The sequence below is a fragment of the Jeongeupia chitinilytica genome (genome assembly GCF_014652315.1).
Taxonomy (GTDB): Bacteria; Pseudomonadota; Gammaproteobacteria; order Burkholderiales; family Chitinibacteraceae; genus Jeongeupia; species Jeongeupia chitinilytica.
Genome location: NZ_BMYO01000008.1, coordinates 115344 through 171260, shown reverse-complemented (window position 1 = coordinate 171260; position 55917 = coordinate 115344). Strand labels below are relative to the sequence as shown.

General features: G+C 66.3%; 51 protein-coding genes and 1 pseudogene (1 of these 52 cut by a window edge). 16 read left to right on the top strand and 36 right to left on the bottom strand.

The features are described 5' to 3' along the window. Positions 1-23 precede the first annotated feature (23 nt). The 3 genes from groL to IE097_RS19545 all read right to left on the bottom strand — a co-directional run bounded on the left by groL (position 24) and on the right by IE097_RS19545 (position 3148). Positions 24-1661, bottom strand: coding sequence for a chaperonin GroEL (groL, locus tag IE097_RS15240; RefSeq protein ID WP_189461710.1), 1638 nt, complete (start codon positions 1659-1661; stop codon positions 24-26). Between the two features lie 54 nt (positions 1662-1715). Next, positions 1716-2006, bottom strand: coding sequence for a co-chaperone GroES (groES, locus tag IE097_RS15235; protein WP_189461709.1), 291 nt, complete (start codon positions 2004-2006; stop codon positions 1716-1718). Positions 2007-2176: 170 nt separating this feature from the next. Continuing rightward, entirely contained in the window at positions 2177-3148 is a 972-nt protein-coding gene (locus IE097_RS19545; protein WP_308429725.1) for an AraC family transcriptional regulator, read from the bottom strand. A gap of 345 nt (positions 3149-3493) precedes the next feature. Here IE097_RS19545 and IE097_RS15225 point away from each other — a divergent pair, with 345 nt between their 5' ends. Together IE097_RS15225 and IE097_RS15220 are read left to right on the top strand one after the other, a co-directional pair. Then, a complete protein-coding gene (locus IE097_RS15225) occupies positions 3494-4984 on the top strand; it encodes a DUF1254 domain-containing protein (RefSeq protein WP_189461708.1) in 1491 nt (496 codons plus the stop codon). A 106-nt stretch (positions 4985-5090) separates the two neighbouring features. Beyond that, the gene (locus tag IE097_RS15220; RefSeq protein WP_229797612.1) at positions 5091-6563 is read left to right on the top strand and encodes a DUF1254 domain-containing protein; all 1473 of its coding nucleotides are present in this window, start codon (positions 5091-5093) and stop codon (positions 6561-6563) included. 69 nt (positions 6564-6632) lie between these two features. Here the strand turns inward: IE097_RS15220 and IE097_RS15215 are convergent, their stop codons facing one another. Next, entirely contained in the window at positions 6633-7514 is an 882-nt protein-coding gene (locus tag IE097_RS15215) for a LysR family transcriptional regulator (protein ID WP_189461707.1), read from the bottom strand. Positions 7515-7639: 125 nt separating this feature from the next. On the opposite strand from IE097_RS15215, the gene IE097_RS15210 reads away from it, so the two are divergent. The 3 genes from IE097_RS15210 (at position 7640) to IE097_RS15200 (ending at position 10809) form a co-directional block, all read left to right on the top strand. Further along, positions 7640-8269, top strand: a complete 630-nt coding sequence (locus IE097_RS15210) for a glutathione S-transferase family protein (RefSeq protein ID WP_189461706.1) — start codon at positions 7640-7642, stop codon at positions 8267-8269. A gap of 97 nt (positions 8270-8366) precedes the next feature. Next, a complete protein-coding gene (locus IE097_RS15205; RefSeq protein WP_189461705.1) occupies positions 8367-10403 on the top strand; it encodes a pyridoxamine 5'-phosphate oxidase family protein in 2037 nt (678 codons plus the stop codon). 142 nt (positions 10404-10545) lie between these two features. Then, positions 10546-10809: a hypothetical protein gene (locus tag IE097_RS15200; RefSeq protein WP_189461704.1), complete on the top strand. Its 264-nt coding sequence runs from the start codon at positions 10546-10548 to the stop codon at positions 10807-10809. Positions 10810-10821: 12 nt separating this feature from the next. On the opposite strand, the gene IE097_RS15195 is transcribed toward IE097_RS15200, so the two are convergent. The 8 genes from IE097_RS15195 to IE097_RS15160 all read right to left on the bottom strand — a co-directional run bounded on the left by IE097_RS15195 (position 10822) and on the right by IE097_RS15160 (position 14891). Then, complete coding sequence (locus IE097_RS15195) at positions 10822-11238, bottom strand: VOC family protein (RefSeq protein ID WP_189461703.1); 417 nt, start codon at positions 11236-11238, stop codon at positions 10822-10824. 166 nt (positions 11239-11404) lie between these two features. Further along, entirely contained in the window at positions 11405-11608 is a 204-nt protein-coding gene (locus tag IE097_RS15190; RefSeq protein WP_189461702.1) for a zf-HC2 domain-containing protein, read from the bottom strand. Beyond that, entirely contained in the window at positions 11595-12200 is a 606-nt protein-coding gene (locus IE097_RS15185) for a sigma-70 family RNA polymerase sigma factor (RefSeq protein WP_229797611.1), read from the bottom strand. Before IE097_RS15185 ends, IE097_RS15190 begins: the two co-directional genes overlap by 14 nt. A 55-nt stretch (positions 12201-12255) precedes the next feature. After that, positions 12256-12561, bottom strand: a complete 306-nt coding sequence (locus IE097_RS15180; RefSeq protein ID WP_189461700.1) for a panthothenate synthetase — start codon at positions 12559-12561, stop codon at positions 12256-12258. 5 nt (positions 12562-12566) lie between these two features. Continuing rightward, a complete protein-coding gene (locus IE097_RS15175; protein WP_189461699.1) occupies positions 12567-13034 on the bottom strand; it encodes a DoxX family protein in 468 nt (155 codons plus the stop codon). Then, positions 13031-13756 carry an HvfC/BufC N-terminal domain-containing protein gene (locus tag IE097_RS15170; protein ID WP_189461698.1) on the bottom strand — a complete coding sequence of 242 codons (726 nt, stop codon included), beginning with the start codon at positions 13754-13756 and terminating at the stop codon, positions 13031-13033. Before IE097_RS15170 ends, IE097_RS15175 begins: the two co-directional genes overlap by 4 nt. Then, the gene (gene bufB / locus IE097_RS15165) at positions 13750-14598 is read right to left on the bottom strand and encodes an MNIO family bufferin maturase (protein WP_229797610.1); all 849 of its coding nucleotides are present in this window, start codon (positions 14596-14598) and stop codon (positions 13750-13752) included. The genes IE097_RS15170 and bufB overlap by 7 nt, the downstream gene beginning before the upstream one ends. A 47-nt stretch (positions 14599-14645) precedes the next feature. Further along, entirely contained in the window at positions 14646-14891 is a 246-nt protein-coding gene (locus IE097_RS15160; protein ID WP_189461697.1) for a BufA1 family periplasmic bufferin-type metallophore, read from the bottom strand. 171 nt (positions 14892-15062) lie between these two features. Here IE097_RS15160 and IE097_RS15155 point away from each other — a divergent pair, with 171 nt between their 5' ends. Then, on the top strand, positions 15063-16499 hold the full coding sequence (locus IE097_RS15155; RefSeq protein ID WP_229797609.1) for an adenosylmethionine--8-amino-7-oxononanoate transaminase: 1437 nt from the start codon (positions 15063-15065) through the stop codon (positions 16497-16499). 2 nt (positions 16500-16501) lie between these two features. After that, entirely contained in the window at positions 16502-18007 is a 1506-nt protein-coding gene (locus IE097_RS15150) for a cyclic-di-GMP receptor FimW-related protein (protein WP_189461696.1), read from the top strand. 54 nt (positions 18008-18061) lie between these two features. Here the strand turns inward: IE097_RS15150 and IE097_RS15145 are convergent, their stop codons facing one another. The 16 genes from IE097_RS15145 to lptF form a co-directional block, all read right to left on the bottom strand. After that, the gene (locus IE097_RS15145) at positions 18062-18997 is read right to left on the bottom strand and encodes a tyrosine recombinase XerC (protein ID WP_189461695.1); all 936 of its coding nucleotides are present in this window, start codon (positions 18995-18997) and stop codon (positions 18062-18064) included. Continuing rightward, the gene (locus IE097_RS15140; protein WP_189461694.1) at positions 18969-19664 is read right to left on the bottom strand and encodes a DUF484 family protein; all 696 of its coding nucleotides are present in this window, start codon (positions 19662-19664) and stop codon (positions 18969-18971) included. The genes IE097_RS15145 and IE097_RS15140 overlap by 29 nt, the downstream gene beginning before the upstream one ends. Positions 19665-19764: 100 nt before the next feature. Beyond that, positions 19765-20598, bottom strand: coding sequence for a diaminopimelate epimerase (gene dapF / locus IE097_RS15135; RefSeq protein ID WP_189461693.1), 834 nt, complete (start codon positions 20596-20598; stop codon positions 19765-19767). 34 nt (positions 20599-20632) lie between these two features. Next, complete coding sequence (locus IE097_RS15130; RefSeq protein ID WP_189461692.1) at positions 20633-21046, bottom strand: CoA-binding protein; 414 nt, start codon at positions 21044-21046, stop codon at positions 20633-20635. Further along, the gene (locus tag IE097_RS15125) at positions 21027-23441 is read right to left on the bottom strand and encodes a putative bifunctional diguanylate cyclase/phosphodiesterase (protein WP_189461691.1); all 2415 of its coding nucleotides are present in this window, start codon (positions 23439-23441) and stop codon (positions 21027-21029) included. Before IE097_RS15125 ends, IE097_RS15130 begins: the two co-directional genes overlap by 20 nt. A gap of 64 nt (positions 23442-23505) precedes the next feature. Further along, positions 23506-24822 (bottom strand): amino-acid N-acetyltransferase, encoded by a 1317-nt coding sequence (argA, locus tag IE097_RS15120; protein WP_189461690.1) that lies wholly within the window; start codon positions 24820-24822, stop codon positions 23506-23508. A 52-nt stretch (positions 24823-24874) separates the two neighbouring features. Beyond that, entirely contained in the window at positions 24875-26332 is a 1458-nt protein-coding gene (gene wbaP, locus IE097_RS15115; RefSeq protein ID WP_189461689.1) for an undecaprenyl-phosphate galactose phosphotransferase WbaP, read from the bottom strand. Further along, entirely contained in the window at positions 26325-27404 is a 1080-nt protein-coding gene (locus tag IE097_RS15110; RefSeq protein WP_189461688.1) for a glycosyltransferase, read from the bottom strand. Before IE097_RS15110 ends, wbaP begins: the two co-directional genes overlap by 8 nt. Next, positions 27401-28219 carry a glycosyltransferase gene (locus IE097_RS15105; RefSeq protein WP_189461687.1) on the bottom strand — a complete coding sequence of 273 codons (819 nt, stop codon included), beginning with the start codon at positions 28217-28219 and terminating at the stop codon, positions 27401-27403. Before IE097_RS15105 ends, IE097_RS15110 begins: the two co-directional genes overlap by 4 nt. Continuing rightward, the gene (locus tag IE097_RS15100; RefSeq protein WP_189461686.1) at positions 28216-29034 is read right to left on the bottom strand and encodes a glycosyltransferase; all 819 of its coding nucleotides are present in this window, start codon (positions 29032-29034) and stop codon (positions 28216-28218) included. Before IE097_RS15100 ends, IE097_RS15105 begins: the two co-directional genes overlap by 4 nt. After that, the gene (locus tag IE097_RS15095) at positions 29031-30125 is read right to left on the bottom strand and encodes a glycosyltransferase (RefSeq protein WP_189461685.1); all 1095 of its coding nucleotides are present in this window, start codon (positions 30123-30125) and stop codon (positions 29031-29033) included. Before IE097_RS15095 ends, IE097_RS15100 begins: the two co-directional genes overlap by 4 nt. Beyond that, complete coding sequence (locus IE097_RS15090; RefSeq protein WP_189461684.1) at positions 30122-31138, bottom strand: glycosyltransferase family 2 protein; 1017 nt, start codon at positions 31136-31138, stop codon at positions 30122-30124. Before IE097_RS15090 ends, IE097_RS15095 begins: the two co-directional genes overlap by 4 nt. Beyond that, complete coding sequence (locus tag IE097_RS15085; protein ID WP_189461683.1) at positions 31135-32382, bottom strand: flippase; 1248 nt, start codon at positions 32380-32382, stop codon at positions 31135-31137. The genes IE097_RS15090 and IE097_RS15085 overlap by 4 nt, the downstream gene beginning before the upstream one ends. Positions 32383-32627: 245 nt before the next feature. Then, positions 32628-33641 carry a UDP-glucose 4-epimerase GalE gene (gene galE / locus IE097_RS15080; RefSeq protein ID WP_189461682.1) on the bottom strand — a complete coding sequence of 338 codons (1014 nt, stop codon included), beginning with the start codon at positions 33639-33641 and terminating at the stop codon, positions 32628-32630. 21 nt (positions 33642-33662) lie between these two features. Then, positions 33663-34745: an LPS export ABC transporter permease LptG gene (gene lptG, locus IE097_RS15075; protein ID WP_189461681.1), complete on the bottom strand. Its 1083-nt coding sequence runs from the start codon at positions 34743-34745 to the stop codon at positions 33663-33665. Beyond that, positions 34742-35803 carry an LPS export ABC transporter permease LptF gene (lptF, locus tag IE097_RS15070; protein ID WP_268247090.1) on the bottom strand — a complete coding sequence of 354 codons (1062 nt, stop codon included), beginning with the start codon at positions 35801-35803 and terminating at the stop codon, positions 34742-34744. Before lptF ends, lptG begins: the two co-directional genes overlap by 4 nt. 196 nt (positions 35804-35999) lie before the next feature. Between lptF and IE097_RS15065 the strand changes: the two genes are divergently transcribed. Genes IE097_RS15065 through IE097_RS15055 form a run of 3 tightly spaced genes read left to right on the top strand, consistent with a single transcriptional unit; the run spans position 36000 to position 39187 of the window. Then, entirely contained in the window at positions 36000-37505 is a 1506-nt protein-coding gene (locus tag IE097_RS15065; protein ID WP_189461679.1) for a leucyl aminopeptidase, read from the top strand. A gap of 9 nt (positions 37506-37514) precedes the next feature. Beyond that, positions 37515-37955 (top strand): DNA polymerase III subunit chi, encoded by a 441-nt coding sequence (locus IE097_RS15060; RefSeq protein ID WP_189461678.1) that lies wholly within the window; start codon positions 37515-37517, stop codon positions 37953-37955. Further along, the gene (locus IE097_RS15055) at positions 37952-39187 is read left to right on the top strand and encodes a hypothetical protein (RefSeq protein WP_189461677.1); all 1236 of its coding nucleotides are present in this window, start codon (positions 37952-37954) and stop codon (positions 39185-39187) included. The genes IE097_RS15060 and IE097_RS15055 overlap by 4 nt, the downstream gene beginning before the upstream one ends. 6 nt (positions 39188-39193) lie before the next feature. Here the strand turns inward: IE097_RS15055 and IE097_RS15050 are convergent, their stop codons facing one another. The 5 genes from IE097_RS15050 to tkt all read right to left on the bottom strand — a co-directional run bounded on the left by IE097_RS15050 (position 39194) and on the right by tkt (position 46093). After that, positions 39194-39904 (bottom strand): energy transducer TonB, encoded by a 711-nt coding sequence (locus IE097_RS15050; protein WP_189461676.1) that lies wholly within the window; start codon positions 39902-39904, stop codon positions 39194-39196. 1 nt (position 39905) lies between these two features. Continuing rightward, complete coding sequence (locus tag IE097_RS15045; protein WP_189461675.1) at positions 39906-41354, bottom strand: PepSY domain-containing protein; 1449 nt, start codon at positions 41352-41354, stop codon at positions 39906-39908. Positions 41355-41398: 44 nt separating this feature from the next. Then, a complete protein-coding gene (locus IE097_RS15040; protein WP_189461674.1) occupies positions 41399-43495 on the bottom strand; it encodes a TonB-dependent receptor in 2097 nt (698 codons plus the stop codon). Between the two features lie 89 nt (positions 43496-43584). Continuing rightward, complete coding sequence (locus IE097_RS15035; protein WP_189461673.1) at positions 43585-43959, bottom strand: DUF2946 family protein; 375 nt, start codon at positions 43957-43959, stop codon at positions 43585-43587. A 133-nt stretch (positions 43960-44092) separates the two neighbouring features. Further along, positions 44093-46093, bottom strand: a complete 2001-nt coding sequence (tkt, locus tag IE097_RS15030) for a transketolase (RefSeq protein ID WP_189461672.1) — start codon at positions 46091-46093, stop codon at positions 44093-44095. 417 nt (positions 46094-46510) lie between these two features. Between tkt and gpmA the strand changes: the two genes are divergently transcribed. Then, the gene (gene gpmA, locus IE097_RS15025; RefSeq protein ID WP_189461671.1) at positions 46511-47197 is read left to right on the top strand and encodes a 2,3-diphosphoglycerate-dependent phosphoglycerate mutase; all 687 of its coding nucleotides are present in this window, start codon (positions 46511-46513) and stop codon (positions 47195-47197) included. Here gpmA and IE097_RS15020 read toward each other — a convergent pair whose 3' ends face one another. The 3 genes from IE097_RS15020 to IE097_RS15010 all read right to left on the bottom strand — a co-directional run bounded on the left by IE097_RS15020 (position 47198) and on the right by IE097_RS15010 (position 50688). Continuing rightward, positions 47198-48901, bottom strand: a complete 1704-nt coding sequence (locus IE097_RS15020) for a PHA/PHB synthase family protein (RefSeq protein WP_189461670.1) — start codon at positions 48899-48901, stop codon at positions 47198-47200. A 70-nt stretch (positions 48902-48971) separates the two neighbouring features. Further along, positions 48972-49679: an N-acetylmuramate alpha-1-phosphate uridylyltransferase MurU gene (gene murU / locus IE097_RS15015; protein ID WP_189461669.1), complete on the bottom strand. Its 708-nt coding sequence runs from the start codon at positions 49677-49679 to the stop codon at positions 48972-48974. 13 nt (positions 49680-49692) lie between these two features. Continuing rightward, entirely contained in the window at positions 49693-50688 is a 996-nt protein-coding gene (locus IE097_RS15010) for an aminoglycoside phosphotransferase family protein (protein ID WP_189461668.1), read from the bottom strand. Between the two features lie 59 nt (positions 50689-50747). Between IE097_RS15010 and IE097_RS15005 the strand changes: the two are divergent. The 5 genes and pseudogenes from IE097_RS15005 to rsmA all read left to right on the top strand — a co-directional run. Further along, positions 50748-52691, top strand: a pseudogene (locus tag IE097_RS15005) (LPS-assembly protein LptD); the annotation flags it as partial. After that, positions 52606-52950: a CRISPR-associated protein Cas5 gene (cas5, locus tag IE097_RS19640; RefSeq protein ID WP_373295752.1), complete on the top strand. Its 345-nt coding sequence runs from the start codon at positions 52606-52608 to the stop codon at positions 52948-52950. The pseudogene IE097_RS15005 and the gene cas5, both read left to right, overlap by 86 nt. 10 nt (positions 52951-52960) lie before the next feature. Next, the gene (locus IE097_RS15000) at positions 52961-54256 is read left to right on the top strand and encodes a peptidylprolyl isomerase (RefSeq protein WP_189461666.1); all 1296 of its coding nucleotides are present in this window, start codon (positions 52961-52963) and stop codon (positions 54254-54256) included. Beyond that, positions 54256-55233 carry a 4-hydroxythreonine-4-phosphate dehydrogenase PdxA gene (pdxA, locus tag IE097_RS14995; RefSeq protein WP_189461665.1) on the top strand — a complete coding sequence of 326 codons (978 nt, stop codon included), beginning with the start codon at positions 54256-54258 and terminating at the stop codon, positions 55231-55233. Before IE097_RS15000 ends, pdxA begins: the two co-directional genes overlap by 1 nt. Positions 55234-55255: 22 nt before the next feature. Next, positions 55256-55917 carry the 5' portion of a 16S rRNA (adenine(1518)-N(6)/adenine(1519)-N(6))-dimethyltransferase RsmA gene (gene rsmA, locus IE097_RS14990; protein ID WP_189461664.1) on the top strand. It continues 127 nt past the right edge of the window, so the window shows 662 of its 789 coding nt (coding positions 1-662); it begins with the start codon at positions 55256-55258; its stop codon lies beyond the right edge, outside the window.

Below are 55917 nucleotides of genomic sequence, written 5' to 3'. Positions count from 1 at the left end.
GTTTGCAGCAGCCGGAGCCGGACTCAGAAGTCCATGCCGCCCATGCCGCCCATGCCGCCGCCCGGCATCGCCGGTGCGTCTTCCTTCGGCAGCTCGGCGACCATTGCGTCGGTCGTCAGCAGCAGGCCGGCTACCGAAGCGGCGTGTTGCAGTGCCGAACGGGTCACCTTGGCCGGATCCAGCACGCCGATCTCGACCAGATCGCCGTACTCGCCGGTTGCCGCGTTGTAACCGAAGTTGCCCGAACCTTCGACGACGCGGTTCACGACCACCGACGGCTCGTCGCCGGCGTTGGCCACGATCTGGCGCAGCGGCGCTTCGATGGCCTTCAGCACGATCTTGATGCCGGCATCCTGATCGGCATTGCTGCCCTTCAGTTCGCCCAGGTTGGCGCGGGCACGCAGCAGTGCAACACCGCCGCCGGCCACGATGCCTTCCTCGACCGCAGCACGGGTGGCGTGCAGCGCATCTTCGACGCGGGCCTTCTTTTCCTTCATTTCGACTTCGGTCGCAGCGCCGACCTTGATCACGGCAACACCGCCGGCCAGCTTGGCCACGCGTTCCTGCAGCTTTTCACGGTCGTAGTCGCTCGACGATTCTTCGATCTGCGCGCGGATGGTGGCAACGCGGGCCTTGATCGCGTCTTCCTGACCGGCGCCGTCGATGATGGTGGTGTTTTCCTTGGCCACTTCGATGCGCTTGGCTTGGCCCAGCTCGGCCAGCGTGGCCTTTTCCAGGCTCAGGCCGACTTCTTCGGCGATCACGGTACCGCCGGTGAGGATGGCGATGTCTTCGAGCATGGCCTTGCGACGGTCGCCGAAGCCCGGCGCCTTGACGGCAACGGTCTTGAGGATGCCGCGGATGTTGTTGACGACCAGGGTCGCCAGCGCTTCGCCATCGACGTCTTCAGCGATGATCAGGAGCGGACGGCCGGCCTTGGCCACTTGCTCGAGCACCGGCAGCAGGTCGCGGATGTTGCTGATCTTCTTGTCGAACAGCAGCACGTACGGGTTGTCCAGCAGGGCGATCTGCTTGTCCGGATTGTTGATGAAGTACGGCGACAGGTAGCCGCGGTCGAACTGCATGCCTTCCACGACCGCCAGTTCGTCTTCCAGACCCGAACCGTCTTCGATGGTGATCACGCCTTCCTTGCCGACCTTGTCCATCGCTTCGGCGATCTTGGCACCGATGACTTCATCGCTGTTGGCCGAAATCGAGCCGACCTGGGCGATTTCCTTGCTGGTGGTGGTCGGCTTGGAAATCTTCTTCAGTTCTTCAACCAGGGCCACGACGGCCTTGTCGATGCCGCGCTTCAGGTCGGTCGGGTTGAAACCGGCGGCCACGTACTTCAGGCCTTCGTTGACGATGCCTTGTGCCAGCACGGTCGCAGTGGTGGTGCCGTCACCGGCGATGTCGCTGGTCTTGGAAGCGACTTCCTTGACGAGCTGGGCGCCCATGTTCTCGAACTTGTCCTTCAGTTCGATTTCCTTGGCGACCGATACGCCGTCCTTGGTGATGGTCGGCGCGCCGAACGAGCGCTCGAGCACGACGTTGCGGCCCTTCGGGCCCAGGGTCACCTTGACCGCGTCGGCGAGCACATTGACGCCGGCAACCATCTTCGAACGGGCGGAATCACCAAACTTGACTTCTTTTGCAGCCATTTTCCTGATACTCCTGAATTCTGTAGATAAAAGTTGAAACGTATGGGGCGGAGCTTACTGCTCGACGACGCCCATCACGTCTTCTTCGCGCATCACCAGCAGCTCTTCGCCGTCCACCTTGACGGTCTGGCCGCTGTACTTGCCGAAGATCACCTTGTCGCCGACGGCAAGGCCGAGCGGGCGAACCGAACCGTTTTCCAGGACCTTGCCGTTGCCGACGGCGACGACTTCGCCCATGTCCGGCTTTTCGGCGGCGTTGCCCGGCAGCACGATGCCCGAAGCGGTTTTTTCTTCGGCTTCGACACGCTTGATGACAACGCGGTCATGCAAAGGACGGATTTTCATCGTTGAATTTCTCCTGAGAATTGGGTTGATGCAGCACGAGTGGAACGCTTGGCGTTCGCGAATTGACCTTCGCTTAGCACTCGTCCCTAACGAGTGCCAATAATAGGGGCGAGGTTGGGGGTTTTCAAGAGGGGAGAACCAACGTGCCGGTCGGTGCTGGCCGGCAGGGTTCAGTGCGGCGTGCGCGCCAGCGTCCGGCTCGGCAGCTCGCCGAAGGCGCGGCGGTAGTGCTCGGCAAAGCGGGAGAGATGACGGAAGCCCCATTTCATGGCGATGTCGGCGACACCGTAGCCGGGCGGCGGCATCAGCAGGTCGCGCAGGGCGCCGTTCAGCCGGGCGTTCATGAACCAGCGACCGGGCGGCATGCCGACGCTGCGTCGGAAAATCATCTCCAGCGCACGCCGGCTGTAGCCGCAGCGCTGCGCGACATCCTCAAGGCCGAGTCCGTCCGGCCCCTGCCCGGCCATCAGCCGTTCGCAGGCGAGGACCAGTTGCAGATTGCGCCGTGCCGCGCGGCTGCCCGCACTTTCGTGCAGCAGGTCGGCTTCGCCCAGCGCGTCGACATGGGCGTCGAGCAGCGCTTGCGACACGACCCGCGCCAGCTCCGGATCGATGCCGGTCGACTGCAGCGACAGGCCGAGCCGGAGGGCATCCTCGGCCAGCCGGCCCAGCATTGCCCGGCGGCTTGCCGGCAGCGTCACCGATGCAGCATGGCCCGAAGGCAGGCGCAGCGGCCGGCCGAGCCGGGTTTCGGCGGTGGCCTGCAGCCTTGACTCCGGTACGGTCAGCGTGATCCAGCGCGATGCCGACGAGGCGTGATAAAGCAGTTCGGCTCCGGGCGAATAGACCTGGATTTCATCGCGCTCGAGCGGCTGCGCGTTGTAGCGGACGACCTCGTGGTTGCCGGGAATGAAGGCCATGCACACGAGGTCCTGCGGCATGGCACCCAGCGCCACCAGCGGAAAGTCGTAGCTGCCGCAGTCCAGACAGACGTCACCGATGTCCAGCCGCTGGTGCAGCATGCTGGCCGGCCCGCCGGACTGCAGCCGGTGCTCGAACTGCCCGTCCTGCACCACGGCCAGCATCCCGGCGGTTTCCAGCCCCGCGTAGTGCTGCTGCCGGAAACCAGGCTGAACGTGCATTGTCACACCCCGCTGAAAACTGCGCTTTTCGGATAGAGCCCGCCGGACCCTGCGGCTACGATGGATTGCATCCGCGGCCTGCATCGCCGTCCTCCGTTTCCGCGTCGGAGATCGCGGTACGACACAACCTTTCCGGTCTCGACATTTTCCGATGCAATGAAATGATGTTCGGATACGATGACGCCACCGATGCGGACGGCACGGCCAGCACGGCTGGTATTCACGCCCCGCCGGTCCGGCCGTCAAACCCACAATAACCCCCGCCCGCCCGGCCGTCTGCCGACAATTTACGACGCGCCAGGCCGGTCAATACCAGAACAGCCCCTGTTCGAAGGAGAACGCAGCATGCTCAAGCACTGGAAAATCGCCAGCCCGGTTCTGGCCGTGGCACTGTGTTTTGCGCCGGCCATCCGGGCCGCGGCGCCCGAATCCCCGCTGATCAAGCAGATCAACCACGGCAACTGGCTCGACCAGAAGGAAGCCGAAAGCCTGCGCGACGAGCTGTACTACCAGAACGCGGTACACAGCTACATGACGATGATCCCGCTGCTGAACACCATCGGCATGCGTGACGGCTCGGAAAAGCTGTTCGGCGCCGGCTACAACGTGCTGCCGATCTGGAAGCAGCGCATGGACAGCCGCACCATGGTGCCGACGCCCAACGCCGACGTGATCTACTCGATGAGCTACCTCGACCTGAAGGAAACCGGGCCGCTGGTGGTGAAGGCACCGCCCAACGTCATCGGCATGTTCACCGACTTCTTCCAGCGCACGCTGACCGACGTCGGCGCGATCGGCCCGGACCGTGCGCGCGGCGGCCTCTACCTGCTGCTGCCGCCGGACTGGACCGGCCCGGTGCCGGGTGGCTATTTCGCGGTCAAGTCCAAGACCTACAACGTCTTCCTGTTCTTCCGCACCATCATGGCCAAGGGCACCGGCGAGAACGCCGGCAAGCCGGATCCGGCACCGGCGGTGAAGAACGCCGAACTGACCCGCGTCTACCCGCTGTTCACGCCGGAGAAGGACGCCAAGCCGATGCAGTTCCCGGACGCCAGCGGCAAGAACATCAACATGATGTATCCGACCGACAGCCAGTTCTGGGCCAAGCTCAAGGCCTTCGTCGACTACGAACCGGTCGACGCGATCGATCTGGAAACCCGCGGTGCGCTGGCCTCGATCGGCATCGTCAAGGGCCAGCCGTTCAAGCCGAATGCCCAGCAGCAGAAGCTGCTGCAGAAGGCGGTCGAAACCGCGCCGAAGATGATCCTCGCCACCCGCCAGCTCGGTCGCGAGGACGGCCGCAACCGCTACTACAAGGATCGCCAGTACGAATCCGCCTGGGCCGGCGGCACTGCCGACTGGATGCAGGAAAGTTATCTGGACGTCGCCCAGCGCGCCGGCTTCTTCCAGTACGCGTACTCGTCGGCGCCTGCGATGGCGATGCACACCACCGGCGCGGGTTCGAAGTACCCGTTCACCACGCGTGATGCCAGCGGCAACTTCATGAACGGCTCGCACAGCTACAAGCTGCGCCTGCCGGCCGGCATCCCGGCCGAGCTGTTCTGGGCCGTGACCGCCTACAACGTCACCGACGGCACCATGCCGGAAACCTCGCAGCTGCTGCCGTCGACCAACGGCTACTACGACATTCCGAAGCAGGCCGACGGATCGATCGATATCTGGTTCGGTCCGGAGAAGCCGCAAGGCGTGGTCGACGCGGCCTACATCAAGACCATTCCGGGTCGCGACTTCCTCGTCGCGGTGCGGCTGTACGGCACCGGCGATGCGTTCTACGACCAGACGTGGAAGCCGGACGACATCGTCAAGGTGAAGTAGACGGATTTGCATCCGGCATGCGGGACCGGGGCCACCGGCCCGGTTGCAACCGGCCCCCGCCGCCATTTACCCTGTTTTTACCAGAACACATGACAAAGGAACCCCGATGAAATCCTTCACGCCGAAATCCGCACTGACCGCGCTGGTGTCGCTGGCGCTGATTGCGCCGGTCGCCGCCACTGCTGCCGCAACCACCGCCCCGGCGCCGCAAGCTGCCGCGCTGGCCCAGCCGGCCAAGGGCGTGCAGATGCCGGCCGAGTACGTCAAGACACTGGCACGCAGCGCCTACGTCTGGGGCTGGCCGCTGGTGAACATGCAGAACCGCTTCAACGCGATCACCAAGGCACCGTATCCGGGCAAGCTCAACGGCGTGCTGCCGGCCGCACCGCGCGGCCAGATCAGCATGCTGAACGACTACATCGACCCGTCGCAGAATTTCATCGCCTGCCCGAATCAGGACGTCGCCTACGGCCTGGGCTTCTTCTCGCTCGACGAAGAACCGGTGGTGATCCAGGTGCCGGACTTCGGCGACCGTTTCTGGGTCTACGCGCTGTACGACCAGCGCACCGACCAGTTCGGCGAACTGGGCAAGCCGTATCACAGCAAGCCGGGCTTCTACCTGCTGGTCGGCCCGAACTGGAAGGGTGAAAAGCCGGCCGGCATCCAGGCCGTGGTCCGCAGCAGCACGGCGCTGGCCAACGGCATTCCGCGCGTGTTCATGGACGACACCGCCGCCGACCGCAAGGCGATCCAGCCGCTGCTGAACCAGGTCGTCGCCTACCCGCTGTCGCAGTTCGACGGCAAGATGAAGACCGTGACCTGGGCCGACTCGAAGGCCATCCAGGGGCCGAAGTCGAGCGGTGGCGGCGAGACCAAGTGGGTCGTGCCGGAGAAGTTCTTCGACCAGCTCGGCGCCGTGCTCGATGCCGTGCCGCCGCTGCCGGGCGAGGAAGCGCTGTACGCGCAATACCGCTCGCTGCTCGACGCCGGTGCCAAGGATCCGGCGGTGAAGAAGCTGATGGTGGATACCGCCAAGCAGGCCGAGGAAGACACGATCAAGCAGTTCCACCAGTGGAAGCACAACGGCGTGCCGGCCGGCAACGGCTGGAACCGCTCGGTCAACAACGCGCAGTGGGGACTGGACTACTTCAACCGGACCGGCACGTCCAAGTCGAACATGTTCGACAACCGTCCGAACGAGACCCAGTACTTCTACACCGACAACGACGCCGCCAAGGTGCAGCTCGACGGCAAGAACAGCTACGAAGTCACCTTCGCCGCCGGCCAGGAGCCGCCGGTCCAGGGCTTCTGGTCGATGACGCTGTACAACAAGCACCACTTCTTCTACCCGAACGAGCTGAAGCGCTTCTCGCTCGGCACGAAGAACAAGGACCTGAAGCGCAACGCCGACGGTTCGCTGACCCTGTACGTCGGCGCGAAGTCGCCGGGCAAGGCCAAGGAAAGCAACTGGCTGCCGGCACCGAAGGACAGCTTCTCGCTGTACATCCGCGCGTACTGGGGCAAGGCCGGCATTACCGACGGCTCGTGGCAGCCGCCGGTGATCCGCAAGGTCAGGTGACCCCTTCCCGGCTGTACGCCGGTTGACCGCAAGGCCCCACGCTGTGGGGCCTTTTCCATGCCCGGCGGCTCAGCCCGCCAGCGCCTGTTTCATCCACTGGATGAACAGCCGGGTCCGGTGAGGCAGCAGGCCGGCGTGCGGGTAGACGATGTGCACCGGCAGCGGCGGCAACTGGAATGCCGGCAGCAACGGCACAAGCCGGCCGGCGGCGAGGTGTCCGGTGATCTGGTAGGAAAGGAACTGGCCGATGCCGAGCCCGGCGATGCAGGCCTCGACCGCAGGCAGGCCGTGGTTGCACTCCAGGCTGCCCGAAACCGGCACGCTCAGCGGCCGCCCCTGGTCCTGGAACAGCCAGGTGGTGCGGCCGTTGCCGGTAAAGCGGATGCAGTTGGCGTGGGCGAGATCGCCGGGATGCTGCGGCGCCGGGTAGCGCGAGAGGTAATCCGGACTGGCCGCGACGATGCGGTGGATTTCGCCGACACGCCGGGCGATCAGGCTGGAGTCGTCGAGCGGACCGATGCGGATGCCGACGTCGATCCCCTCCTCGATCAGGTTGGCGACACGGTCGAGCAGCACCAGCCGGCACTGGACCTTCGGGTGTGCCTGCAGGAAGCGTGTCACCGCCGGTGCGACGTACATCTGGCCGAACAGCACCGATGCGGTGACGACCAGCCGGCCGCTCGCCTCGTCCTGCCGGTCCGACAGCCGCTGCTCGGCCTCGTCGATCGCGCCGAGAATCTGCCGGCAGCTTTCGAGATAGTCGCGCCCCTCGTCGGTCAGCGAGATCCGCCGAGTGGTGCGATTGAGCAGCCGCACCCCCAGCGCCTCCTCCAGCGTTGCCAGCGTGCGCACCACCGCCGGCAGCGACGAGGTCAGTACGCGCGCCGCAGCGGTCAGGCTGCCGCACTCGACGATGGCGACGAAGGTCTGCATCGCCCGCAGTTTGTCCATAACGCTGCTCCGTGACCCGATTACTCCGATTATCGGATTAGTTAAATCACGAAACTCGCATTTATTCCAGCACACGCATTATCCACACTGCATGACACCACTCCCCGACACGCGAGGTCCGCATCATGAGCACCCGTCCCATCCGCCTGTACCGTCACCGTCTGTCCGGCCACAGCCACCGCGTCGAGCTGCTGCTGAGCCTGCTCGGCCTGCCCCATGAGCTGGTCGAAGTCGACCTCAAGGGCGGCGCACAGAAAAGCAGCGAATTCCTCGCACTGAACCGTTTCGGCCAGGTGCCGGTGATCGACGACAACGGTACGGTGCTGGCCGACTCGAACGCCATCCTCACCTATCTGGCGCTGCGCTACGGGGCCGGCCGCTGGCTGCCGACCGACCCGCTCGGTGCCGCGCAGGTGCAGCGCTGGCTGTCGGTGGCGGCCGGGCCGGTGGCCTTCGGTCCGGCGCAGGCGCGGCTGGTCAACGTGTTCGGCGCCAAGCTCGACGCGGCCGCGCTGATCGCCCGCAGCCACGCGCTGTTTGCGGTGGTCGACGCCGAGCTGGCGACCCGTCCCTGGCTGGCCGGCAGCGACCCGACCATTGCCGATGTCGCTTGCTACGGCTACATCGCCCATGCGCCAGAAGGCGACGTGTCGCTGGCCGATTACCCGCACATCCGCGCGTGGCTGGCGCGCATCGAAGCACTGCCCGGCTTCGTACCGCTGGTGACGACCGCGGTCGGGCTGGCCGCGGCGTAACCGCCCCTGCACGACACGTGCGGTACCGGAAAGTCTGCAAGGGCGGTCATCCGGCGCCGCCGGCAGGATCGCGCAAACAGGTTTTCAGGAGCTCACCATGGCGCTGGCAGGATGGTCACACGAGGTCTCGCCGTTTCATCCCGGCGAGCAGGCGGTCCAGACACGGGTCGGCGTGCGCGACAAGGTCGAAGCCATCGGCCGCCAGGTCGTCCGTGGCTACATGCCCGACCAGCACCGCGAGTTCTTCAGCCAGTTGCCTTTCGTCGTCCTCGGCGCCGTCGACGCCGAAGGCCAGCCATGGGCAACGCTGCTGGTCGGCGATCCGGGTTTTGCCCATTCACCCGAGCCGCGCACGCTGCGGCTCGACGCCCGACCGGTAAGCGACGACCCGCTCGCCGCCGCGCTGCAGTCCGGCGCATCGGTCGGCCTGCTCGGCATCGAGCTGGAAACCCGCCGGCGCAACCGGATGAACGGCCGAATCGGCGAGGCCGACGCGCACGGCATCTCGGTCGCGGTCACGCAGAGCTTCGGCAACTGCCCGCAATACATCCAGAAGCGCGATTACCGCCGCGTCGTCCCCGACGCCGTACCGGCACCGCCGGAACGGACGACGACGCTCGACGCTGCGGCGATGGCGCAGATCACCGCGGCCGACACCTTCTTCATCGCCACCCACTTCACCGAAACCGGCGCGGCCAGCGAGACCGGCCGTGACGGCAGCGACGTCTCGCACCGCGGCGGCAAGCCCGGCTTTGTCCGCATCGACGGCAACACGCTGACCTGGCCCGATTTCGTCGGCAACTTCCACTTCAACACCCTCGGCAACCTGCAGGCCAACCCGCGCGCCGGCCTGCTGTTCCCCGACTTCGACAGCGGCGACCTGCTGTATCTGGCCGGCCGTGGCGAGATCGTCTGGGAGGGCGACGAGTTGCTCGCCTTTGCCGGTGCCGAGCGGCTGGTCCGTTTCCGCGTCGACCGGGTCGTGCGGCTGCGCGGCCGGCTGCCGCTGCGCTGGGCCTTGCGCGAAACGTCGCCGATCCTCGCCGGCACCGGCGACTGGCAGGCCGTCGACAAGGCGGTGGCACTGGTACAGCTCGCCGACCGGTACCGGCCGTTGCGCGTGCTGCAACGCGTCCGCGAGAGCGAGACGATCACCTCGTTCCACCTTCAGCCGGCCGACGACCTCGGCGTCGTGCCCTACCAGCCCGGCCAGTTCCTGCCGATCCGGGTCGACGTGCCGGGACTGGGGCTGCTGACGCGGACGTATTCGCTGTCGCAGGCCGCCGACGGGCAGACGTACCGGATCTCGGTCAAACGCGAAGGCCGCGTGTCGGCGCAGCTGCACGATGCACTGCAGGCAGGCGACCTGCTCGACGCACAGGCGCCGCGCGGCCGGTTCGTGCTCGACGCGGCGAGTACCCGCCCGGTCATCCTGCTGAGCGGCGGCGTCGGCATCACGCCGATGCTGGCGATGCTCGATGCGCTGGCACCGCCCGGCGGCGAACCTCACCGTGCGCGCTCGGTCTGGTTCGTCCACGCCGCGCGCAACGGCCGCGAACACGCCTTCGGCGCACGGCTGCGCGAGCGGGCCGCACAACACGGAAAACTGCGGCTCCACGTCCGTTACTCGCAACCCGACGAAGCCGACCGGCTCGGGCTCGATTACGACAGCGCCGGCCGCATCGATGCCGACCTGCTGCGCAGCCTGCTGCCGCTCGACGACTACGACGTCTACCTGTGCGGTCCGGACGGATTCATGCGTCAGGCGTACTGGGCGCTGCGCGGGCTCGGCATCGCCCGACACCGCATCCACTACGAGTTCTTCGGTCAGGGCGAACCGCTCGAGGCCGATGCCGCAGCGACCATCCCGGCTCCGACGGTAGCGCAAGCCGTGCGGTTCGAACGCAGCGGCGGCAGCACCGAATGGCAGCCCGGTCAGACCCTGCTGGAAGCCGCCGAAGCCAGCGGGCTGTCGCCGGCCTACAGCTGCCGCGCCGGCCTGTGCGGCAGCTGCAGCACGCCGCTGCGCGAAGGCAGTGTCTGCTACCCCAATCCGCCGGCCTACACGCCACGCGACGGCGAGGCGCTGATCTGCTGCGCGATGCCGACGACCCCGGTGGTACTGGCGCTCTGAGGCCGCCGCGGACGGCGCCGAGCCCCGGCACGGCGACACTGCGAGGCAAATACTTACAACGTCTCGCCACACATCGTCGATTTCGGCTATTTTGTAAGAAACATCACATTCGGGTCATACAGACCGGCTACGATCGCCTCCCATGAATTTCAAACTGCCCAACGGCGTCAAGGACGGGGACCACCCCTCCGTCCTGTTTGCCACCGCGTCAGCTACGGTCACGCCGGAGGATCGTACGCAGCAGGCTGCGCAGGCCCGCCATCTGGCGCTGGTGCAGCTGAAAGGCGCGGTCAAGCGGCGCATCGTTGCCAAGGCGCGCGAGCTCGGCGATACCCCCGAGCAGTTGCTGAACGAGCTGTCCATGCTGTACCGGCAATCGCAGCACCGACCGGACAAACCGGTCTGACCGACCAAAACCTCACTGCTCGAAGTTGACCATCCAGTTGACCCCGAACCGGTCGGTCAGCATGCCGAAGCCCTTGGCCCAGAAGGTCTGCTGAAACGGCATCTGCACGCTGCCGCCGTCGGCGAGCGCATCGAAGATCTGGCGCCCTTTTTCCAGGCTGTCGGGGGCGATCGTCAGCGAACAGCCGCTCATCGTCGTCGCCGGCGAGCCGGGCATGCCGTCGGATGCCATCAGCTGTGTCTGGCCAACGGTGAAATTGCAGTGCATCACCTTGTTCTGCCAGACCTCGTCCAGCCCCTCGCACCCCGACCCCGGCGGTGCATCCTTGTTGCGCATCAGCAGGCCCACCTCGGCACCGACTGCCTGCTTGTAAAAGGCCAGCGCTTCGTCACAGCGGCCGTTGAGCATCAGATACGCTTGCACTTGCATGGTCGACTCCTTGTCGGCTGCGGGCCGCGGCGCGGCACACGTGCTGGCGTTCTAGTCCCCGCCGGGCAACCGGGCAAGGACTACGGGAGGATCGGACGGCCGGAAGGCGGCCACGGAAGGACCCGTCGGCCGGGCGCGCATCATGCCGCCGCGTTCCCGCCGGTCATCAATCGTGCCCCGACGGCCCGGTCGGCACGTCGCCGTCGCGCAGCCGTTCGCCGGCCTGCCGCAGGGTCTGCACCTGGCGGCGGAAATTGCGGCACCCCGAGCAGAGCGGGAGGTGCGCGTGGACGAGCAGCCACTCCTGCGCGTTCAGCGGCCGGTCGAGCGCATCGGACAGCAGTTTCGAGACGGTCTTACAGTTGGCCATGATCGTCCTCCGCCGAAAGCCCCTTTTCAGAAAGGCAGGTCCGCAACCGCAAGCGCGCCCGGTACAGCAACACGCTGCAGTGGTTGGCGCTGACTTCGAATTCGGCGCAAAGCTCGGCGACCTCCAGACCGAGGAATTCGCGCGCCATGAAGACCCGGGCGTACTGCTCCGGCAGGTGATCGAGGCAGGCTTCGAACAGCTGCCAGAACTGCCGTTGCGCCAGCAGTGTTTGCGGATCGGGCCAGGCCTGTGGTTTGGCCGGCTTGTCCCAGTGGCCACTGGCGTTGAACAGCAGTGCGTCGAGCGCCTCGTCGTCGGCCTCGGCGCCGAGTTCGGCCAGGCCGACCAGCCGCTGGCGCCGTCGCAAGGTATCGACGATCTTGTGGCGCAGGATGCCGAACACCCAGGTCTGGTGCGCAGACTGACCGGCAAACTCGCCGGATTGCAGCCACGCCGCCATCAGCGCCTCCTGCACCGCATCCTCGGCCGCTGCGGCATCGCGCAGTTGCAGCCGGGCAAAGCGGAGCAGCGCCAGCCGCAAGCCCGCCAGATAGGTTTCGTCGGTCCAGTCCTGCTCTCCGCTTCGCTTCAAGCGCACTCCCTGATGAAATCGGGCCAGCAGCATCGCACGCCGGCCCGCACCGGCCTCAGCCCCATGTCTTGCCCAGCTGGTCCAGCCCGGCCTGTTGCAGCTCGGCCGGACTCATCACGATGCGGAACTTGCAGGTCGCCGCGAACTTGAGGAAGAAAGGCTCGGCCAGCCGCGGCACGTCCGACGCGGTGGCGACGTCGACGACGAAGATCCCGCAGCGCTGGCCATCCTGCTCGGTGAAATACGTCGCCTCCGGCTGCATGGCCGCAAGGATGCGCCCGATCAGCTCGGCCACCTCGCCACTGCGGACCAACGCGTTGAACGGCTCGGGCGGAAATTCGACTGTCAGCAGCATTTTCATCTTATTCACTCCTTGGTTTGCGGCCGTGCCCGGCACTGGCGCTGCCAGAACCGGTCAAGCGACCAGTTGCCACAACCGTGGATCAGCAGATAGGCAAGCAGCACGCCCCACAGTACGTGGTCCTTGATTTCGACCGCTTCCAGACCGGGGTACGAGATCACCGCCACCGCGTTGAGCACGAACAGCCCGGCCGCGGCAAAACGGCCGAACAGCCCCAGCACCAGCAGCACGGGCAGCACCAGCTCCCCGGCCGTGGCCAGCGGCGCAGCGATCGCTGGCGACAGGATCGGCACGTGGTATTCCTGGGTGAACAGCAGCAGCGTCGTATCCCAGTCGCGGATCTTGGTCAGGCCGGACAGGAAGAATGCCTTGGCAACGAACAGCCGGGCGGCCAGCGCGAACAACGGCGCCAGCGTGGCCACCCATGCCTCGCCACGGCAGTAACAACGTCCGAGCGTATGGAAAAGGCTCATGTCCCGCCCTCCTCGAGTGCGCAGACCAGACCGGTGGAAAACAGGCGGGCCAGCAGCGGGTTGGGGTCATCGGCGGCGCTGGCGAGCGCGTCGCCGAGTTCGTCGCCAGCCAGCAGTCGTCCCAGCCAGCCGGCCTCGTCGGCCGTCAGCGCGCACCAGCCTTCGCGCCAGACCAGGACCGACTGTCCGCCCGCATCCGGCTGCGCCGGCGGCCCGCCGTCGTGCATCGCGGCGATGTCGGCAAGCGGCCATCCGGACACGACCAGCGCCAGCGACGGATGCAGATGCAGGCGCTGGCGTGCAAACCGTTCGGGGTCGATTCCGGCCAGCGCGACCGGGTCCAGCGCCGCGGCATCCTCCGCGAACCACGCACGGTGGCGCGCCCAGTCGAACCGGGCTACGTCGGCCAGATACGGCAGCGTCTGCGCCGGGCCGAAACCGTCAAGAAAGGCGCCCAGCGCCCAGCCGTCATCGTGCAGGTTCGCCGAGGCCGCCGGCTCCGCTCCGACATAGGCACGCGCCATCGCGCGGAACCAGTCGCGGCCGACCAGCGCCAGCACGGTCGGGAAGGCAGACTCGAGCGCGTCGATGCGGTTGAGCCGGACATTGTTGCGGTAAATCGCCAGATTGCGCCGCGTCGCCGCGCTCACGCAGCCTGCGTCGGCGGCCTCGTTTTCCAGCGTATGGGCAAACCCGGCCAGCGTGTCGGCATAGTTCAGCATGCTTGCGCCTCGCACGCGGCGTCGACACGGGCAGCGAGTTGCCGGTATTCGTCCAGCAGGCCGGTCAGCGGTGGCAGACGGGTATCGCGCTCGAGCAGCACGGGCTGCGGGCCGAAGCGCGCCAGCGCCGCATCGAGCAACGCCCACACCGCGTCGCACACCGGCGCGCCATGGGTATCGATCGCCGTGCCGTCGCAGACTTCGAATCCGGCGATATGGATTTCGCCGACGCAGCCCTGCGGCAGGCGCTCGATTTCGGCCAGCGGGTCGATGCCGAGATTGAGGGTGTTCACGTGCAGGTTGTTGACGTCGAGCAGCACGCCGCAACCGGTTCGCGCCACCAGCGCCGCCAGCAGCTCGGCTTCGCTCGCCGTCTCGCCGTCGAACGCGACATAGCTCGACACGTTTTCGATCAGCAGTTGCCTCCCCAGTACCGTCTGGACTTCATCGACCCGTGCCGCGAGCAGTTCGAGCGCACCGTCGAGGCGCGGCACCGGCAGCAGATCGTTGAAAAACCGTCCGGGTACGCGGTTCCAGCACAGGTGCTCCGACACCATTGCCGGTTCGATCCGTCCGGCCAGCATCTTCAGCCGGGCCAAATGGTTGGGGTCCAGCGGTGCGGCACTGCCGAGGCCGAGGCCGACACCATGCAGGCTGACCGGGTAATCGGCGCGCACCGCTTCGAGCTGGGCGACCGGCCGGCCACCACCGAAATAGTTTTCGCTGTGCACCTCCCACCAGCCGACGTCGGGCCGTTGCGCCAGCACGTCCTGGACGTGCGGCGAGCGCAGGCCGAGACCGGCGCGCAGCGGGTGAACATGCAGTCCGTTCATGATCGTCATGGGCATCGTCCAGCAGACCGGTCGTGCGGACCCGGCCCGCTGCAGGCTCACATGGCCTTCGTCGTGCCGCCCATCTTGGTGCACGAGCCCGACGGCACGAACTTCCAGTCGCCCGGATCCATATCCTTGCTCGCCTGGCCGGCACACGAGTGGCCGTTACCCTTGCAATCGTTCTGGCCGGCCTTGGCGACGCCGTAGCACTTCTCCTTGTCGGCTGCGACGGTCGGGGCCGACAGCGTGGCACCGAGCACGGCGGCAAGGGCCGATGCAACCAGCAGTTGTTTCTTTTCCATGATGCGTATCTCCGGGTGGTTGAAGGGAGCCGCAATTGCGTCTCTCCCCATCAGAGTCGGACAGCAAATGCGGATATGACAGCGGCGATGGAAAAAAACCTGCAGTCGTTCGACCGAACGGCAAATACGGTCGGCACCTGTAAGGAAACGACCCCGGCAAGCGGCTTTGCCATGACGACGCAAGAAGGCTACAGCGGCAAGGACGGCGCCCCTTTCGGTGCCGGCTTGCAGCTACAATGGGAGGCCGAACCTGCAAGTTTTCCCATGGCCAATTCCGACCTGCTTGCCCGCAGCCTTGCCGCCGTCTGGCATCCCTGCACCCAGATGAAGCGCCACGAAGCGCTCCCGCTGATTCCGATCGCCCGCGGCGACGGCGTCTGGCTGGTCGACGCCGACGGCCGGCGTTATCTGGACGCGGTGTCGAGCTGGTGGGTGAACCTGTTCGGTCATGGCGAGCCGCGCATCAAGGCCGCGATCAAGGCCCAGCTCGACGAACTCGAGCACGTGATGCTGGCCGGCTTCACCCACGAACCGGTGGTGCGGCTGTCCGAACGGCTCGGCGCGCTGTCCGGCCTCGGTCACGCCTTCTACGGCTCCGACGGTGCCTCGGCAGTCGAGATCGCACTGAAAATGGCCGCCCACTACTGGCGCAACGTCGGTCACCCGGCCAAACACCGCTTCGTCTACCTCGAGGGCAGCTATCACGGCGAAACCGCCGGCGCACTCGCCGTCACCGATGTCCCGGTGTTCCGCGACGCCTATGCGCCGCTGATCGGCCAGCATTTCGTTGCACCGAGTCCCGACCCGCGCCGTGCCCTGCCGGGCGAAACCGCCGACGACGTGACCGACCGCGCCGCCAGCCGGCTCGAGCACCTGCTGGCGCGCCATCACGGCGAGATCGCCGCGCTGATCGTCGAGCCGCTGGTCCAGGGCGCCGCCGGCATGGCGATGTATTCGCCGCGCTATCTGCAACTGGCACGCGCGGCCTGCGATCGCCATCAGGTGCTGCTGATCGCCGACGAAATCGCCGTCGGCTTTGGCCGCAGCGGCGAGATGTTCGCCAGCCGCGGAGCCGGCGTGCAGCCGGACCTGCTCTGTCTGTCGAAAGGCATCACCGGCGGCTTCCTGCCGCTGGCCTGCGTACTGTGCAGCGACAAGGTGTTCGAAGCCTTCTATCACGACGACGTATCGCGCGGCTTCCTGCACTCGCACTCGTACACCGGCAATCCGCTCGCCTGCGCCGCCGCCAACGCGGTGCTGGACATTTTCGAATCCGACAACGTGATCGAAGCCAACCGTGCCAGGGCCGAGCGCTGGGACGCCCTGTTCGGGCCCTTGCGCAACCACGCCCACGTCACCCACTTCCGCCGGACCGGCATGATCTGGGCGTTCGACGTCACGGACGCCGGCGCCGGCTTCGCCCAGCGCTACTTTGCCGCCGCACTCGACCAGAGCCTGCTGGTCCGGCCGATCGGCAACACCGTTTACTTCATGCCGCCCTACACGATGCTCGACGACGAAATCCGGCTGCTGGCCGATGGCGCGCTTGCCGCGCTCGACGCCGCCCTTGCGAGCGACGGCCAAACCCAGGATCTGCCGCTGGCCTGACGATGCTGACGCTCGCCCTTCCCGATTTCGACCCCCGTCTCGACGCCATCGTCGAACGCCAGCCCGCAAAACTGCGCGAGTGGCTGATCCAGCTGCCGATGTCGCAGGTGCTCGACGCCGGCCGGCAGGTGCTCGACTCGCTGGCCAGCAGCAATCGCGTCCGCATTGCGCCGGACGAGCGCTATGCGCTGCTCGAACAGTACGGCACGGCAATCGGCCTGCTCGCCGGCGGACTCGAAACCCTGTACCGCGTACCGGGTCTGCCGCTGGGCGAACGCGCCCGCCAGGCCGCACAACTGATGCGCGCCTTGTGGCAGGAGCTGGCCACCGGATACAAGCGCACGCTGATCGACAAGCTGGAAAAACGCAGCCTGTTCGGCGGCCAGCGCCTCGCCGCACAGGCGATTCAGCAGACGATGCATGCGCATTACCAGCAGTTGCGCCTAGCCAGCCGCATCTACATGAGCACGCCGACCGGTTTCTGGCGCGAGTCGCACCAGCTGTTCCGCTACGCCGGCGAACACAAGCTGCTCGAGGAAGGCAAGGACGAGCAGCCGCACACCAGCAGCCTGCTGTACAAGCGCATGCTGCTGCTGGCGCTGGCCGATCCGCTGCGCTACGCCCAGGACGAACTCGACAAGGTGCTCGAACTGGTCGAAAACTACGCGCCGCTGATCCGCTTCCAGTCGCCATCCCGGCTCGGCGCCGCAGCCGGCTTCTTCCTGGTGCGGCTCGATCAGGACCAGCCGCCACGGTATGTCGGCGCCCGCAATACCGACGGCATCGACGGCGCCGCCCTGCTGGTCGACACGATCGAACTCGGCAAGAAGCTGTTCCGCGCCCTGCACGCACTCGAAGCCAAGGCGCCGCAGGCGCACGATCGCGCCAAGGTGCTGATGTGGATGGAGATCCTCCGCCGCGTCAACCGGCAGTGGAGCATCGCGCCGACGCGGCTGTTCCAGCGCATCCTTGCCGATACGCGCATCGAACTCTGCCTCGGCCTCGCCGCGACCGTCCACACCACCAGTGCCGGGCAGATCGGCACGGCCGCCGCATCGCCCACATTCAGCCAGTGGCGCATCGTCAACGAAAGCCCGGGAGGCTATGCCGTCCGCAGCGACGCCATGCAGCCCGAACTCGCCCGGGCCGGGGAAATCGTCGCCCTGCGCGCCTCGGCGGACGAACCGTGGATGATCGCGTCGGTACGCTGGCTGCAGCAGCGCGACGACGGCGGTATCGACATGGGCCTGCAGGTCATGAGTGCCCAGCCGACCCCCGCGATGGTCCGCACCGCCGGCCCGCGCGACGCGGCGCCGGCGCAGCCGGCACTGCTGATTCCGGAAATCGCCGTCCTCAAACAGGCGGCCCAGCTCGCCGCCTCCAAGGGCACCTACGCCCCGCTTCGCGAGCTTGCCGTCGATACCGGGGCCGGCGTGCTGCGGCTGCGGGCAACCAAGCTGGTCGAGCAGCAGATGGGCTACGATCTGTTCGAGTATCAGCCCGGCTGACCTCCTCCGGCGACGTTCGCGGCGGCCCGCAACGGGACGGGGCCAGTCAGGCGCTCAGTCCTGGCGTTCGTCGTCGCTCCGCTTCGCACGCGGGTGCGCCTTGTCGTAGCCTTCCTTCAGGTGCGCGAAATCGAGGTGGGTGTAGATCTGCGTCGTGCTCAGGTTGGCATGGCCCAGGAATTCCTGCACCGCACGCAGGTCGTGGCTGCGTTGCAGCAGATGGCTGGCAACGCTGTGGCGCAGCTTGTGCGGGTAGAGCCTTTCGGTCAGGCCGAGCTTGAGCTGCCAGTGCCGCAACCGGTACTCGACCGCGCGGGTGGTCATCGGCGTACCGCGGATACTGACGAACAGCGTATCGACACCTTGCGCCGCGTACTGCGGCCGCATCAGCAGCCAGCGCCGGATGGCCTCGATCGCGGTGGCGCCGACCGGAACTTCGCGGGTCCTGCCGCCCTTGCCGAGCACCCGTGCCAGCCCGGCGACCAGATCGACCTGCGCCAGCGGCAGGGCAGCCAGTTCGGCGACCCGCAGCCCGGACGAATACAGCAATTCGAGGATGGCCCGGTCGCGGCAGTCGATTCCTTCGTCATCACCGACGTTGTCGATCAGCCGGTTGACCGCCTCGGCATCGAACGCCGCCGGCAGCGGCTTGGGGGTTCTGGGGGCCCGCACCGTCGCAAACGGGTTCGCGCTCCAGCCGCGGTCGCGCATCATGATCCGGTAAAAGCTGCGCCAGGCCGACAGCATGCGCGCGACGCTGCGGCCGGACAGCTGCCGGCCGACCAGAATGCGGACGAATCCGCGCGCGGTCCTGACCGGCAGCGTTGCCAGATCGGTGTCGCCGGCGAGTTCGGCCAGTGCCAGCAGGTCGCGGCGATAGGCCGAACGTGTCAGCGCGCTGGCCGCTTCGGCGGCCAGCACCGTATCGAAATGGTCGAAGTCGCCGAGGTGACGCGACGGCTCAGGCGTTTTCGGGAAGTGCGACGGCATCGTCCAGCACCGGCGCCAGCCGCGACAGTGTTGCGGCGACGAGTTCGGCCAGCCGGTTCAGATACAGCGTCCCCATGTCCGGATAGAACCGTTCGGCATCCTCGCTCGCCAGCACCATCACGCCGACGGGCGCACCGTCAATGCGCAGCGCGAACAGTCCGAACGACGCCAACGCGGTACCGCGCTCGCCGAACCACGCCCGCAATTCGTCGCCGAGGTGCGGGCCGCAATACGGCGACACCAGCTGTTCGGCCAGCCGCTGCGTCGCATCGCCGGCCGGCGCCAGCTCGGGCAGCCGGGCGTCGGTCTCGAGCGGCGCCAGCCCCCAGAGCCGCAACGCGACGTCGTGCAGGCCGAATTCGCCGGCCAGCGCGGCACGCAGCGCGTCCAGCGCGCCGCCGATGCTGTCGGCGCGCAGCAGGGCCAGCGTCAGCCGGTGCAGCCGTTCGCTGGTGACGTCGTTCTCCTCACCGAACTGCAGCAGCGCCCCCATGCGCGACTCGAGCTTGCGGGTGCGTTCGCGCAACGTCCCCAACTGGCGCTCGGCCAGCGATACGGCCTGGCCGTGGTGGTGGTGCGGCACGTAGATCTGCGCGATCTCGTCGGCAAAATCATCAAAGAACGCCGGGTTGGCCTGCAGCCAGGCGACGATTTCGTGCGGTTGCATCGTTGCTCCTCGATTCGAATCGCTGCTACTTGTGTGTGATGTGAAGTGCCGTACGGTCGCCAGCCCCGGGGAGCTTGCCGAGCGTGACGGCTCGCAACGCCTAGAGCGCGATCACGCCGTCGAACACGGTCACGGCCGGGCCGGTCATCAGCACCGGCTGACCGTCGCCAGCCCAGCGGATACTCAGGTCCCCGCCGCGGGTATGCACGCGCACCGTTGCATCAAGCAGGCCGCGGCGGATACCGGCAACCACCGCCGCACACGCGCCGGTGCCGCAAGCCAGCGTTTCGCCCGCGCCACGCTCGTGCACGCGCAACGCAATCTCGTCGCGCGCCAGCACCTGCATGAAACCGGCGTTGACGCGCGCCGGAAAGCGCGGATGGTTTTCGATGGCGGCGCCAAGGCGCTCGACCGCGCCGCCGTTGACGTCGGACACGACCTGCACCGCGTGCGGATTGCCCATCGACACCACGGTGATCGCGACGGTCTCGCCGCCGACGTCGAGTTCGTGCATCACCGCATCGGCGTCGGCGACGAAGGGAACGTCGGCCGGGACGAACCGCGGCGCCCCCATGTCGACGGTAACGTCACCACCGGCCTCGAGCCGCGGATAGATGACGCCGCGCGCCGTTTCGACCGCAATCTCGGTCTTGTCGGTCAGGCCCTGGTCGACGACGAAGCGTGCAAAACAGCGGGCACCGTTGCCGCACTGTTCGACTTCGCTGCCGTCGGCATTGAAGATCCGGTAACGGAAGTCGATGCCCGGCGTGTCCGATGCCTCGACCAGCAGCAGTTGGTCGAAACCGACGCCGAAATGGCGGTCGCCCAGCCGGCGCAGCGTCGTTGCATCCAGCGAGACCTGCTGGCGCACGCCGTCGACGACGACGAAATCGTTGCCGAGGCCCTGCATCTTGGTAAAACGGAGTGAGCTCATGAATACGGATTCGTTCGGGTTGGGATACGGCCGGTCAGGCCATCAGCCGTGCGTGTTCGACCATCAGGCAACGGTCCATCACGACGAACAGGCCGGCGTCGCGCGCGCGTTCGGCAGCGGCTTCGTTGATGATACCCGACTGGATCCAGATGCCGCGGGCCCCCTTCGAGATCGCCGCCTCGACCACGGCGCCGACTTCCTCGGCGCGCCGGAACACGTCGACGAGGTCGACATCGCCGGGAACGTCCTCCAGGGTCGGATAGGCCGTCTCGCCCAGCACGTCGTCGACACCGGGTCGCACCGGCACGATGGAAAAGCCTTCGGCCTGCAGATACCAGGCGACGCGGAAACTCGGCCGGTCCCGTTTCGGCGACAGGCCGACCACGGCGATGCGCCGGACGCCGCTCAGGAAATCGCGGAGCTCTGCATCAGTCGGATTGTGGAACATCGTCATTCTCCCGGCGGCGTTCAAGGCCGCGCAACAAACCCGGGTGCTCGCGGTTGGGCAGGTCGAGGTAATAGCCCTGGACCAGGTCGACCCCCATGTCCAGCAGCATCCGGTAGATCGTTTCGTTTTCCACGAACTCGGCGATGGTGGTCTTGCCCAGATCGCGCGCCATCGACACCATGCCGCGCACGAACACCTGGCTGTCGGCGTCGTTGGGCAGGTCGCGGATGAACAGCCCGTCGATTTTCAGGATATCGGCCTTGAGCTGTTTCAGATAGGCGAACGACGCGAAACCGTTGCCGAAGTCGTCGAGACAGACCGTGCAGCCGGTGGCGCGCAGCGCGTCGATGAAACGCTGTGCCTCGCCGATGTCGGACACCGCCGCGGTTTCGGTCAGCTCGACCAGCAGCCGGGTCGGCTCGACACAATGCAAGCGCAGCAGGCGGCCGATGAAGTCCGGCAGCTCCGGCTCGTCGAACGAACGCCCCGACACGTTGATCGCGATCGACGGCATGTTCGGCCGGGCCGCGAGCAGCTCGATCGTGCGCTTGATCACCCAGCGATCGATGTCGACAATCTTGCCGGTCTTTTCGGCATGCGGAATGAACGAACCGGGCATGATCAGCGCGCCGCTGGCGTCCTTCATCCGCACCAGCGCTTCGAGGTGCACCAGTTCGCGGTCGGTGGTGCGGTAGATGCCCTGGAAATGCAGCTCGAAGCCGTCGGTTTCCAGCGCATTGATGATGCGCTCCTTCCACGACAGCCGGGTCAGCGCAATGCGCGAGGTGTCGGACTCGGCGCGGTACATGCGCCACGTCGACTTGCCGGCCGCCTTGGCCTGATACATCGCCGCGTCGGCATGGGCGACGAGTTCGGCGGCATTGTTCGCGTGCTGCGGATACAGCGCCACGCCGATCGACGTCGACGGCCGCAGCACATGGCCGTCGGTGGAGAACTGCAGCTGCGCAATGCGGCTGACCAGCCGGTCGGCCAGCTTGCCGACCTCGAACACCGTACAGTCGGGCAGCAGGATGGCGAATTCGTCGCCGCCGAGCCGCGCCAGCAGTTCGTGCCGGCGCACCTGCGTACCGACCTCGCGGGCGATGCACTTGAGCAGTTCGTCACCGCTGGCGTGACCGAAGGTGTCGTTGACGTACTTGAACTCGTCGAGATCGAAGTACAGCAGCGCGGTGGTACCGCGGCGGCGTTCGGCGTCGATCACCATCCGTTCGATTTCTTCCTGGAAGCGGTGGCGGTTGTAGAGGCCGGTCAGTGCATCGCGCTCGGCCAGGTTGACCATGCGCTCGGCCAGCTGGCGGGCCTGGGTCACGTCCTCGTACAGCCACATCCGGCCGCTGATGCTGCCGTCGCGTTCGGCGACGCGGTAGCACTGCTGGGTGAGGATGCGGCCGTCGTTCATGGTCAGCTCGCCGAAGTCGACCCGCAAATGGTCGGACGGCATGTCGAAACGGTGGTGGGCCAGCAGATCGATCGGCCGGTTGGTCGCCCGCAGCAACACCTCGTCGGCCGGCTGGCCCGTCTGCTCGGCCTCGGTGATGCCCCACAGTGCGCAGAACGCCGGATTGTGGAAGACGACGCGATTGTCGTTGTCGACGAACAGTACGCCGAAACGCATCGCGGCCAGCAGCGCGGTCAGGCGGGCGCGCTCGGTTTCGGCGAGCGCCAGATGCGCCTCGCCGCGCTGGCGCGCATCGGCCAGCTCCTGGAAGCGCCCGCGCACGGCCTCGCCCATGTCGTTGAAACGCCGGGTCAGCAGCGCCAGTTCGGCACTGTCGCCCGGTACCGGCAGCGGGACGAAATGGTAGGGATCGGCAGCGCCGTCGATGAGCCGGTTCAGCGCCCGCGTCAGCCAGCGGATCAGCCAGGTCACCAGTGTCAGCGTCGACAGCAGACCGATGGCCAGGATGAAGGCGTTCTGGACGCTGAGCGCACCGATCGACGAATACCACGGCAGCGTCGAGACGCCGTAATGCAGTTCGCCCAGCGGCGCATCGTCGCTGCCGATCCGCGCGATCGCGTGAACCTCGGTACCGACCGGATGGCCGGCAGAGAGCGTGTCGGCCTTCGGCAAAGGCTTGCCCGCGGGCCAGCCGCGTGCGGCGACCGGCGTGCCGTCGGCGCGCGTCAGCACCATGTAGTTGATGCCGTCGACCGACTGCAGCGAATCGAGGACGCGGACTGCGTCGGCCGGATTGCGCGCGAGCGCCGGCTCCAGCGTTGCATCGAACAGCTGCGACAGCGCGTTGATGCGCACGCCGAGCGCCTGCCGCACGGTGTCGTGCCAGAGACGCGAGGTGTTGGACATCACCAGCGCCAGTACGACGAGCTGGATCACCGCGCATGCAAGCAGAACGCGACCGCGCAGGGTGCGCATGAAAGGCGGAACGGACAGCCGCATTCTTTCCCTGAATCAAAAGAACGCCGCACCGGGCCAGTCGCTAGCTCTTGAGCGACTTGATGAAAACCTTGGAGCGGCGCTGGTAATTGTAAAGGCGCTTCTTCTCGATCGGTAAATCGTCGATCGACGCCTGTGCAAATCCGCGCTCGACGAACCAGTGGCTGGTCCGCGTGGTCAGCGCGAACAGCTTGGTCATGCCCAGCGAGCGTGCCCGCTGTTCGACATGATGCAGCAACTGCGCGCCACGGTCTTCATCGCGGTATTCAGGGTGGATGACCAGACAGGCCATCTCGGCCATGCGGCTGTCGGCGAACGGATGGATCGCCACGCAACCGACGATCTTGCCGTCGTGCTCGAGCACCGAATAGCGGTGGATTTCCCGCTCGATCAGCTCGCGGCCCCGGAAGACCAGCACGCCGGCGTCTTCAAGCGGCTCGATCAGCAGCAGCATGCCGCCGACGTCGTCGATCGTCGCTTCGCGCAGCGTTTCCAGCGACTCGCGCGACACCATGGTGCCGACGCCGTCGTGGGTGAACAGCTCCATCAGCAGCGCGCCGTCGAGCGAATGGTTGATCAGGTGCGCCCGCTTCACGCCGCGGCGCACCGCGCGCGCCGCGCACGGCAGATAGAGGCGGATGTCCTCGTTGACCTCGGGATGGGCGGCGAGGAACTGGTCGGCCTCGAGCGCCGTCAGCTCGTGCAGCAGCTCGCCGGCCAGATCGACGACACCGTCGTGGCCGAACATGAACAGCAGCTTGTCGGCCTTGAGCGCGATCGCCGCGCTGGTGGCGACGTCCTCGAGCGTCAGGTTGAAGATCTCGCCGGTCGGCGAGTAACCGAGCGTCGACAGCAACACCAGTTCGCCGTCGTCGAGCCGGTAGTTCAGCGCCGTGGTATCGACCTTGCGCACTTCGCCGGTGTACTGCAGGTCGATGCCGTCGCGCACGCCCATCGGCTGCGCAGTGATGAAGTTGCCGGCCGACACGCGGATGTCGGCATTGGCCATCGGCGAGTTCGCCATCGCCATCGACAGCATCGATTCGATCTCGACCCGTACCTGGCCGATCGCCTGCATTGCGCATTCGAGCGTCACGCTGTCGGTGACCCGCACGCCCTTGTGGTAATCGAGCTCCAGCCCCTTTTCCTGCACGCGCGCATCGATCTGCGGACGGGCGCCGTGCACGACGACCAGCCGGACGCCGAGGCTGGCCAGCAGGTTGATGTCATAGGTCAGCGTCGAGAATCGCCCGTCGCGGACCACTTCACCGCCGAGGGCGATGACGAAGGTCCGGCCACGGAATGCGTGGATGTACGGCGCCGCCTGACGGCACCATTGCACAAAGGCGGGGGTATCCATGCGTGCGAAACGCTCCTTGGCTTGGGGTTGGATTTACGGGCCGATCATACCGTCAGTACGCGCCCCGGCCTGTAACAACCGTCTTGATGGTCTTGCAGACAATGGCGATGTCGTACCACAGGTTCCAGTTCTTGACGTACCAGGCATCGAGCGCCACCCGCTCGGCATAGGTCGTATCATTGCGACCGGACACCTGCCACAGCCCGGTCAGGCCCGGCCGCGCCTCGAGGTAGAAATCGACCTTGTCGCCATAGCGTTCGAGCTCGGCTTCGATCACCGGGCGCGGACCGACGAGGCTCATTTCGCCCTTGATCACGTTCCACAGCTGCGGAATCTCGTCGAGGCTGGTCTTCCTGAGGAAGGCGCCGATGCGGGTGACGCGCGGGTCGTTCTTCAGCTTGAAGTCCTTGTCCCACTCGGCCCGCGCCTCGGGGTCGGACGCGAGCAGCCTGTCGAGCACTTCCTGGCTGTTGTGCACCATGGTGCGGAATTTCCAGCACTTGAACGGCACGCCGTTCATGCCGATGCGCACGTGACCGAAGAAGACCGCGCCGGGACCGCCCTGACGCTTGATCTGCAACGCCGCGTAGGCGAACAGCGGCGACAGCAGCAGCAGCCCGACCGTCGCACCGAACAGGTCGAACGCACGCTTGAGCAGGGTCAGCGGCCAGACCATCAGGTTGTTGCTGACCCGCAGCAACAGCACTTCGTGACTGAAGAAATGGTGCGGCACGACGCCGAACAGCGGCAGCCCGGCGACCGGCGGAATGATGTGCAGGTGCTTGTAGCGCAGGCTCAGCTGCTCGATCGGTCCTTCGAGCGCGCGCAGCTCGTCGGTATCGACGGCGATCGCCACATGCGGACGGCCTTCCTGCTCGAGCCACGGGATCAGGCTGTCGGCGTCGAGCTTGACCACACGCAGCACATGCCGGTCGTCGACGGCGATCTCGTCCGGCGCATCGCGATCGACCGACACCAGCGCCTTGACCCGGAAGCCGAGCTGCTTCTCGCTCATCATTGCCCGGAATGCTTCGACCGCGTTGCTGCCGGCGCCGATGATCACCGTCGGCAGTTGCCAGACGCCCTGCTTGAGCAGCCAGTCCCGCATCAGCGCGCGGAACCACGGCACCAGCACCAGCGCCAGCCCCCACGACACCGGCCACAGAAAACGCGACACGGTGAACTTGCCGAGCAGCACGACCATGCCGTTCAACAGCGCGGCGAGCAGCAGCCAGCGGCAGGTTTCCAGCAACTCGTCCCAGAACGGCAGGCGCACGCTGTAATGGCCTCGCCACCAGAAGTTGGCCACCGACAGTCCGGCAAGCAGCAGGAAGGCCTGCCCCTGCTGCTTGCCTTCCCACGTCCACCACAGCATCAGCCCGCTGCCGATCCGGTGATAGCGGAACACGTACAGCAGGCCGATCGCGACGGCAAAGCCCGCCGCCAGCGCGGCGAAGTCGGCAAGGGCGAGCCAAGGCTTGGCGCGTTCGGGCTGGCGATGCTTATCCATGCTCGGGAATTCCGTAAACGTCGTAAAGGGTGCTCATCATCGTATCGAGCGAATAGTGGGCGGCCACGAAGCTGCGCGCACGCGCGCCGATGGCACGGCGCTCCGCCGCGTCGGCGATCAGCGGCACCAGCCGTTCGGCAAATCCGGCCGCATCGTTCACCAGATAGCCGTTGTCACCGTTGCGCACCAGATCGCGGTTGCCGACAACGTCGGTCGCCACCACCGGCAGGCCTGCGGCCATCGCTTCGATCACGGCGACCGGCAGGCCTTCCCAGCGGCTGGTCTGGATATAGACGTCGAGCGTCGCCAGTGCCGCCAGTGCGTCGGCGCGGGGCAGCCAGCCCAGCACGCTGACACCGGCCGCGCGCAGCGCCGCCTCGCCGGCCGGGTCGCCGCCGCCGATCCAGACGAACTCGACACCGTGCTGTTTCAGCCGCGTCGCGACCTCGGCAAACAGCTCCGGGTTGCGCGCCAGCGCAACACGCCCGACGGTACCGATCCGGACCACGCCACGGTTACCAACGGCCCGTGGCACCGCATCCACGTCGACGGCATTTTCGACCACGGCAACGCGCGGCGTCAGGTGGCGGCGGATTTCGCCGGCTTCCGAGTGCGAGCAGGCGATCGCCGTCACCGATGTGTGTGCCAGCAGCTTTTCCAGCACGAGAAACACGGTGTTCTTCAGCTGGCCTTCGGCGCGTTGCAGGAAGGACAGGCCGTGCGGCGAAAAGAAGTAACGCGGCCCGCGCACGAACAGACTGGCGATCCGGCCCAGCGCGCCGGCCTTGCTCGAATGCAGGTGGACGACATCGGGCCCGAGTTCGGCCAGCCAGCGCGCCAGCGCCCTGCCCGCACGCCAGTCGTTGAGCGGATGGATCGCCCGCTGCATCGGCAGCTGGATGAAACGGATGCGCGTATCGAACAGCGCCGGCCAGTTGTCCGGCGTTTCCTCGCGCACGCTGTGAATCACCGTCACCGCATGACCGTCCTGCGCCTGCCGGTTGGCGAACGCGCAGAGCATGGACAGCGTGCCACCGCCGAACGATTCGACCACATGCACGATGCGGCTCATGTCCGCCCCCGCCGCAACGCGGTCTTGATGCGGCCGATCAGCCCGGCCGGTACCAGCAGCAGCGCATAGGTGCGCGCGATGCCCTTCAGCGCGCCCAGGCTGCCGTCCGAATGCCGGCGCTGCACCAGCAAGCGGCTCTTCAACTGCCTGTTGCGCTTCGACAGCGAAATGCCGCCGGGGTCGAGCTCGTAGCGGATCAGCACCTCGGACAGGTTGGCGGTCTGGAAACGCACAACGAACTGCCAGAACAGCGCGTAATCCTCGGCCGCCGGCGTGTCGAGCGGATACAGGCCGGTTTCGGCCAGCGCCGCGACGCGGTACATCACGGCCGGGTGGACGAAGGCCGAATTGGACCGCATCGTCCGGGCGATCTCGGCGTGCGACTGCGGATGGCGCAGCACGTACTGGACGTCGCCTTGCGGCGTGACGAACTCGGCAGCCCCCCCGAGCAGCATCACCGCCGGATGTGCGTCGAGAAAGGCGGTCTGCCGCGCAAACCGGTCGGCCACGTTGCGGTCGCCGCAATCGAGCCGGGCGACCAGTTCGTAACCGCGCGCGCGTATCCATTCGAGCCCGGCATTCAGCGCATGCTCGATGCCCCGGTTCTGCGGCAGGTTCAGGAAGCGCAGCGTGCCCTGCGCGACAAAGGCCGTCTTGCAGGCGGCGACGTCGATCGGCGCACGGGTGCTGCCGTCGTCGACGACCAGCACGTCGCACACCTCGTTCGCGCCGATCGACGCCAGCGAGGCAACCAGCGCCTCGGGATTGTTGTAATGCGGAATCAGGCAGATCAGCCGGTTTTGCGTGTCGTTCATGACCAGTTCTTGCGCCCAATGAGACGTTTGATTGTACGGGCAGCGGCTAAAGGGAGAATGAGCGAGGTCAGCGCCTTGGCCATTTTCAACGCCGAGCGCGGCGTCCAGTCGAAATGGCGCCACAGCAGTTTCAACCGCGCGGCCTGCTGCACCCGCCGCTTGCTCATCGAAATGCCGGCGTCGTTGTATTCGCTCTTCGTCAGCACCTCGGCGAGGTTGGCAGTGCGGTAGCGGGCGACGAAGCGCCAGAAATAGGCGAAATCCTCGGCGGCACGGCAGTCGGTCGGATACAGGCCGATCTCGCGCACCGCGCTGGTCCGGAACATCACCGCAGGATGGGTGAAGGCGTTGTCGTCGTGCATCTGCAGCACGATGGCCTCGTGCGTCTGCGGCTGCTGCACGGTAAAGCGGTCGCCCGACGCATCGAAGAAGGTCACGGCGCTGCCGAGCAGCGCGACGTCGGGGTGCGCGTCGAGAAACGCAAGCTGCCTGGCAAAGCGGTCCGGCATGGCCAGATCGTCGCAATCGAGCCGGGCGGCAAACGCATAGCCGGCATCGACGATGTGCTGCAGTCCGGTGTTGAGTGCGTGCTCGATGCCCCGGTTCTGTGGCAGATAGAGGAACACCACTCCGCCGCGGGCACGGAAAGCGGCGCGGCACGCCGCTTCGTCGATACGCGCGCGCGTACTGCCGTCGTCGACCACGATGACATCGACCGTCTCGGCCTCGCCGATCGAGCCCAGCGACGCGACCAGCCCCTGCGGATTGTTGTAGTGCGGAATCAGCAGCGCAACGCGGTTTGCCGGTCTGTTCATTGGGGGTGTTCCAGCAATTGCAGCCAGCGCGCACCGAGCGCGTCCGGACTGTAGGCCTCGCTGCGCTGGCGCAGCCAGGCGGCCAGCTCGGCGTGGTGCGGCGCCTGGGCGACGATCAGCGCGGCCAGCGCCGCGCCGGTGGGTTCGGCCGTGACGAAATCGACATCGCGCCCGGCAAACAGCTCGTACACGCCGCCGGCCCGTGTCGACACCACCGGCAAGCCGGCCTGCATCGCCTCGAGCACGACCAGCGGGCAGCCTTCGAACAGCGACGTCAGCAACAGCCAGTCGGCATTCGCCAGCCACGGACCGACGTCGTCCTGCCGGCCGGCGACGATCAGCCGGTCGACGAGGCCACGCCGCGCCGCTTCGTCCTCGAGCCACGGCAGCAAGGGACCGTCGCCGACAACGGTCAGCGTTGCTGCATGGCCCGCATTCGCCAGCGCGACGAGTGCGTCGAGCCACAATGCCGGCTGCTTCTCCTCGGCCACCCGGCCGACGAAAAGCAGCCGTGCCGGCCGATGCGGCAGCCCGGCCGGCCGCAACGGCTGCGCTTCGACGAAATTCGGGATCACCCGCCAGCCGGGCGGCACACCCTGCCCCGGCTCCGTAGCGAGCCATTTCGACATCGAGTCGCGCGCATGGGCTGACACGAACACCAGCTCGCCCAGCCGCCGGTAAATGAACTGGCAGGCGCGGCGATGGATGGGGTTCATCCGCGCACGCTCGTCGACCTCGAACAGCGGGCCGTGCACCCAGCCGAGGACTCGCTTGCCCAGACCCCGCGTCGCTGCCCAGGTGATGTACAGGGGCATCAGGAACGTCGCAGCGATCACGACGTCATGCCGTCTGGCCAGACCCCGCAAAGCGCCCCAGCCGGCCGGCCACGTCCACGGTTTTTTCGGGTGCCAGGTACCGGACAGGTCGACAATGTTCAGGGCCGCGCTGCGTGTCCCCCAGAGATTGCGGCTACCGCCCATCATTGCGACAGAGACCTCGAAACCGTGCGCCGCCAGCCAGCTGCCCACCAGCACGACGCAGCGCTCTACCCCGCCGAGACCGAGATCCCGTACGACGAACAGCAGTCTCATGCGCGTCCCCGGAGCTTTTTGATCAGGCCGTAGACCGCGTCCCCGGCGAGCACGCGGGCACGCTGGCGCTGCCATTTTCCCCGCTCTTCATCCGGCGGCGGCAGTTGTTGCGACAGCAGCGAGAACCGTTTCTTGCAGCGCCAGTCGACCCCATGGGTGCGGATCAACGCGTCGAGCCAGACCGTGCAGAACGCCGCGCGCGTTTGCGGCTGCGCCAGCGTGATCAGCCAGGCGGTAAACGTGAACCAGTCGCTGCGGTCGAGCAGGCGGTCAGGGCCGGCGAGCTCGGCAAAGCGGCGCTTGTCGGACTCCGGCCAGTCGGCCGGCAAGGCAGACCGGGCATAGTCGGCGCGGATGCGCGCGCCGGTTTCCGCCATCTCGGTACGCCGACTCTGGGTGATCTGGCCCGGGTGGACCCGGTAATCGAGCAGCGGCTCGGCAATCGCGGTGAAAACGGCTCCGGCCTTGGCAAACGTGCACCACAACGCGTAGTCCTCGGCGTGCTGGGCACCGGCATCATAGCCGTGCGCCTTGAAAAGCGCGGCACGTGCCACGACGCCCGGATGCGCGAAGGGCGGATTGAACAGCAAGGCGGCCTTGAGCGCGGCGTCGTTTTCCGGCGGCAGCCAAAGGCCGTCGCGTTCACCGAAGAAGCGGATGCCGACCCCGCAGACGTCGGCGCCGGTCTCGTTCAGCCGCGCCAGTTGCCGGGCCAGTCTTTCGGGACGGGCAATGTCGTCGGCATCCATCCGCGCGATCCATTGGCCACGGGCCAGGCCGATCGCCTCGTTCAGGGTCGCAATCAGGCCACGGTTCCCGCGACTGACGACAACGAAACGCGGGTCTTGTGCGGCATGGGCGTCGAGCACAGCGCGGGTCGCGTCGGTCGACCCGTCGTCGATCGCGATGCATTCGAAATCGGCCAGCGTCTGCGCGGACAGCGACGCCAGCGTTTCGGCCAGCAGGGCGGCGGCGTTGTAGCACGGCAGGACGACCGTCATCGTCGGCGTCATGTCGTGTGGCTCCGCAGATGGACGCGGGCGCGCCACCAGAACGCCGCGAGGATGAAGACTTCGACCGCGACGACGATCTGCGCCGCCGCAACCGCGCCCCGCCCCGGCAACAGCAGCAGCAGCAGGCCGACGTTGACCACGCCGGCCGCAACCAGCACCTTGCTGTAGTAACGCTCGTCACCGAACGGCAGCAGGCTTTGCAGGCCGTAGACGTAGGACAGTGCGCCAAGCAAGACCACCGGTGACAGCCAGATCAGCGTCTCGACGCTATCGAGCATGCCCTTGCCAAGCAGCAGCGGCACGATCCACGGCGCGCCCAGCATCAGCACCAGTGTCAGCCCGAGACCGGCTGCACCCTGCATCCTGAACGCCTTGCCGATCAACGCCACCGCAGCCGGCTTGTCGTGGCTGGCGAGCTGGGCAATGCGCGGATACGTGGCCTGCACCAGCGGGCCGATCAGTCCCTGTACCGTGTAAGTGAGCTTGTTGGCGGCGGCGAAATAGCCGACCTGCACCGGACTGGCGAACCAGCCGAGCAGCACCGCGGTGCTGGTGGTGTACAGATTGGTCGACAGCGCGGACAGGAACAGCGGCCAGCCGGCCTTGAGCGACGCCCCGATGTCGGCGCGGGTTGGCGCAACCCAGGCCGGCCTTGGCGCACCGTGACCGGTACACCACCAGTAGGCGCCGGCAACGAAGGCCGGCAGCGCCTGCAGCACCACGGCGATCGCCACGTCGTCCGGGCCGCGCACCATCAGCAGCAGGGCACCGAGCACGACGACACGACCGGCGACCGTCAGCAGGGACGCGGCGCGCATCAGTTCCAGCCCCTGGAAATACCAGATCGGAAAAAACACGCTGGAGACGACATAGAGCAGCGACAGCCAGAACACCGGTGCATGTTCGCGCCATTCGGGCACCGTCCCGATCGCCACCGCGAGCGACACGCACGACACGCACATCAGCATGGCCTTGGCGACGTTGGTGCGCCAGAACACCCGGGCGATCGCGGCGGTATCGCCGCGGGCGATCGCGACCTCGCGCGTTGCCGACAGGTTGAAGCCGAAGTCGGTCAGCAGCACGCCGTACTGGACCACGGCGAAGGCGTACGACTGCACGCCGAAACCGTCGGCGCCGAGCGTCCGCGCCAGGAACGGGAACGTGACCAAAGAGACCAGGTAGTTCAGCCCCTGGACCAGATAGAGCGCGAAGATGTTGCCTTTGAGGCGAGCGTCGAGTGCCATGCAAGCGAAAAGCCCGCGCAGTGCGCGGGCGAAGTCTGTGTGGTTGTCATTCTAGCCGCAGCACGGCCACGGCCGGCGGAAATAACACCGCACCGCCAGCTTCAACCTGCCCGAATGGACGAGCGAGCCAAAGCAGTTTGGCGCCGCCCGGAGCACAGAAACCGGAATGGACACGAAGTCCGTGAGGATTTCGAGCACCGGACGGCGTCAAAATGCGCAGGCGCAGCCGCCCGGTCGGGCAGGTCTCAGTCGCCGTAGCCGTTCGGGTTCCGGCTTTGCCAGCGCCAGCCGTCGTTGCACATGTCCTGCAGCGTTTTCTCGGCAACCCAGCCAAGCTGCTCGCGTGCCGACGCCGGATCGGCGTAGCAGGCGGCGATATCGCCCGGACGGCGGGCGACCAGCTTGTACGGCACCGGCCGGCCGGACGCGAGTTCGAAGGCCTTGACCATGTCGAGCACCGAATAGCCCTGACCGGTACCGAGGTTGACGGTCACGAGACCCGGATTCGTCGCGAGCTTCTGCAGCGCCTTGACGTGACCGCGTGCCAGATCGACGACGTGGATGTAGTCACGCACGCCGGTGCCGTCCGTCGTCGGATAGTCGTTGCCGAACACCGACAGCTGCTCGCGCTTGCCGACGGCGACCTGAGCGACAAAGGGCATCAGGTTGTTCGGAATGCCCTGCGGGTCTTCACCGATCAGGCCCGATGCGTGTGCGCCGACCGGGTTGAAATAACGCAGCAAGGCCAGATCCCAGCCCGAATCGGACTTGTACAGATCGCGCAGGATGTCTTCGACCATCAGCTTCGAGCGGCCGTACGGGTTGGTTGCCGACAGCGGGAAATCCTCGCGGATCGGTACCGCGTGCGGATCGCCGTAAACGGTCGCCGAGCTGGAAAACACCAGTTTCTTCACGCCCGCCGCGCGCATGGCTTCGAGCAGCCGCAGCGTGCCGACGACGTTGTTGTCGTAATACTCGAGCGGTTTCTCGACCGACTCGCCGACGGCCTTGAGGCCGGCAAAGTGCACCACCGCCGAGATCGGAAAGCGCGTGAACACTTCGTCCAGCGCCGCGCGGTCGCGCACGTCGGCCTTGATCCACTCGATCTCGGTGCCGGTAATCGTCGCGAGGCGCTCGAGCACCGCCGGCTTGGCGTTGTAGAAGTTGTCGAGGATCACCGGTTTGAAACCGGCGGCGATCAGTTCGACATAGGTGTGCGAGCCGATATAGCCGGCACCACCGGTCAGAAGCACGTGCATGCAAAACTCCGGAATGTGCGACTAGCGTTTTTCCTGGCGCCACAGCAGGTACAGCGCAACAGCCATGAAGGTCAGCGTCGGAATCGACACCACCGCCGGCGCGGGCCAGTTCTGCAGCTCGCCCAGGTAGACGACCAGCCGGTTGAAGAAGTGGAAAGTGACGCCGGTCAGGATGCCGATGAAAAGTTTCACGCCGACGTTGGCGCTGCGGCGCTGCGTCTGCGAGAACGGCAGGGCGATCACGACCATCGAGAGACAGGCAAGCGGATAGAACAGCTTGCCCCACAATGCCAGCTGGTAGCGCTGCGTCTTCTGGCCGTTGAGCTCGAGGTGGTCGATGTAGCGCAACAGCGCCCGTGCCGACATCTGCGCCGGCTCGACCAGCAGCACCGCCAGCATGTCCGGCGTGATCTGCGTCGGCCAGTCGAAGACCTGGGCATTCTTCAGTGCAACACCGGACGAGTTGGGCAGGAAACTCGTCTGCACCGCCGGCTCGAGTCGCCAGACGCCGTTGCCGAGGTAACGCCCCTGCACGCCGTCGATGATGCGCTCGAGCGTCCGCGCCGGCGTGAACTCGTAGATGCGCACGCGTTGCACCGACAGGTCCGGCATCATTTCGGCGATGTTGACGATCTGCTGGCCGTCCTTGACCCAGACCCCCGAACGGAAGTCGCCGGCAATCATCTGCTTGGTGGCCGCCAGCCGGTACTGGCTGGCCATGCGCATCGTCACCGGCGCGACGTATTCGCCCATCAGCACGGTGAAGCCGCTGTAGGCAATGCCGATGCCGACCAGCCACAACAGCAGGCGCTTGACCGACACGCCGGCCGCACGCATGACCGTCAGTTCCGAATTGCCGTTGAGCGTCGACAGCGCAAAGATGCTGCCGATCAGCACCGCAATCGGCATCAGCTCGTAGGCGTTGCCGGGAATCTGCAGCGCGACGTAGATCAGCGCGTCGATCACCCGGTAGCCGCCCTTGCCGAGCTGCGAGAACTGCGCGATCACGTCGAAGAACATGTACAGCGCCAGCAGGCCGATCAGCGTGAACAGGACGAACAGCGTGATCTCTTTGAGCAGGTAACGCGACAGCAGCTTCATCATCGCGCACGTCCCCGCCAGGCATAGAGCGCCACCGTCATCACCACCGCCACCGCGTGGATCGGCCACATGCCGATCACGGCCGGAATCTTGCCGTCGGCAATCCACGCCTGGCCGATGTTGATGAAGTTGTAATACAGGAAATACACGAAAATCGCCCCGAGCAGGTTCAGTGCCCGGCCGCCGCGCGGGTTGAAGAACGCGAACGGAATCGCGCTCAACGCCATGATCAGCGCCGAAATCGGCAGCGCGATGCGCCAGGCCAGTTCGCCCTGCTCCTCGGGCACCGGGCTGCCGATCAGCTCCAGCGTGCCCTTGGCCTGCGTACTCGGACTCGAGACCGGCTTGTCGCTGGTCTCGACCTTGACCTGCGCACGATCGAATTCGGTGGTTTCGTAAGCGGCGGTACCGGGAACACCGGTATACGCGTGGCCCTTGCCGAGCCACAGCCAGCGCTCGCCGTGCTGGTCGAGGAACAGGCCGCCCTCGTTGGCAACGACGACCGACACCTTGCCGTTCTTGCCGCGGATCTGCGCGAACACGTTGCGCCCCTGGCCGGTGTCGGCAATGAACTGCTCGACAAAATAGATCCGGTCAGCTTCGGCGGATTCGCGGAACACCCCCGGCGCAACCTGCGAGACTTCCTGACGCTGCGCCGACTTCTCGCGGAAATCGCGGCTTTCGCGCTGCGCCCACGGCCAGGCGAACAGCGACAGCGCGGCGATCAGCAGCACGATGGGAATGGCGAACTCGAGCACCGGCTTGATGAAGCTCTTGATCGAACGGCCGCTGGCAAACCAGACGACCATTTCGTTGTCCTTCCACAGCCGCGTCATCGTCATCAGGACCGCGATGAACAGCATCAGCGACATCAGCATCGGCAGGTAGCGCAACGAGGTGAAGCCCATCAGCACCCAGACGGCACCGCTGCCGAGCACGCCGAGCGTAGCCTGACCGAGCAGCTTGACGATCTGGGTGGTCATGACGACAAGCAGCAACACCGAAAAAACGGCGATGGCAACCCAGGACATCTCGTGAATCAGGCTTCGTCTGAACAGCATCCGCGTTTTTGACTTATATGGGGGGCTGGGAAATAATCGGACCGATCTTGCCGGCGCGGCCAGTGGGCCACCAGTGGCCTAATTCACTTGCGCGCCGCCCTCTTGTCCCGTTCTCGTGCGACCGGGCAATCCATCCTGCCCATTCGTCAGGCTGCCGCCGTAGCAGCCGCCACCGCGACACCAATGGAGATCCGCCATGGAGTTTAGCATCAATCTTACCGCCCCCGAAAAAGCCGCAGCCGACTGCCTGGTGCTGCCGCTTGCGGGGGCCAGACTGCCTGCGTCGCTGGCCAAGCTCGACGAACGCGCCGGCGGCTGGCTGGGCACGCTGGCCGCCAGCGCCGAGTTCGGCGACAAGGCCGGCAGCGTACTGGCCGGCTACCTGCCGGTCGACGGCGCACCGCAGAAGGTGCTGCTGCTGCAACTGGGCGAAAAGTGGGGCAAGGACCACGATCCGGCGTCGCTGCGCAAGGCGTTCGAGGCGCTGGCCCGCGCGCTGGTCGGCGGCAAGTCGGCAAGCGCCGCCATCGCGCTGCCGGTGGCCAAGGGCGTCGATGCCGACGCCATCGCCGCAGTCATCGCGCAAGCCGTCACGTTCGAAGCCTACCGCTTCACCCAGTTCAAGTCCGAACCCGAACCTGCGCCGGCGCTGACCAGCGTCACGCTGCTGCTGGCGAAAAAAGCCGACCAGAAGCAGGCCGAGGAAGGGCTGGCGCGCGGCCTGGCCATCGGTCACGGCATGAATCTGACTCGTGATCTGGGCAACCTGCCCGGCAATGTCTGCACGCCGACCCGGCTCGCCGACGAAGCCGCACTGCTGGCCGAGCGTTTCCACCTGCAACTGACGGTGCTCGAAGAAGCCGACATGGACGCACTGGGCATGGGCTCGCTGCTGTCGGTCGCCAAGGGCTCGACCCAGCCGCCGAAACTGATCGTGCTCGAGTACTTCGGCGCCGGTGACGGCAAGAAGGCGCCCAAACCGGCGGTGCTGGTCGGCAAGGGCATCACCTTCGACTCGGGCGGCATCTCGCTCAAGCCCGGCGAAGGCATGGACGAAATGAAGTACGACATGTGCGGCGCCGCGACCGTGCTCGGCACGCTGCGTGCGGTGTGCGAGCTGGCGCTGCCCGTGAACGTGATCGGCGTGGTCCCGACCTGCGAAAACATGCCGGCCGGCAACGCCGTCAAGCCGGGCGACATCGTCCGCTCGATGTCCGGCCAGACGATCGAAGTCCTGAATACCGACGCCGAAGGCCGGCTGATCCTGTGCGACGCGCTGACCTATGTCGCCAAGTTCGACCCGGACGTCGTCGTCGACATCGCCACGCTGACCGGTGCATGCATCATCGCGCTCGGCCACCAGACGACCGGACTGTTCGCCAACGACGACGTACTGGCCGACGCGCTGTACACCGCCGGCCAGCAGACCGGCGACAAGGCCTGGCGCCTGCCGGTGTGGGACGAGTACCAGGAACAGCTGAAGTCGAACTTCGCCGATCTGGCCAATATCGGCGGCCGGCCCGCAGGCTCGATCACGGCCGCGGCCTTCCTGTCGCGCTTCACCAGGGATTACCGCTGGGCCCACCTCGACATCGCCGGCACCGCCTGGAAGTCGGGCGCGGCCAAGGGCGCAACCGGCCGGCCGGTACCGCTGCTGGTCGAGTTCCTGCGCCAGCGCGTCGAGAAGAAGAGCAAGAAGTAAGGAAGCCCGGTGGCGCAGGTCACGTTCTATTTCAATGTCCGCAGTCGCGAGCAGGCCTTGTGCCAGCTCGTCGGCAAGGCCATCGCGCAGAAACTGTCGGTCAGCGTACTCGCCGGCAGCGAATCGGCCGCGTACGCGCTTGACCGTCTGCTGTGGGAGCTGCCGCAGACCGGCTTCCTGCCGCACTGCGCCGCCGACCATCCCGACGCGGCACGTACGCCGGTCGTCGTCGATCACCGCGTCGAGCTGATGCCGGCCCGCGACGCGCTGTTCAACTGGACGGACGGCGTACCGGGCGGGCTGGACCGCTACGCGCGGATCCTCGAAATCGTCGACCAGTCCGACGAGGCCCGTGCCGCGGCACGGACCCGCTGGCGTGCCTACCAGGCACACGGCATCACGCCCGAAGCCATCGACCTGCTTGAACTGGCGAAACAGGCCCGACCATGACCGACTCCGACGACAGCGTCAGCCCCCTGTTCGACAAGATGGACGCGCTACTGGCACGCCATCGTGGCGATGCGGCGCGCGATGACGACATCCCGGTGCTGACCGCCGAAGTCGCCGCGCCAGCATCCGGCGACGACGACATTCCGGTCCTGACCGATGAAGCGGTACTGGACGAACCGGCGTTGATGTTCGACCCGGGCGAGTTCCTCACCGCCCCGCCGCCGGTCCCGACACCGGAAGCCGTTACACCGCCTCCACCACCGGCGAGCCCGGCGCCCGGCGAATTCCTCGACCTGCCGCTGCTCGACCTCGACGCACTGGTCTCGCCCTACCCCGAAGCGATCGACGACGACTGGCTGCCGCCGCTGCCGGAGACCGGCCCGGACGAAACGATCCAGATCACAGCTCCCGTCGATCTGGCTTGGGACAGCGATGTCGCAGCGCGCCCGACCGCCGAAGCCGACGCAGCCCCATCGGACAGCGAGCCGGTCAGCCTCCCCGACTTCACGAGCTCCATCGAGCAGCCGGCTGAGGCTGAGGCTGAGGCTGAGGCTGAGGCTGAGGCTGAGGCTGAGGCTGAGGCTGAGGCTGAGGCTGAGGCTGAGGCTGAGGCAACGATGGTCGCCGAACCCGCAACCGGCGCAAGCGACATCGTCCACGAATTGCACTGGCGCGACGACGACAGCGAGACCGGAACGCCCGTGGTCGAAGCCCTGCCGCTTCTTGCGGAAACCGCTGCTGCCGGACCGCTCGCGCCGACCGAAGCGCCTGCAGGCGCCGACCCCCACGCCGGCATCACGCATGCCGTCTGGTCGCCAGGGCCGGACTCGCTTCACGCCGTCGAGCCGGCGGCCGACGACATCTGGATCATCGATCTCGATGCAATGGAAGCCGAACCGCCCTTGCCATCGGCGGCACCGGCAAGCCTGATCCCGCCACTCGCAAACGCAGTCGCGGCGGTATTGACACCGCCGCAACCTACGCCGCCACCGGTCGACGCCGGCACCGTATCGGAAATCACCGCCGCGGTCGGTGCGCATCTGGCGATCGACATCGCCCTCGAGGTCGAACAGCGGGTCAAACAGCAGATGGCCACGGTGATGAACAGTGTCTACAACGACCTGCTGCAGCGGCTCGGCCACGACATTGCCAGCGAACTCGAGGCCCAGCTGGCGCCGAAGATCAGCGAACTCGTCCACGACGAGCTGCGCCGCAAGCGCCTGCTCGACTGAGCGGGTCTAGTCGTCCAGCCGGAACACGATGGGCACATCCACGTCGGCGTCGACCGGCGTAGTGCCACGTCGGGCCGGGTTGAAACGCCAGCGCTCCGCAACGGTCTTGCGCGCGGCCTCGTCGAGGCGGGTAAAGCCGCTGCTGCGCAACACGTCGATCGCCTGCGGATGACCGTCACGGTCGACGCGGACCCGCAACACCACCTTGCCCGCCTCGCCGCGCTGGCGTGACGCCAGCGGCATCTCCGGTTTGGGATTGGCGAGATAACCGGGCCAGCTCGGCGCAGTCTCCCCGCCGCCGGCCGCCCCGTGATCGGTCGCGACCGGGGCTCGCGCTCCGCCGTCGGGACGTGCCGCGTCAACCGCTTCAGCCATTTGCACCGGCCTGCTCGGCATCGCGTCGGCCTCGACCGGTTTGTCCGCCGGCGGCCTGCCTTGCGGTGCATCGCGGGTTGCAACGGGTGCCGGCTGCGGCACCGTGTGCCTGACCGGATGCGCCGCCGTGACCGGCGTACGACGAGCGTCTGCCGGCGTTCTGCCCGGCGGTGACGGTAGAGGGCGAACGGCCGGCTCCGGCACAGGCGCAGCCCCCGCCAGCAGGCGCACGGTCAGCACCTGTATCGGCTGCGGCGCCACGATACCGCCACCCCGCCAGCCGCCACCGAGCACGGCGACGTGTCCGGCCAGTGACAACAGCAGGGCATGACGCAGCTGCACCCTAGCGGCTCCGGCGTCGGCGCCACCACAGCGTCAGGCCGAGCGTGGCCGCGACGACGTTGGCAGCGGCAAAGCCGGCCAGCAGCACGTCCCGCGTCGTCTTGCCGAGGCCGTCGAGCCAGTGCCATTTGTGCAGGTAAGCGAACACGTATCCTTCCAGTCGGTCCCGGTCGTCGATGCGTGCCGAAAACGCACCGGTCGCCGGTTCGACGTAATACGCCGGCTTGCCCGGCGCGGCGTAATCGACGCGATAGACCGGCAGGCGCTTCTGGAAAAAACCGTACTCGCCGCCGAACTGCGTCACCAGCGAAATGGTAGCCGCCGCACCCGCCGGTGCGCCAGCGCGCTCGGCCAGCATCAGGGCATGCTGCTGCGCCAGATCAAGCTCGGTGCTGCCGCTCCAGTAACGCGGCAGCCCGCCGGGAACGGCCGGTGCATGATGATGCTGGTGCTCGTCGCCGGACACCGGCGCCGCGGCCGCAAACAGCCAGGCGAAACGGTCGCCGACCCGGACCGCACTCAGACGCAACGCCCCGTCGGGCACGGTCACCAGTGGCGGCACGGCGCCCAGCAGCGGCGCCGGCAATGCCGGTGCTTGCGCGCGGGCGAAATGCAGGTGGATCAGCCCGCTGCCGATCAGCATCGCCCCGGCGACACCGACCGCGACGCCCAGGCCACGGTGCCAGCGCCGCAAACGCGGCTGCCCGGGCTTGAGCGTCGCGGCACGCCGCCGGACGAGCCACAGCGCCAGCCCGCCAATGACCGTCAGCAGACCGCCACCCAGCAGCACCGAGATGCCGGTCAGCCGCAACGGTTCGCTCGCCCACGCCCAGCTGTGCAGCAGAACGAAGGCGCCCATCAGCGCGCGCTTGCGGTCATCGGTCAGCGTCGACAGCCGGGCCTCGCCGGTATCGACGAAGGCGGTCAGACCGTCGCCGCGCGCGAACTCGACCCGCCAGACCGGCAGGATCTTGTTCATCGCCGGGTAATCGCCGCCGAAGGTGCTGACCGGCGTGATCCGCGCGACCGGGCTGGATGCATCCCCGGCGAAAGCCCGTGCGAGCCGCTCGGCCTCGGCGCGGTCCGCGTCGGCAATGGCAAGGCCGGTTTGCGCATCGGCCCAGTCGCGCTGCGCGCCGTCGGCCGGCAACCATTGCCAGGCCGGGCGACCGGCGAAGCTTGCCAGCCTCAGCTCGCGTACCGGACCGTGCAGGTCCGGCTTCACCGGTACGAAGCCGGCCGGCAGGGTCGCGGCCGGCGCAGGGCGCTGCGGTTGCGGCGACAGCGCCGACATGATCGGGTGCATCACGCCGGACAAGCCCCACAGCAACACCGCGACACCAGCCGGCAACGCCAGCCGACGGTGCCAGCGGGTCAGCACGCCGACGAGCCGGCCGGTCCCGAGCGCCTGCAGCGCGACGAAACCCGTTTGCCGCTGCGGTGGCGTCACCGGCTTGGGCCGGCGCCGGCACAAGTATCGAAAGAAGCCGCCGCTCATTTCGCCACCTCGCCGCCAAAGGCATAGCGCACGCCGACCAGCGCGGTACGCGGCGCGCCCGGCGTATAGGTGTCCTGCGCATCCGGACTGTAGACGCCGGTGCCGCTGTAGGTCGACGACGCCGACTCGGCGTAGTGCCGGTCGGTCAGGTTGATCACGCTCGCCCACGCCTCCCAGCCACGGGCAAAGCCCCAGTTGGCGCGCAGGTTCAGCAGCGTATGGCCGTCGTAGCGCACGGTATTGGCGTCGTTCATCCAGTACGGACCGACATACTGGACTTCGAGCGCGAGCCTCGCCTTTTCGACCGGCAGCCAGGCCAGCGCGGCGTTGCCGAACCAGTTCGGCGCCTGCGCCATCGTCTTGCCCGCGTAGTTGAGCTGCGGTGTCGCCTGGTAGTCGCGGTACTCGTGCTGCGCGTAGCTGCCCGACAGCCGCCATTGCCACGCCTCGGCCAGCGCGCCGTTCAGGCCCAGTTCGACACCGCGGTGCCGGGTCCTGCCGGCGTTGCGCGGCTCGGACTTGCCCGGCTGGCTGCTGTAGTTGACGATCTCGTCATCGCCGTCCAGCTGGTACAGCGCCAGTTCCAGCGCCGTCCGGTATGGCAGCTGCGCACGCAGGCCGATCTCGACGTTGTTGTACGTCGCCGGCTTCAGGTCCGGCACCGCCAGCGACGAGAACAGCTGGCCGACTTCGGGCGGCGTGAAGCCCTGGCTGTAGCTGGCGTAGGTGCTGACGCTATCACTCGTCTGCCAGGTCAGCCCGAGCTTGGGCGAGGTATGAGAAAAATCCTGCGCCTGGCTCGGCGCGCCGGTGGTCGCGCTCGGCGTCAGGTTGTTGCTGTAGTCGTAGCCGACGCGGTCCCAGCGTACGCCGGCCGTCGCGCGCCACGCACTGCTGATCGCCCATTGCGCCTCGCCGTACACGGCGGCGTTGCTCAGGTCGACGTGGTAATCGCGGCGCCGTGTCGTCTCCCGGTAGCTCAGGTAGCGGCCGGAGGCCGGATCGCGCTGCACGGCAAGGTTCCACTCGCCCTGATCGTTCGGGCTTTCCTCGATCGTCGCGCCGCCGATCAGCCGCAGCGGCCCCCAGTCCTGACGGTGGCGGGCGTCGATGCCGACCGAGCTGAAGAAATTCTCGGTCGTCCGCCCCGATGCGCTGGCCGGGCCGGTGTTGAAGATCAGGTAGCTCGGCAGCTGGTCGGTATTGTTGTGGCGCCAGTAAACGCTGGTCGTCGTCTCGCCGCCCTCGTTCCAGTTGCCGATCAGCTGCGCATACGCCCGCATTGCTTCGACGTTGCGGTAGGTGAAGCTCTGGTAGCTGTAACCCGGGCGGCTGTTGTAGTCGCTCGGGTTCAGGCTGCCCGGCATGTCGGTATCGAGCTTGTTGTAGCTGAACAGCGTTTTCAGATATGCGACGTCCGACAGCGTCAAGTCGCTGCGCAGGGTCAGCGAGGTCTTGTCGGCATCGCTGTAGTCCTGCCAGCCGTCACGCTGCCAGCTGCGGTAGCCGCTCAGGCGGCTGGCGAGCACATCGTTGCCGCCGGTGACTTCGGCATCGACTCGGCTGTAGCCCTGGTTCGAGCCGCGCAATGCGATGTCGCCACCGAGGGCGCTGCTCGGTGCACGGCTGATGAAATTGACCGCACCGCCGACGGCGTTGCTGCCGTAGAGGCTCGACGCCGGGCCGCGCATCACCTCGATGCTGTCCTCGCCGTCGAGGTTGATTTCGTACGTGGCGTTGTGATTGAACACGCCGACCGGGCGGATCGGAATGCCGTCCTCGAGATACTGGTACAGCGGCCGAGTCGAGATCGGCTGACGGATCGCCATGCTGTGCTGTTCGTTGCCCAGATCGGGCATCAGCACGCCGGGCACGGTGTCGAGGACCTGGCTGATCGACGTCGGCTTGGCACCGGCAATGGCTTTCGCGTCGACCTTGCCGATCGCGGCGGCGGTTTCCTTCAGCGGCGCCGCTTCGCGCGAACCGGAGACGACGACTTCGTCGAGCAGCGGGGTGTCGCTGGCATGGGCGAACGCCGATGCAAGCGCGACGGCAAGCGCACAGCGGCGCGCCAGTGTGTGTGGCTGTTTCATGCAGGCTCCAGCGCCGCGCATGCGCGCGGCAGCCGGCCCCGCGCAATGGCGGGCCGGCGATTCGTTGTTCTAGGTGCAGGGGGAACGAATCAGAGCAGGGAGGGCGGGGCTCGTGGCGCGTGCGCCCAGACGCGACGTGCCGGTGCCGGCCACAATGTCGCGACGAGTTGGGGCGTGACCGAAATCAGCGCGACCAGCGGCAGCGTGAACGTCGGTACCGGCGGCGGCAAGGCTTGCGCCGCCATGATCGCGCAGACCGGGCAGGCGGTGGCGGACTTGACCGGCTGGTCCTTGCCACCGATCACGACCTGGCGGATCTCGCCGCCCGGTGCGCACAGCGCCACGGTGACCGCGCCGCTTGCCATCGCCCGCGCGTGCACGAACGGCAGCGCAAGCTGCAGCACCAGCGCGATCAGCGCCGGCACACGGCCGAGTCGGAGGAGACGGTTGAGCGAGAAGGACACGATGATGCCGGCAGAATGACCGGGCGATTCTAGGTGGGCCCTCTCCGGCCCACAAGCGCCACCCGGCACGCACGAACGGCAGGCAACAAAAACGGGCCCCGAAGGGCCCGTTGTCGACGGCAGCGGCGAATGCTTACTTCACCAGTGCCTTGGCACGCGCGACGACGTTGTCGACGGTGAAGCCGAACAGCTTGAACAGCTCGCCGGCCGGAGCCGATTCGCCGAAGCGGTCCAGACCGATCACGTCGCCTTCGAGGCCGACATACTTGCGCCAGCCGTCGGTGACACCGGCTTCGACCGCCAGACGCGGCACGCCGGCCGGCAGCACCGATGCCTGGTAGGCCTTGTCCTGCTTGTCGAACACATTGGTCGACGGCATCGACACGACGCGGGCGGCAATGCCCTCGGCCGCGAGCTTCTCGGCCGCCTTGACGATCAGGTCGAGCTCGGAGCCGGTCGCGATCAGCACGACCTTGGCATCGGCCGCGTCACGCAACACGTAACCGCCCTTCTTGATGTCGGCGATCTGCGCTTCGGTCCGCGCCTGGAACTGCAGGTTCTGACGGGTGAAGATCAGCGTCGACGGGGTCTGCTTCTGCTCGATCGCATCGGCCCAGGCCACCAGCGTTTCGATGGTATCGGCCGGACGCCAGACGTTCATGTTCGGGATCAGACGCAGCGTGGCAGTCTGTTCGACCGCCTGGTGGGTCGGGCCGTCTTCGCCGAGGCCGATCGAGTCGTGGGTGAACACGAACAGGGTCGGGATCTTCATCAGCGCAGCCATGCGCAGCGCGTTGCGCGCGTATTCGCTGAACATCAGGAAGGTCGCGCCGTACGGACGCCAGCCGCCGTGCAGCTGGATGCCGTTCATGATCGCGCTCATGCCGAATTCGCGCACGCCGTAGCTGATGTGGTCGCCGACGAGTTCGTTGCCTTCACGGCGCAGTGGCGTGCTGCCCTTCCAGTTGGTCAGGTTCGAGCCGGTCAGGTCGGCCGAGCCGCCGAGCATTTCCGGCACGTTCGGCACGTAGGCCGACAGGGCATTCTGGCTGGCCTTGCGGGTGGCGATGGTTTCGGCCTTGGTGTTGGCTTCGGCAATCGCGTCGGCAACGACCTTGTTCCAGTTCGCCGGCAGCTCGCCTGCATTGCGGCGCTTGAATTCGGCGGCAAGGTCCGGATGGACTTCGGCGTATTCCTTGAACACGCGATCCCACTCGCTTTCCCACTTGGCGCCGGCTTCCTTCTTGTCCCAGCCGGCATAGACCGAAGCCGGGATTTCGAACGGCTCGTACAGCCAGCCGATGCTGTCGCGGGTGGCCTTGATTTCGGCATCGCCCAGCGGTGCGCCGTGCGAATCGTGGCTGTTGGCCTTGTTCGGGCTGCCCTTGCCGATGATGGTCTTGCAGCAGATCAGCGACGGCTTGTCGGTCACGGCCTTGGCTTCGGCAATGGCCTTCTTCACCGCGTCGACATCGTGGCCGTCGATCGGGCGGATCACGTGCCAGCCGTAGGCTTCGAAACGGCCCGGGGTGTCGTCGGTGAACCAGCCTTCGACGTGGCCGTCGATCGAGATGCCGTTGTCGTCCCAGAAGGCGACCAGCTTGCCGAGACCCCAGGTGCCGGCCAGTGCGGCGGCTTCATGGCTGATGCCTTCCATCAGGCAACCGTCGCCGAGGAAGCAGTAGGTGTGGTGGTCGACGATGTCGAAGCCCGGCTTGTTGAATTCGCGTGCCAGCAGCTTTTCGGCCAGTGCGAAGCCGACGGCATTGGTGATGCCCTGGCCCAGCGGACCCGTGGTGGTCTCGACGCCGACGGTATAGCCGTATTCCGGGTGACCCGGGGTCTTGCTGTGCAGCTGGCGGAAGTTCTTCAGGTCGTCGATCGACACGTCGTAGCCGGTCAGGTGCAGCAGCGCGTACTGCAGCATCGAGCCGTGGCCGTTGGAGAGGATGAAACGATCACGGTTGGCCCAGTCCGGATTCTGCGGATTGAAGCGCATTTCGCCTTCGCCCCACAGCGCCAGCGCGATTTCGGCCATGCCCATCGGCATGCCGGGGTGACCGGAATTGGCTTTCTGCACGGCATCCATCGCAAGAGCGCGAATGGCATTGGCAAGTTCGGCGCGGTTGGCCATGAGGTACATCCTCCGCAAACAATTCGATTCAAAGGAAAAACGGCATACAGCGGTTCGCAGCATTATCCCCGACGCATACATGCCGGGACAACCGGAATCGGGTTAGGTTTTACCGCAACCCCCGCGAGATGACGTTGCGCCAGCGCAAAGCCGGCCGGTACGCAGGATCTACGCTAGCGCATAGCGACGGGCTATGGTGGTAGAAGGAAAAAATCACTTCATTTGATGAGATTGATTCTCAATAATAAAGCATGACGCCGCCAAAGCCACCTTCATCCGTTTGCGGCCACAAGGAGGTCATCATGTCTGCATCTGCCCACGCGCTGCGCCGTCGCGTCCGTTACGGTCTCGGCGGCCTCGTCTGGCTCGGCGCGCTGCTGGCGCTGGTCGCCTGAACAACCCTTTTCCGGAGTAGCCATGTCCACGCTGATCCTGATCCGCCACGGCGAATCGACCTGGAACAAAGAAAACCGCTTCACCGGCTGGCACGACGTCGACCTGACCGAACTCGGTGCCGAGCAGGCACGCGACGCCGGCCGCAAGCTGCGCGACGCCGGCCTCCACCCCGATCTCGCATTCACGTCGGTGCTCAAGCGCGCCATCCGCACACTGTGGCTGGCGCTCGACGAAATGGACCGGATGTGGCTGCCGACCGAAAAGGACTGGCGGCTGAACGAGCGTCACTACGGCGGGCTGACCGGGCTGAACAAGGCCGAAACGGCCGCCAGGCACGGGGACGAACAGGTGAAGATCTGGCGCCGCAGCTTCGACGTGCCACCGCCGGCGCTGGATCACGACGACGAACGGGTCGGACGCGGCGATCCGAAGTTCGCCGCGATTCCGGACGCCGAACTGCCGCTGACCGAATCGCTGAAGGACACGATTGCCCGGGTGATGCCCTACTGGTTCGACGCGATCGCGCCGGCGCTGCAATCGGGCAAGACGGTACTGATTTCGGCGCACGGCAACTCGCTGCGCGGGCTGATCAAGCACCTCGAGGGAATCTCCGACGACGCGATCGTCGGCGTCGAGATTCCCAACGGCGAACCCATCGTCTACACGCTCGACGACGGCCTCAAGGTCGTCGCCAAGCGCACGCTCTGATCACTCGAGCACATAGGTCCCCGGCGCCGGCCCCAGATCGGCCCCGGCAACCGGCGGCTTGACATCCTTGCCCGAGCGCGGCTGCAGCCACTCGACCCAGCTCGGCCACCACGAACCGGCCGCCGGTGTCTGCCGCGCCAGCCAGGCGTCTGCGCTTTCGCCGCGCTTGGCCTCGCCCTGCCAGTAGCTGCGTTTCGAATCGGGCCGCGGCGGGTTGACGATGCCGAGAATGTGACCCGAACTCGACAGCGTGAACGTCACCGGACCACGGGCCTTGCCGGTCAGTGCCCAGGTCTGCTGCCACGGCGCGATGTGGTCTTCCTGCGTGCCGACCATGAACAGCGGCGTGTCGATCCGCGCCAGATCGATCGGCTCGCCGGCCATCGTCAGGGCATCCGGTTCGATCAGCCGGTTACGGACATAGAACTCGCGCAGGTAGTAGCTGTGCATTTTCTGCGGCATCCGCGTCGTGTCCATGTTCCAGTACAGCACGTCGAATGCGGTCGGCGTTTCGCCGAGCAGGTAGCTGCTGACCCAGTAGTTCCAGATCAGGCTGTTCGGCCGCAGCATCCGGAAGCTCGACGCCATTTCCTTGCCGTCCAGATACCCCTTCTGCGCCATCACCCGTTCGACGAAAGCCAGCCCCTCGTCATCCAGGAAAACGTCGATGTCGCCCGGACGGGAAAAGTCGGTCAGCGTGGTCAGGAAGGTCGCACTGGCGATCCTGCCGGCCTCACCGCGTTTGGCCAGCCATGCGAGATAGATCGCCGTCAGCGTGCCACCGATGCAGTAGCCGGCCAGATGCACCTGCTCGCTGCCCGACACGGTGCGGGCAACGTCGACGAGGGTCGCAATGCCCTCGTTCACATAGTCGTCGAAGCCGACGTCGCGCTCGTCGCCGCCCGGATTCTTCCAGCTGGTGATGAATACCGAGAACCCCTGCTCGACCAGATAGCGGACCAGACTCTTTCTGGCGTCGAGATCAAGCACGTAATACTTGTTGATCCACGGTGCGACGATGACGATCGGTACGGCTTTGATCTTGGGCGTCGTCGGCGTGTAGTGGATGACTTCGAGCAAACGGCTGCGGTGCACGACGCGGCCGGGCGTGGTCGCCAGGTTTTCGCCGACCCTGAAAGCATCCATGTCGGTCATCGGAATGTCGCCGCGACCGACATCGCGGGCAAAGTTCTTGTAGCCCTGCCAGAGGCTGTCGCCCCGGGTCAGTGCGGCCCGGGTCAGCGCGACCGGATTGAACAGGAACCAGTTGGTTGGCGCCACGGCGTTGAGCCACTGGCGCAGCCAGAACGCGCTGCGATTGCGCTCGGTATCGGACAAACCCGGAGTGGCATAGAGCACATCCTGCAGCCAGCGGGTGTTGAACAGATACCACTCCTTGACCGCGTCCCATTGCGGCGAGTCGGACCAGATGGGGTCGGCAAACCGCGTGTCGTCAGGGTGGGACGGGAAGAGGTCGATGTCGGGCGCGCCGGCCAGCCGGCTGGCCGCATGCTGCTGCCATTGCCAGGCGTCCGACGTCCAGTCGACAAGGGTGTCGGCCAGTTCGGCAGGATGCTGCAACCAGGCCTGCTGTGCTTTCAACGCGGTGCTGGCAAATCCGAACGGATCGAAGGCCTGGCGCAGCGCATGCTGCAGGGCGGCGAAACGGTCGGCCTGCTCGTGGAAGAAGCGTTTGCTGGCCATGACGGCCCCCTGTGCGGCAATCGGATACGCTCAGCTTACGTTGCAGTGCAGCAGAACTCAATGCGCAAATTCAACCATCGTGCACGCACGAACGCGCGATTTTCCCCGCATATTCAAGCCTCTCCACCGTACCGACATCGAGCCACAGGCCTTCGAAACGCTCCGCGCCGACCTGCCGCCGTGCCATCGCCGTCAGGAAATGCGGCAGCAACGGCGACGCCTGCCCTTGCGGTACACCGGCAAAAAAAGCCGGGTGGTAAACGGCGATGCCGCAGAACGTCATCGGCGCGTCGCCCTCGTCGCAGGCCTTGGCCAGCCCGTCGGGCGCGATCGCCAGATCACGGCCGGTCGGGTAACCGGCCTTTGGCGTCAGTACCAGATGCGCCCGGATGGCATCGTTTGCACGCATCCGCTCGGCCACGCCGGCCAGTGCGCCGAAGTCGTAATCGGTAAACACGTCACCGTTGATCACTGCAAACGGCGCATCGCCTAGCAGCGGCAGCGCCCTGGCGATGCCGCCAGCCGTTTCCAGCGCCGTCGTTTCCGGCGAATAGGCGATGCGCACGCCGTAGGCACTGCCATCGCCAAGCGCCGCCTCGATCAAGCCGCCGAGCCAAGCGTGATTGATCACCACCTCGGTCACGCCGGCCGCAGCCAGATGCTTGAGGTGCCAGCCGATCAGCGGCGTTCCGCCGACGTCGAGCAGCGGTTTGGGGCAGTTGTCGGTCAACGGCCGCATCCGTTCGCCGCGGCCGGCGGCCAGTATCATTGCCTTCATGGTCGATCCGGCCTCAGAACGTGAAGCCGACGTCGATGCTGTCGCCGTGCAGCTTCAACAGCAGGCGCTTCAGGCTGCCGAGTTCGACGTAGCGTTCGCAGACCTTGTTGACGTAGTTCAGCACCCGCGGGATGTCTGCGAGATAGCGGCTCTTGCCGTCACGATGGTGCAAGCGCGCAAACAGGCCGAGCACCTTCAGGTGGCGCTGCAGCCCGAGCCACTCGAACGCCTTGTAGAAATCGCCGAAGTCGGCCTGTACCGGCAGCCCGGCGGCCCTCGCCTTTTCCCAGTAGCGGATCGCCAGATCGAGCACGAAGGCTTCCTCCCAGTCGACGTAGGCATCGCGCAACAGCGACACGAGGTCGTAGCCGAGCGGCCCGCGCACCGCGTCCTGGAAGTCGATGACGACCAGCTCGTCATCCTTGATCATCAGGTTGCGCGAGTGGTAATCGCGATGCATGAACCCGGTCGACTGGCTGGCATTGAAGGCACTGATCAATGCACAGCTGCGCTGCCAGCTCGCCAGTGCCTCGCCGTCGAGCGTGGCGCCCAGATGCCGCTCCAGATACCACTCGCGGCCGATTTCCATTTCGCGCTGCATGAACGCGGTATCGAAAACCGGCAGCGATTCGCTGGCCATGCAGACCTGCATCGCCACCAGTACGTCGATCGCACGCAGGTACCAGTCGCGGGCACGCGACTCATCGCTCAGTTGCGGCGCGAGCAGGGACTCGCCGAGGTCCTCGAGCAGCACCAGCCCCGCGTCGGCATCCTGTGCCAGCACCGTCGGCACGCGTATCCCCGCGGCGGCGAGCTCGGCCTGGCGGGCAAGAAAGGGGCGAGCATCGAACAGGGCAGGGTCGGCCTGCATCACGATCAGGCTGCGCTCCGGCCAGACGGCACGCCAGTAATGACGCACGCTGGCATCGGAACCGCCCGAAGAGAGCGAAACGGGCGGCGTGCCGGTAGTGGTGGCCAGCCAGGTGGAAACGGAATCGGAAACGTTCATGAAATCAGCAAAAAACCGGGTAGAATTCAGCGATTCTATCAAGAGCTCCCCCCGGCCGCATGACCCGCCTTCCGCCGCCGCCCTTCCGCTATTCCGTCCTCCTGCTTGCCCTGTCGTCGGCGCTTGCCTGTGCCGCGGAGACGACCAGCGACGCACCGATGTACGTCGAGGCCGACCGCGTCGATGCCCAGAACCAGACCGACGGCACCAAGACCCTCAAGGCCGAGGGCAATGTCGTCATCCAGCAGGAAAATTCGACGCTGTACTCCGAATGGGCGACCTACGACGAGGCGCAGAAGCACCTGCGCGCCGGCGACGATGTGCGCATGGAAAAGGAAGGCGACGTTCTGACCGGCAAGGGGCTCGACTACTATCTCGACTCGTCGACCGGCGAACTCTCCGACCCCGACTACGTCGTCGGGCAGGGGCTCGGCCGGGCCGACGGCGTCAAGCTGCTGTTCGGCGGCGAAAAGCTGTACCACATCGACTCGGGCCGCTTTACCTCGTGCCCGGTCGGCAACGACGACTGGTACATCCACGCGTCGAAGCTCGATCTCGACTACATCGACAATATGGGCGTCGCCCAGAACGGCTGGATCCAGTTCAAGGGCGTGCCGGTGATGTACTCGCCGTGGATGAACTTTCCGCTGACCGGCAACCGGCAAACCGGCTTCCTCACCCCGACAGTGAGCTTCGATAGCCGCAGCGGCCTTGACCTGCTCACGCCGTTCTACTGGAACATCGCACCGAACTACGACGCGACACTGTACCCGCACTACATGACCCAGCGCGGCCTGATGCTCGGCGGCGAATTCCGCTACCTGCAGCCGAATTACTCGGGCCAGATCAGCGGCTCGTACATCAATGACAAGGAAACGGACACCAACCGCTCCAGCTTCAGCTGGCTGCACAACCAGCAGTTCACCGACCGGCTGTCCGGGCACATCAATGTCCAGAAGGTCTCGGACGACGACTATTTCAACGACTTCGGCAGCCGCGACGCGATCGCCCAGCAGACCAACCTGCCGCGCGAAGCGGGGCTCAACTATGCCGGCGACGGCTGGAATGCGTCCTTCCTGTGGCAGCGCTACCAGACGCTGCAAAGTGACACCAACGCGGTCGACATTCCGTACGACCGGATGCCGGTGGTCGGTTTCAACGCCACGCCGAACTGGGTCAAGGGCGTACAGACGTCAGTCGCAGCCGAGTTTGCCGACTTCTACCATCCGACCAAGGTCAACGGCACCCGAACCTGGATCACGCCGACGGTGAAGATGCCGTTCAACACGGCGTACGGCTTCATCGTTCCCAAGGTCTCGCTCGACGCCACCTACTACCAGTTGCAGGATGCCAACGGCCTGAACGACCGGACCGAAAGCCGGGTACTGCCGATCACCAGCATCGACTCCGGCCTCTTCTTCGAACGCGACGCCGACTGGCGCGGCAACGAGTACATCCAGACGCTCGAACCACGGCTGTTCTACGTGTACGTACCGTACAAAGACCAGTCGATGCTGCCGAACTTCGATTCGGGCACGACCGATCTGTCGATGACGCAGCTTTTCTCCGAGAACAAGTTCGTCGGCCACGACCGGATCAACGATGCCAACGAAATCACCGCTGCGCTGACGAGTCGCATCCTTGATGCGGAGGACGGGTCGGAACTGTTCCGTGCCATGATCGGCCAGCGCTACTACTTCACGACGCCGAAGGTAACGCTCGACAACTCGATTCCGTCCGACGCGACCAAGACGGATCTGCTGCTGTCGGTCGGTGGCCAGCTTTGGAAAAAACTCAAGTACGACTACACGCTGCAGTACGACGGCGTCAACGGCAGGACCAGTCGCGCCGACGCATCGCTGCAGTGGGCGCCGGACGCAGCGCGGGTCATCAACCTGCGCTACACGCGCAACACCAATGCGCCGATCAACTACAACAGTAACGGGCTTGCAACGACCGACGGCATCATCGAACAGATCGACATTTCCGGTCAGTGGCCGATCGGCCGCGGCTGGTATGGCGTCGGCCGCTACACCTACTCGCTGCACGACGACCAGACCTTCGAGGCGCTGGCCGGCCTCGAATACAACGCCGGCTGCTGGGCGCTGCGCATGGCGGCACAGCGCTACATCACCAGCGACGGCACATACAACACCACCTATTTTGCCGTACTCGAACTCGGCGGACTCGGCCTGGGGAGCAACCCGGTCGGCACGCTGCGCGACTCGATTCCCGGCTACTCCAGTACATTCGATACCTTGAAGTGAATGCCATGACCAACTTCCGCTCCCTGACCCTGCTGGCCGTGATGCTGTCGTCGCTGCTGGCACCGCTGGCCCATGCCGCCATCGAAACCGTCGACCGGGTCATTGCCGTCGTCAACCGCGGCGTGATCACTCAGGACGAACTCGACGACCGGATCGCCTCGGTCAAACAGAACCTGGCCAGTCAGAAGATTCAGCTACCGCCCGAGGATGTGCTCAAGCAACAGGTACTTGAGCGCATGATTACCGATCTGCTGCAGGTCCAGTTCGCCAATGCCATGGGAATGAAGGCCGACGATGCAATGCTCGACCGGGCGATCAACCGGATTGCCGAACAGAACAAGATGAGCCTGCCCCAGTTCCGCGCCGCACTGGAAAAACAGGGCTCCAACTGGAAGACCTTCCGCGAGGAAATCCGCCGGGAAATGGTGATCAGCCGATTGAAGGAACGGGAAATCGACGCGAAGATCGTCGTCACCGACAGCGAGGTCGACGACTACCTGAAGCTCAACGCGGGCAAGACCAAGGTCGAATACAACCTGCAGCACATCCTGGTTTCGGTGCCGGAAAACGCGTCACCGGAACAGATCCAGCAACGCCGACTGCGTGCGCAATCGGCCAAGCAGGAAGTCTCTTCGGGCACCGATTTTTCGGCCGTCGCCGCCAAATTCTCGACGGCCCCGGATGCCACCAGTGGCGGCCAGTTGGGCTGGCGCCCCGCAGGCAGCTTGCCTGAGGCGTTCACGGAACTGCTCGACAAGCTGAAACCGGGCGAAAGCACCGACATCATCCGCAGCCCGGCCGGTTTCCACATCATGAAGCTGGTCGACAAGCGCGAGCAGAATCCGAAGGAAATCGTCACCCAGACACACGCACGACACATCCTGATCAAGACCAACGAGCTGGTCTCCGACAACGACGCACGCCAGAAGCTGGTCCAGCTGCGCGACCGCATCGTCAACGGCGGTACCAAATTTGAGGACATGGCCCGCGCCTATTCCGACGATACCAGTGCCAGCAAGGGTGGCGATCTCGGCTGGGTCAACCCCGGCGAAACCGTACCCGAGTTCGAGCAGGCGATGAAGGCGCTGCAGCCGAACCAGATCAGCCAACCGGTGCACAGTCCGTTCGGTTACCACCTGATCCAGGTACTCGAGCGGCGTCAGCAGGACGTCACCCAGGAACGGGAACGCTTCCGTGTCCGTCAGGAAATCAAGCAGCGCAAGGCCGAGGAGCAGTACGAAGACTGGCTGCGCCAACAGCGCGACCGCGCCTATGTCGACATCCGGCTGAAGGAAGAGTGATGTCTCGCCGTCCGGTTCTGGCGCTGACCACCGGCGAACCCGCCGGTATCGGCCCCGAGCTCGCCGCCGCGATCGCCACCCGACGTGGCGACTTGCGACTGGTCCTGCTCGGCGACCGGGCGCTGCTGACCGAACGCGCGGCGGCCGTCGGCGTCACCGCCGACTGGCCGGATTACACGCCTGACCGGGATGTTCCGGTGTCGCTGTTGCACCGGCCACTGGCCGCCCCCTGCACTGCCGGAACGCTGAACCCCGCCAACGCCCGCTACGTGCTCGACCTGCTCGACCGGGCGGTTGCCGGCGCCCGGAACGGCGAGTTCGACGCCATCGTCACCGCGCCGCTGCACAAGGGCGTGATCAACGACGGTATTGGCGGCAAGTTCTTCTACGGCCACACCGAATACCTCGCCGAACGTACCGGCACCGAACAGGTCGTGATGATGCTGACCGGCGGCGGATTGCGCGTGGCCCTGGCCACGACCCATCTGCCGCTCAAGGACGTGCCGGCCGCGATCACCGTCGAGTCTTTGAGCCGGACCCTGAGGATCCTGCACTCCGACCTGCAGACCAAGTTCGGCATCAGGACACCGCGCATCCTCGTTGCCGGCCTCAACCCGCATGCAGGTGAGTCGGGGCATCTCGGCCGCGAAGAAATCGAGGTGATCGTACCGGCGCTGGACGCATTGCGCGCCGAAGGCATGACACTGATCGGCCCGCTGCCGGCGGACACGCTTTTCAACCGCAAGCAGCTCGAGCAGGGCGATGCGGTACTGGCGATGTACCACGACCAGGGCCTGCCGGTACTCAAGTTCGCCAGTTTTGGCGAAGGCATCAACGTCACGCTCGGCCTGCCCGTGATCCGGACCTCGGTCGACCACGGCACGGCGCTCGATCTGGCTGGCTCCGGCCGTGCCGATCCGGGCAGCCTTGCCGCGGCGATCGAGCTTGCCGCCGAACTCGCACGCCACCGCGGCTGACCCACCGTTTACCAGGTTTTCCATGTCACACATTCCGCGCAAGCGCTTCGGCCAGAACTTCCTGCAAGACCAGGGCGTGATCCAGGGGATCATCGCCGCGATCGATCCGCGTCCCGGCGACGTGCTGGTCGAGATCGGCCCGGGACTCGCCGCGCTGACCGAACCACTGATGCTGCGTGCCGGCAGGCTTCACGTGGTCGAGATCGACCGCGACATCGTCAGCCATCTCTCGGCGCGCTTCAGCCCCGATCAACTGGTGATTCACAACGCCGACGCGCTCAAGTTCGATTTCGCCGCCCTGGCCGGCGAGATCAATCCGGGTGGCGCGATCCGCCTCGCCGGCAACCTGCCGTACAACATTTCGACTCCGCTGCTGTTCCATCTGGCCGGCTTCGGCGCCGCGATTGCCGACATGCACTTCATGCTGCAAAAGGAAGTCGTCGACCGGATGGTCGCCGAACCGGGCACGGCCGATTACGGCCGGCTCTCGGTGATGCTGCAGGTACGCTTCAACATGGACAAGGTCCTCGACGTTCCACCGACCGCGTTCTATCCGCCACCGAAGGTCGACTCGAGCGTCGTCCGCATGATGCCCTGGCCGACGCCTCCATGGCCGGTCGGCGATCTCGACGCGCTGGAAAAGCTGGTCACCACGGCGTTCGGCCAACGGCGCAAGACCATCCG

What these genes read in the sequence shown, in the direction of transcription:
- groL (WP_189461710.1), bottom strand. Translation starts at nt 1,661, where the DNA reads ATGGCTGCAAAAGAAGTCAAGTTTGGTGATTCCGCCCGTTCGAAGATG.
- groES (WP_189461709.1), bottom strand. Translation starts at nt 2,006, where the DNA reads ATGAAAATCCGTCCTTTGCATGACCGCGTTGTCATCAAGCGTGTCGAA.
- IE097_RS19545 (WP_308429725.1), bottom strand. Translation starts at nt 3,148, where the DNA reads ATGCACGTTCAGCCTGGTTTCCGGCAGCAGCACTACGCGGGGCTGGAA.
- IE097_RS15225 (WP_189461708.1), top strand. Translation starts at nt 3,494, where the DNA reads ATGCTCAAGCACTGGAAAATCGCCAGCCCGGTTCTGGCCGTGGCACTG.
- IE097_RS15220 (WP_229797612.1), top strand. Translation starts at nt 5,091, where the DNA reads ATGAAATCCTTCACGCCGAAATCCGCACTGACCGCGCTGGTGTCGCTG.
- IE097_RS15215 (WP_189461707.1), bottom strand. Translation starts at nt 7,514, where the DNA reads ATGGACAAACTGCGGGCGATGCAGACCTTCGTCGCCATCGTCGAGTGC.
- IE097_RS15210 (WP_189461706.1), top strand. Translation starts at nt 7,640, where the DNA reads ATGAGCACCCGTCCCATCCGCCTGTACCGTCACCGTCTGTCCGGCCAC.
- IE097_RS15205 (WP_189461705.1), top strand. Translation starts at nt 8,367, where the DNA reads ATGGCGCTGGCAGGATGGTCACACGAGGTCTCGCCGTTTCATCCCGGC.
- IE097_RS15200 (WP_189461704.1), top strand. Translation starts at nt 10,546, where the DNA reads ATGAATTTCAAACTGCCCAACGGCGTCAAGGACGGGGACCACCCCTCC.
- IE097_RS15195 (WP_189461703.1), bottom strand. Translation starts at nt 11,238, where the DNA reads ATGCAAGTGCAAGCGTATCTGATGCTCAACGGCCGCTGTGACGAAGCG.
- IE097_RS15190 (WP_189461702.1), bottom strand. Translation starts at nt 11,608, where the DNA reads ATGGCCAACTGTAAGACCGTCTCGAAACTGCTGTCCGATGCGCTCGAC.
- IE097_RS15180 (WP_189461700.1), bottom strand. Translation starts at nt 12,561, where the DNA reads ATGAAAATGCTGCTGACAGTCGAATTTCCGCCCGAGCCGTTCAACGCG.
- IE097_RS15175 (WP_189461699.1), bottom strand. Translation starts at nt 13,034, where the DNA reads ATGAGCCTTTTCCATACGCTCGGACGTTGTTACTGCCGTGGCGAGGCA.
- IE097_RS15170 (WP_189461698.1), bottom strand. Translation starts at nt 13,756, where the DNA reads ATGCTGAACTATGCCGACACGCTGGCCGGGTTTGCCCATACGCTGGAA.
- bufB (WP_229797610.1), bottom strand. Translation starts at nt 14,598, where the DNA reads ATGACGATCATGAACGGACTGCATGTTCACCCGCTGCGCGCCGGTCTC.
- IE097_RS15160 (WP_189461697.1), bottom strand. Translation starts at nt 14,891, where the DNA reads ATGGAAAAGAAACAACTGCTGGTTGCATCGGCCCTTGCCGCCGTGCTC.
- IE097_RS15155 (WP_229797609.1), top strand. Translation starts at nt 15,063, where the DNA reads ATGACGACGCAAGAAGGCTACAGCGGCAAGGACGGCGCCCCTTTCGGT.
- IE097_RS15150 (WP_189461696.1), top strand. Translation starts at nt 16,502, where the DNA reads ATGCTGACGCTCGCCCTTCCCGATTTCGACCCCCGTCTCGACGCCATC.
- IE097_RS15145 (WP_189461695.1), bottom strand. Translation starts at nt 18,997, where the DNA reads ATGCCGTCGCACTTCCCGAAAACGCCTGAGCCGTCGCGTCACCTCGGC.
- IE097_RS15140 (WP_189461694.1), bottom strand. Translation starts at nt 19,664, where the DNA reads ATGCAACCGCACGAAATCGTCGCCTGGCTGCAGGCCAACCCGGCGTTC.
- dapF (WP_189461693.1), bottom strand. Translation starts at nt 20,598, where the DNA reads ATGAGCTCACTCCGTTTTACCAAGATGCAGGGCCTCGGCAACGATTTC.
- IE097_RS15130 (WP_189461692.1), bottom strand. Translation starts at nt 21,046, where the DNA reads ATGTTCCACAATCCGACTGATGCAGAGCTCCGCGATTTCCTGAGCGGC.
- IE097_RS15125 (WP_189461691.1), bottom strand. Translation starts at nt 23,441, where the DNA reads ATGCGCACCCTGCGCGGTCGCGTTCTGCTTGCATGCGCGGTGATCCAG.
- argA (WP_189461690.1), bottom strand. Translation starts at nt 24,822, where the DNA reads ATGGATACCCCCGCCTTTGTGCAATGGTGCCGTCAGGCGGCGCCGTAC.
- wbaP (WP_189461689.1), bottom strand. Translation starts at nt 26,332, where the DNA reads ATGGATAAGCATCGCCAGCCCGAACGCGCCAAGCCTTGGCTCGCCCTT.
- IE097_RS15110 (WP_189461688.1), bottom strand. Translation starts at nt 27,404, where the DNA reads ATGAGCCGCATCGTGCATGTGGTCGAATCGTTCGGCGGTGGCACGCTG.
- IE097_RS15105 (WP_189461687.1), bottom strand. Translation starts at nt 28,219, where the DNA reads ATGAACGACACGCAAAACCGGCTGATCTGCCTGATTCCGCATTACAAC.
- IE097_RS15100 (WP_189461686.1), bottom strand. Translation starts at nt 29,034, where the DNA reads ATGAACAGACCGGCAAACCGCGTTGCGCTGCTGATTCCGCACTACAAC.
- IE097_RS15095 (WP_189461685.1), bottom strand. Translation starts at nt 30,125, where the DNA reads ATGAGACTGCTGTTCGTCGTACGGGATCTCGGTCTCGGCGGGGTAGAG.
- IE097_RS15090 (WP_189461684.1), bottom strand. Translation starts at nt 31,138, where the DNA reads ATGACGCCGACGATGACGGTCGTCCTGCCGTGCTACAACGCCGCCGCC.
- IE097_RS15085 (WP_189461683.1), bottom strand. Translation starts at nt 32,382, where the DNA reads ATGGCACTCGACGCTCGCCTCAAAGGCAACATCTTCGCGCTCTATCTG.
- galE (WP_189461682.1), bottom strand. Translation starts at nt 33,641, where the DNA reads ATGCACGTGCTTCTGACCGGTGGTGCCGGCTATATCGGCTCGCACACC.
- lptG (WP_189461681.1), bottom strand. Translation starts at nt 34,745, where the DNA reads ATGATGAAGCTGCTGTCGCGTTACCTGCTCAAAGAGATCACGCTGTTC.
- lptF (WP_268247090.1), bottom strand. Translation starts at nt 35,803, where the DNA reads ATGCTGTTCAGACGAAGCCTGATTCACGAGATGTCCTGGGTTGCCATC.
- IE097_RS15065 (WP_189461679.1), top strand. Translation starts at nt 36,000, where the DNA reads ATGGAGTTTAGCATCAATCTTACCGCCCCCGAAAAAGCCGCAGCCGAC.
- IE097_RS15055 (WP_189461677.1), top strand. Translation starts at nt 37,952, where the DNA reads ATGACCGACTCCGACGACAGCGTCAGCCCCCTGTTCGACAAGATGGAC.
- IE097_RS15040 (WP_189461674.1), bottom strand. Translation starts at nt 43,495, where the DNA reads ATGAAACAGCCACACACACTGGCGCGCCGCTGTGCGCTTGCCGTCGCG.
- tkt (WP_189461672.1), bottom strand. Translation starts at nt 46,093, where the DNA reads ATGGCCAACCGCGCCGAACTTGCCAATGCCATTCGCGCTCTTGCGATG.
- gpmA (WP_189461671.1), top strand. Translation starts at nt 46,511, where the DNA reads ATGTCCACGCTGATCCTGATCCGCCACGGCGAATCGACCTGGAACAAA.
- IE097_RS15020 (WP_189461670.1), bottom strand. Translation starts at nt 48,901, where the DNA reads ATGGCCAGCAAACGCTTCTTCCACGAGCAGGCCGACCGTTTCGCCGCC.
- murU (WP_189461669.1), bottom strand. Translation starts at nt 49,679, where the DNA reads ATGAAGGCAATGATACTGGCCGCCGGCCGCGGCGAACGGATGCGGCCG.
- IE097_RS15010 (WP_189461668.1), bottom strand. Translation starts at nt 50,688, where the DNA reads ATGAACGTTTCCGATTCCGTTTCCACCTGGCTGGCCACCACTACCGGC.
- cas5 (WP_373295752.1), top strand. Translation starts at nt 52,606, where the DNA reads ATGCGCCGATCAACTACAACAGTAACGGGCTTGCAACGACCGACGGCA.
- IE097_RS15000 (WP_189461666.1), top strand. Translation starts at nt 52,961, where the DNA reads ATGACCAACTTCCGCTCCCTGACCCTGCTGGCCGTGATGCTGTCGTCG.
- pdxA (WP_189461665.1), top strand. Translation starts at nt 54,256, where the DNA reads ATGTCTCGCCGTCCGGTTCTGGCGCTGACCACCGGCGAACCCGCCGGT.